Annotated in this window: 51 protein-coding genes and 2 other RNA genes (1 of these 53 only partly in view); 25 read left to right on the forward strand and 28 right to left on the reverse strand. The window is 65.7% G+C overall.

The genetic code is table 11. From position 1 onward, the window contains the following. The 8 genes from FLG15_RS23480 to eutC form a co-directional block, all read left to right on the forward strand. Window positions 1–105: the 3' portion of a hypothetical protein gene (locus FLG15_RS23480; RefSeq protein WP_057687078.1), read on the forward strand. It extends 474 nt beyond the left edge of the window; only the last 105 of its 579 coding nucleotides appear in the window; its start codon lies off the left edge, out of view; it ends in the stop codon at window positions 103–105. Continuing rightward, entirely contained in the window at window positions 105–398 is a 294-nt protein-coding gene (yidD, locus tag FLG15_RS12050) for a membrane protein insertion efficiency factor YidD (RefSeq protein ID WP_057680045.1), read from the forward strand. The genes FLG15_RS23480 and yidD overlap by 1 nt, the downstream gene beginning before the upstream one ends. Next, on the forward strand, window positions 395–1744 hold the full coding sequence (locus FLG15_RS12055) for a dihydroorotase (protein WP_057680046.1): 1350 nt from the start codon (window positions 395–397) through the stop codon (window positions 1742–1744). The genes yidD and FLG15_RS12055 overlap by 4 nt, the downstream gene beginning before the upstream one ends. Continuing rightward, window positions 1744–2586 carry a M23 family metallopeptidase gene (locus FLG15_RS12060; protein WP_209226855.1) on the forward strand — a complete coding sequence of 281 codons (843 nt, stop codon included), beginning with the start codon at window positions 1744–1746 and terminating at the stop codon, window positions 2584–2586. Before FLG15_RS12055 ends, FLG15_RS12060 begins: the two co-directional genes overlap by 1 nt. A 116-nt stretch (window positions 2587–2702) precedes the next feature. Continuing rightward, on the forward strand, window positions 2703–3203 hold the full coding sequence (locus FLG15_RS12065) for a VOC family protein (protein ID WP_057680048.1): 501 nt from the start codon (window positions 2703–2705) through the stop codon (window positions 3201–3203). A gap of 421 nt (window positions 3204–3624) precedes the next feature. After that, window positions 3625–4986 carry an ethanolamine permease gene (eat, locus tag FLG15_RS12075; RefSeq protein ID WP_150146411.1) on the forward strand — a complete coding sequence of 454 codons (1362 nt, stop codon included), beginning with the start codon at window positions 3625–3627 and terminating at the stop codon, window positions 4984–4986. Next, the gene (locus tag FLG15_RS12080) at window positions 4986–6395 is read left to right on the forward strand and encodes an ethanolamine ammonia-lyase subunit EutB (RefSeq protein WP_057687073.1); all 1410 of its coding nucleotides are present in this window, start codon (window positions 4986–4988) and stop codon (window positions 6393–6395) included. Before eat ends, FLG15_RS12080 begins: the two co-directional genes overlap by 1 nt. Then, window positions 6392–7207 (forward strand): ethanolamine ammonia-lyase subunit EutC, encoded by an 816-nt coding sequence (gene eutC, locus FLG15_RS12085; protein WP_057687074.1) that lies wholly within the window; start codon window positions 6392–6394, stop codon window positions 7205–7207. Before FLG15_RS12080 ends, eutC begins: the two co-directional genes overlap by 4 nt. Window positions 7208–7261: 54 nt before the next feature. Here the strand turns inward: eutC and FLG15_RS12090 are convergent, their stop codons facing one another. After that, complete coding sequence (locus tag FLG15_RS12090; protein WP_017156118.1) at window positions 7262–7552, reverse strand: hypothetical protein; 291 nt, start codon at window positions 7550–7552, stop codon at window positions 7262–7264. 419 nt (window positions 7553–7971) lie between these two features. Next, window positions 7972–8475: a pyridoxamine 5'-phosphate oxidase family protein gene (locus FLG15_RS12100; protein WP_008573434.1), complete on the reverse strand. Its 504-nt coding sequence runs from the start codon at window positions 8473–8475 to the stop codon at window positions 7972–7974. A 420-nt stretch (window positions 8476–8895) separates the two neighbouring features. On the opposite strand from FLG15_RS12100, the gene FLG15_RS12110 reads away from it, so the two are divergent. Together FLG15_RS12110 and FLG15_RS12115 are read left to right on the forward strand one after the other, a co-directional pair. Further along, window positions 8896–10077 (forward strand): putative acyl-CoA thioester hydrolase, encoded by a 1182-nt coding sequence (locus tag FLG15_RS12110; RefSeq protein ID WP_057678813.1) that lies wholly within the window; start codon window positions 8896–8898, stop codon window positions 10075–10077. Window positions 10078–10467: 390 nt separating this feature from the next. Continuing rightward, window positions 10468–12138, forward strand: coding sequence for a glycoside hydrolase family 28 protein (locus FLG15_RS12115; RefSeq protein ID WP_081023016.1), 1671 nt, complete (start codon window positions 10468–10470; stop codon window positions 12136–12138). Between the two features lie 174 nt (window positions 12139–12312). Here FLG15_RS12115 and FLG15_RS12120 read toward each other — a convergent pair whose 3' ends face one another. The 6 genes from FLG15_RS12120 to efp form a co-directional block, all read right to left on the reverse strand. After that, window positions 12313–13002, reverse strand: coding sequence for an isoprenoid biosynthesis enzyme family protein (locus FLG15_RS12120; RefSeq protein ID WP_057678814.1), 690 nt, complete (start codon window positions 13000–13002; stop codon window positions 12313–12315). A 28-nt stretch (window positions 13003–13030) separates the two neighbouring features. After that, entirely contained in the window at window positions 13031–13723 is a 693-nt protein-coding gene (locus FLG15_RS12125; protein WP_057678815.1) for a phosphoglycolate phosphatase, read from the reverse strand. A gap of 85 nt (window positions 13724–13808) precedes the next feature. Then, entirely contained in the window at window positions 13809–14528 is a 720-nt protein-coding gene (gene ubiG, locus FLG15_RS12130) for a bifunctional 2-polyprenyl-6-hydroxyphenol methylase/3-demethylubiquinol 3-O-methyltransferase UbiG (RefSeq protein ID WP_017159195.1), read from the reverse strand. A gap of 31 nt (window positions 14529–14559) precedes the next feature. Then, window positions 14560–15897 (reverse strand): TRZ/ATZ family hydrolase, encoded by a 1338-nt coding sequence (locus tag FLG15_RS12135; RefSeq protein ID WP_057678818.1) that lies wholly within the window; start codon window positions 15895–15897, stop codon window positions 14560–14562. A 17-nt stretch (window positions 15898–15914) separates the two neighbouring features. Then, window positions 15915–16895: a PA3715 family protein gene (locus FLG15_RS12140; RefSeq protein ID WP_485130652.1), complete on the reverse strand. Its 981-nt coding sequence runs from the start codon at window positions 16893–16895 to the stop codon at window positions 15915–15917. A 5-nt stretch (window positions 16896–16900) separates the two neighbouring features. Further along, window positions 16901–17467, reverse strand: coding sequence for an elongation factor P (gene efp / locus FLG15_RS12145; protein WP_007962665.1), 567 nt, complete (start codon window positions 17465–17467; stop codon window positions 16901–16903). A 102-nt stretch (window positions 17468–17569) separates the two neighbouring features. Here efp and epmB point away from each other — a divergent pair, with 102 nt between their 5' ends. Next, a complete protein-coding gene (gene epmB, locus FLG15_RS12150; RefSeq protein WP_057687075.1) occupies window positions 17570–18598 on the forward strand; it encodes an EF-P beta-lysylation protein EpmB in 1029 nt (342 codons plus the stop codon). A 232-nt stretch (window positions 18599–18830) separates the two neighbouring features. Here epmB and FLG15_RS12155 read toward each other — a convergent pair whose 3' ends face one another. Genes FLG15_RS12155 through FLG15_RS12165 form a run of 3 tightly spaced genes read right to left on the reverse strand, consistent with a single transcriptional unit; the run spans window position 18831 to window position 22690 of the window. Then, entirely contained in the window at window positions 18831–20948 is a 2118-nt protein-coding gene (locus FLG15_RS12155) for a putative bifunctional diguanylate cyclase/phosphodiesterase (protein WP_057678110.1), read from the reverse strand. Then, window positions 20945–21874: a phosphate/phosphite/phosphonate ABC transporter substrate-binding protein gene (locus FLG15_RS12160; protein WP_057678109.1), complete on the reverse strand. Its 930-nt coding sequence runs from the start codon at window positions 21872–21874 to the stop codon at window positions 20945–20947. The genes FLG15_RS12155 and FLG15_RS12160 overlap by 4 nt, the downstream gene beginning before the upstream one ends. 51 nt (window positions 21875–21925) lie before the next feature. Further along, on the reverse strand, window positions 21926–22690 hold the full coding sequence (locus tag FLG15_RS12165) for an RNA methyltransferase (RefSeq protein ID WP_057678108.1): 765 nt from the start codon (window positions 22688–22690) through the stop codon (window positions 21926–21928). Between the two features lie 117 nt (window positions 22691–22807). Here FLG15_RS12165 and FLG15_RS12170 point away from each other — a divergent pair, with 117 nt between their 5' ends. Further along, entirely contained in the window at window positions 22808–23641 is an 834-nt protein-coding gene (locus FLG15_RS12170; protein ID WP_057678107.1) for an inositol monophosphatase family protein, read from the forward strand. Between the two features lie 205 nt (window positions 23642–23846). On the opposite strand, the gene FLG15_RS12175 is transcribed toward FLG15_RS12170, so the two are convergent. Beyond that, window positions 23847–24458: a superoxide dismutase gene (locus FLG15_RS12175; protein WP_057679874.1), complete on the reverse strand. Its 612-nt coding sequence runs from the start codon at window positions 24456–24458 to the stop codon at window positions 23847–23849. 254 nt (window positions 24459–24712) lie between these two features. Here FLG15_RS12175 and FLG15_RS12180 point away from each other — a divergent pair, with 254 nt between their 5' ends. Continuing rightward, complete coding sequence (locus FLG15_RS12180) at window positions 24713–25153, forward strand: guanyl-specific ribonuclease (RefSeq protein WP_057679873.1); 441 nt, start codon at window positions 24713–24715, stop codon at window positions 25151–25153. Further along, window positions 25150–25575 carry a barstar family protein gene (locus FLG15_RS12185; RefSeq protein WP_057679872.1) on the forward strand — a complete coding sequence of 142 codons (426 nt, stop codon included), beginning with the start codon at window positions 25150–25152 and terminating at the stop codon, window positions 25573–25575. Before FLG15_RS12180 ends, FLG15_RS12185 begins: the two co-directional genes overlap by 4 nt. Before the next feature lie 162 nt (window positions 25576–25737). Here FLG15_RS12185 and FLG15_RS12190 read toward each other — a convergent pair whose 3' ends face one another. Together FLG15_RS12190 and FLG15_RS12195 are read right to left on the reverse strand one after the other, a co-directional pair. After that, window positions 25738–26010, reverse strand: a complete 273-nt coding sequence (locus FLG15_RS12190) for a hypothetical protein (protein WP_204243822.1) — start codon at window positions 26008–26010, stop codon at window positions 25738–25740. A 26-nt stretch (window positions 26011–26036) separates the two neighbouring features. Continuing rightward, window positions 26037–27926 carry an ATP-binding cassette domain-containing protein gene (locus FLG15_RS12195; RefSeq protein WP_057679875.1) on the reverse strand — a complete coding sequence of 630 codons (1890 nt, stop codon included), beginning with the start codon at window positions 27924–27926 and terminating at the stop codon, window positions 26037–26039. 116 nt (window positions 27927–28042) lie between these two features. On the opposite strand from FLG15_RS12195, the gene dbpA reads away from it, so the two are divergent. Beyond that, window positions 28043–29419 carry an ATP-dependent RNA helicase DbpA gene (gene dbpA / locus FLG15_RS12200; RefSeq protein ID WP_057687076.1) on the forward strand — a complete coding sequence of 459 codons (1377 nt, stop codon included), beginning with the start codon at window positions 28043–28045 and terminating at the stop codon, window positions 29417–29419. A gap of 101 nt (window positions 29420–29520) precedes the next feature. On the opposite strand, the gene FLG15_RS12205 is transcribed toward dbpA, so the two are convergent. Together FLG15_RS12205 and FLG15_RS12210 are read right to left on the reverse strand one after the other, a co-directional pair. Then, the gene (locus FLG15_RS12205) at window positions 29521–30081 is read right to left on the reverse strand and encodes an adenine phosphoribosyltransferase (RefSeq protein WP_150146417.1); all 561 of its coding nucleotides are present in this window, start codon (window positions 30079–30081) and stop codon (window positions 29521–29523) included. Between the two features lie 94 nt (window positions 30082–30175). Further along, window positions 30176–31732 (reverse strand): protein adenylyltransferase SelO, encoded by a 1557-nt coding sequence (locus tag FLG15_RS12210; protein ID WP_057679771.1) that lies wholly within the window; start codon window positions 31730–31732, stop codon window positions 30176–30178. Window positions 31733–32013: 281 nt separating this feature from the next. On the opposite strand from FLG15_RS12210, the gene FLG15_RS12215 reads away from it, so the two are divergent. Continuing rightward, window positions 32014–32889: an alpha/beta hydrolase gene (locus FLG15_RS12215; RefSeq protein WP_057684529.1), complete on the forward strand. Its 876-nt coding sequence runs from the start codon at window positions 32014–32016 to the stop codon at window positions 32887–32889. Between the two features lie 203 nt (window positions 32890–33092). Here the strand turns inward: FLG15_RS12215 and FLG15_RS12220 are convergent, their stop codons facing one another. Then, on the reverse strand, window positions 33093–33791 hold the full coding sequence (locus FLG15_RS12220) for a glutathione S-transferase (protein ID WP_057679769.1): 699 nt from the start codon (window positions 33789–33791) through the stop codon (window positions 33093–33095). Window positions 33792–33961: 170 nt separating this feature from the next. Further along, window positions 33962–34171 carry a cold-shock protein gene (locus tag FLG15_RS12225; RefSeq protein ID WP_008576153.1) on the reverse strand — a complete coding sequence of 70 codons (210 nt, stop codon included), beginning with the start codon at window positions 34169–34171 and terminating at the stop codon, window positions 33962–33964. 553 nt (window positions 34172–34724) lie between these two features. On the opposite strand from FLG15_RS12225, the gene FLG15_RS12230 reads away from it, so the two are divergent. The 3 genes from FLG15_RS12230 to FLG15_RS12240 all read left to right on the forward strand — a co-directional run bounded on the left by FLG15_RS12230 (window position 34725) and on the right by FLG15_RS12240 (window position 38742). Further along, window positions 34725–35273, forward strand: a complete 549-nt coding sequence (locus FLG15_RS12230) for a YaeQ family protein (protein ID WP_005923173.1) — start codon at window positions 34725–34727, stop codon at window positions 35271–35273. Next, entirely contained in the window at window positions 35270–36451 is a 1182-nt protein-coding gene (locus FLG15_RS12235; RefSeq protein WP_057679768.1) for a BaiN/RdsA family NAD(P)/FAD-dependent oxidoreductase, read from the forward strand. Before FLG15_RS12230 ends, FLG15_RS12235 begins: the two co-directional genes overlap by 4 nt. A gap of 221 nt (window positions 36452–36672) precedes the next feature. Further along, the gene (locus FLG15_RS12240) at window positions 36673–38742 is read left to right on the forward strand and encodes a GGDEF/EAL domain-containing response regulator (RefSeq protein ID WP_057679767.1); all 2070 of its coding nucleotides are present in this window, start codon (window positions 36673–36675) and stop codon (window positions 38740–38742) included. A gap of 100 nt (window positions 38743–38842) precedes the next feature. On the opposite strand, the gene htpX is transcribed toward FLG15_RS12240, so the two are convergent. Next, window positions 38843–39721 carry a protease HtpX gene (gene htpX / locus FLG15_RS12245; RefSeq protein ID WP_008576145.1) on the reverse strand — a complete coding sequence of 293 codons (879 nt, stop codon included), beginning with the start codon at window positions 39719–39721 and terminating at the stop codon, window positions 38843–38845. 96 nt (window positions 39722–39817) lie between these two features. On the opposite strand from htpX, the gene gluQRS reads away from it, so the two are divergent. The 4 genes from gluQRS (at window position 39818) to FLG15_RS12265 (ending at window position 42412) form a co-directional block, all read left to right on the forward strand. Continuing rightward, entirely contained in the window at window positions 39818–40717 is a 900-nt protein-coding gene (gluQRS, locus tag FLG15_RS12250) for a tRNA glutamyl-Q(34) synthetase GluQRS (protein ID WP_057679766.1), read from the forward strand. A gap of 84 nt (window positions 40718–40801) precedes the next feature. After that, window positions 40802–41542: a beta-ketoacyl-ACP reductase gene (locus FLG15_RS12255; RefSeq protein ID WP_017159201.1), complete on the forward strand. Its 741-nt coding sequence runs from the start codon at window positions 40802–40804 to the stop codon at window positions 41540–41542. Window positions 41543–41701: 159 nt separating this feature from the next. Then, a complete protein-coding gene (phaR, locus tag FLG15_RS12260; protein ID WP_031423057.1) occupies window positions 41702–42277 on the forward strand; it encodes a polyhydroxyalkanoate synthesis repressor PhaR in 576 nt (191 codons plus the stop codon). 60 nt (window positions 42278–42337) lie between these two features. Continuing rightward, a non-coding RNA gene (locus FLG15_RS12265) (sX9 sRNA) lies at window positions 42338–42412 on the forward strand. Between the two features lie 53 nt (window positions 42413–42465). Here FLG15_RS12265 and FLG15_RS12270 read toward each other — a convergent pair. The 6 genes from FLG15_RS12270 to FLG15_RS12295 form a co-directional block, all read right to left on the reverse strand. After that, window positions 42466–43440: a TraB/GumN family protein gene (locus FLG15_RS12270; RefSeq protein WP_057679765.1), complete on the reverse strand. Its 975-nt coding sequence runs from the start codon at window positions 43438–43440 to the stop codon at window positions 42466–42468. A gap of 33 nt (window positions 43441–43473) precedes the next feature. Next, window positions 43474–44409 (reverse strand): DUF1684 domain-containing protein, encoded by a 936-nt coding sequence (locus tag FLG15_RS12275; protein ID WP_057679764.1) that lies wholly within the window; start codon window positions 44407–44409, stop codon window positions 43474–43476. Then, complete coding sequence (gene mutL, locus FLG15_RS12280; protein WP_057679763.1) at window positions 44409–46286, reverse strand: DNA mismatch repair endonuclease MutL; 1878 nt, start codon at window positions 46284–46286, stop codon at window positions 44409–44411. The genes FLG15_RS12275 and mutL overlap by 1 nt, the downstream gene beginning before the upstream one ends. A gap of 136 nt (window positions 46287–46422) precedes the next feature. Next, window positions 46423–48138, reverse strand: a complete 1716-nt coding sequence (locus FLG15_RS12285) for an N-acetylmuramoyl-L-alanine amidase (RefSeq protein ID WP_150146419.1) — start codon at window positions 48136–48138, stop codon at window positions 46423–46425. Window positions 48139–48208: 70 nt separating this feature from the next. Beyond that, window positions 48209–48709: a tRNA (adenosine(37)-N6)-threonylcarbamoyltransferase complex ATPase subunit type 1 TsaE gene (gene tsaE, locus FLG15_RS12290; RefSeq protein ID WP_057678711.1), complete on the reverse strand. Its 501-nt coding sequence runs from the start codon at window positions 48707–48709 to the stop codon at window positions 48209–48211. Next, complete coding sequence (locus FLG15_RS12295; protein ID WP_057678710.1) at window positions 48706–50193, reverse strand: bifunctional ADP-dependent NAD(P)H-hydrate dehydratase/NAD(P)H-hydrate epimerase; 1488 nt, start codon at window positions 50191–50193, stop codon at window positions 48706–48708. Before FLG15_RS12295 ends, tsaE begins: the two co-directional genes overlap by 4 nt. Window positions 50194–50217: 24 nt before the next feature. Here FLG15_RS12295 and queG point away from each other — a divergent pair, with 24 nt between their 5' ends. After that, window positions 50218–51285 (forward strand): tRNA epoxyqueuosine(34) reductase QueG, encoded by a 1068-nt coding sequence (gene queG, locus FLG15_RS12300; RefSeq protein WP_150146422.1) that lies wholly within the window; start codon window positions 50218–50220, stop codon window positions 51283–51285. A gap of 144 nt (window positions 51286–51429) precedes the next feature. Then, window positions 51430–52767, forward strand: a complete 1338-nt coding sequence (gene xseA / locus FLG15_RS12305) for an exodeoxyribonuclease VII large subunit (RefSeq protein ID WP_057678708.1) — start codon at window positions 51430–51432, stop codon at window positions 52765–52767. Between the two features lie 295 nt (window positions 52768–53062). Here xseA and FLG15_RS12310 read toward each other — a convergent pair whose 3' ends face one another. From FLG15_RS12310 to FLG15_RS12325, 3 genes are all read right to left on the reverse strand, one after another. Continuing rightward, entirely contained in the window at window positions 53063–54325 is a 1263-nt protein-coding gene (locus tag FLG15_RS12310; protein WP_057678707.1) for a virulence factor, read from the reverse strand. A gap of 519 nt (window positions 54326–54844) precedes the next feature. Beyond that, window positions 54845–56674, reverse strand: a complete 1830-nt coding sequence (locus tag FLG15_RS12320; RefSeq protein ID WP_087944871.1) for a formylglycine-generating enzyme family protein — start codon at window positions 56672–56674, stop codon at window positions 54845–54847. After that, a non-coding RNA gene (locus tag FLG15_RS12325) (sX9 sRNA) lies at window positions 56666–56734 on the reverse strand. Before FLG15_RS12325 ends, FLG15_RS12320 begins: the two co-directional genes overlap by 9 nt. Between the last annotated feature and the right edge of the window lie 27 nt (window positions 56735–56761).

Below are 56761 nucleotides of genomic sequence, written 5' to 3' on the forward strand. Positions count from 1 at the left end.
GCAGGTTTTTTAGCAGCCACGAAACGCTCATCCTTGGTTCCCCCGGGGCCCGGGAAAGCGGGCCTTTATAACGTACCCCACGGACCCCCGGCAACCACCTATTAATGCAAGTGGCATATCATTGGCAAGTGATCTCACGCCTGCTCATCGCGCTGCTGCGCGTCTACAAGCTCGTCATCAGCCCCCTGCTCGGGCCGCGTTGCCGTTTTGCACCCAGCTGCTCGGACTACGCGATGACCGCCATCGGCCGCTTCGGCCCGCTGCGCGGCAGTTGGCTTGCCGCACGCAGGCTCGGCCGCTGTCATCCCTTCCATCCGGGCGGATTCGATCCGGTGCCCGATGCACCCGCCTCGCCCTGCCCGTCTTCTTCCTGCAGCTGCAAAGGACCCCATCCATGAGCCGAACCGTCATCGTCAATGCCCGCCTGGTCAATGAAGGCAAAGAGTTCGACGCCGATCTCCTGATCGAGGGCGGCCGCATCGCCAAGATCGACGACAAGATCGCCCCTGCCCCTGGCGATACCGTGGTGGACGCCGCCGGACGCTGGGTGCTGCCAGGCATGATCGACGACCAGGTGCACTTCCGTGAGCCTGGCCTGACCCACAAGGGCGACATCGCGACCGAATCCGGCGCCGCGGTGGCTGGTGGCCTGACCAGCTTCATGGACATGCCCAACACCAATCCGCCGACGCTGGATGCCGCCGCACTGCAGGCCAAGTACGACGCCGCTGCCGGGCGCGCCTGGGCCAACTACGGCTTCTATATGGGCGCCAGCAACGACAATCTGGTCCATATCCAGTCGCTGGACCCCAAGACCGCGCCAGGCATCAAGGTGTTCATGGGCGCCTCCACCGGCAATATGCTGGTCGATAACCCCGAAACGCTGGATGCGATCTTCCGCGACGCGCCCACGCCAATCATCACGCATTGCGAAGACACCCCGACCATCGATGCGACGATGGCGCAGTACAAGGAAAAATACGGCGATGCGCTGACACCGGAGATGCACCCGGACATCCGTTCGCGTCAGGCCTGCCTGAAGTCTTCGCAGCTGGCGGTGTCGCTGGCGCGCAAGCACAACACCCGTCTGCATGTGCTGCACATCTCCACCGCCGACGAGCTGTCGCTGTTCGAAGCCGGCCCGCTGGTCGATGCCGACGGCAAGCTACGCAAGCGCATCACCGCCGAGACCTGCATCCACTTCCTGCGCTTCGATCGCAGCGACTACGCACGACTGGGCAACCTGATCAAGTGCAACCCGGCGATCAAGGATGCCGAAGATCGCCTGGCGCTGATCGATGCGCTGGCCGAAGATGTCATCGACGTGCTCGCCACCGACCATGCCCCGCATACCTGGGAAGAAAAGCACAAGCCCTATGCGCAGGCGCCCTCGGGCCTGCCGCTGGTGCAGTACGCGCTGGTCGCGGCACTGGAGCTGGTGCACGAAGGCAAGTTGCCGATCACCCGTGTCGTGCAGAAGTTCGCGCATGCGCCGGCACAGTTGTTCGATGTGCAAGAGCGTGGCTTCCTGCGCGAAGGCTATTTCGCCGACCTAGTGATGATCGACAACACCCCGTTCACCGTGAAGCGTGAGCAGGTGCTGTCCAAGTGCGGCTGGTCGCCATTCGAGGGCACCACCTTCCGTTCGCGTATCGCTGCAACGTGGGTCAACGGCCAGCAGGTGTGGGACGGCGAACAACTGGTGGGCAGCGCTGCCGGCCAGCGCCTGACCTTCGACCGCTGATGCGCGCAGCCCTGTTTGGCGCCTGGTTGCTCCTGGCGCCGGTCGTGCTAGCGGCAGGTGCTGCAGATGCCCAGAGTGCGGCCGCCGCGACTGATGCCGTGTTTCCGCAAAGCGCCTCGCAAGGTGCGCTGGTGATCGGCAAGGTGCCGGCTGGCAGCAAGGTGCAATACGCCGGCCGCAGCTTGCGGGTGAGCGGTTATGGAAGCGTGGTGTTCGGTATCGGCCGCGATGCCACCGGGCCATTGCAGGTGCAGATCACCCCGCCCGGAGGCAGCACGCAGACCGTGAGCATCGCAGTGACGCCGCGCGACTGGCCGATCGAACGCGTCAACGGCGTGCCGCCCAAAACAGTCAACCCACCGCCGGCAATCGCCGAACGGATCAAGCGCGAGCAGGCGCAGGTCACCGCCGCACGCGACCGCGACGATGCACGCACCGATTTCGCCCAACCCTTCATCTGGCCGGTGCAGGGTCGCATCAGCGGCCGCTTCGGCAATGCACGCGTGTACAACGGCCAGCCCGGCGCCGGCCATTCGGGCATGGACATCGCCGTGCCCACTGGCACCCCGGTGAAGGCGCCGGCGGCCGGCGTAGTGACGTTCGCGGCGCCGGACCTGTATCTCACCGGCGGCACGGTGCTGCTGGATCACGGCTTTGGCGTGAGCTCGAATTTCCTGCACTTGTCGCGTATCGACGTGAAAGTGGGCGATCGGGTCGAGCAAGGCCAGGTGATTGGCGCGGTCGGTGCCACCGGGCGTGCCACCGGGCCGCATCTGCATTGGGGGATGAACTGGTTCGACACCCGCATCGATCCGTTGCTGGTGCTTGAGCGGACGAAGTAGAGCGTTCGAAAGATCGCCTCGTTGACGTGCGGAGGCATTGAGGACGCTGTCCTACGCTCCCTATAAGAGCCTGCTTAGCCAGCGGTCTTCTGCTGGCTCTAGCTTCCCTCACACAAATTATCGCGTCTCGGACGTACTGGAACGGAGCCGCCACAGTGGATAGCAATGCAGGCGTGACCAGCGTCGATCACATCGGGTTTGCCGTTTCATCGCTTGACGAGGCTATCCGGTTCTGGACCGAGGCCCTGGGGTTTACGCTCGAACGACAGGCACAGATGGGCGGCGATTTCCTGCATCAGGTCACCGGCGTGGATGATCCGAGCGTGCGAACGGCAATCGTGAAGGCTCCGGACGGATTCATCGTCGAGTTGCTGCAGTATTCCAACGGTCGTCGGAATGGGCAGTCGCCGGACAGCGCGGGTGCGATCGGGGCCGCCCATCTGGCGCTGACCGTCCGGGACATCCATGCGGCCATCTCCCGTGTCGAGGCCGCCGGATGGAAGGCAAAGGGCAAGCCGCTGCCGATTCCGGGAGGTCCGAGAACAGGAACGCTCACCGCCTACGTGTCTGGTCCGGACCATATTTCCATCGAGTTCATGCAGCCGGCTGGGCCGTGACGGAACCGGCGCGCCCCAACTACCGGCAGTCGTGAGCGGGATGACACCGAATGGTCGCATCCCCGCCCCGTTGATGGACCATGATCCCGATCCGCCTTAGCGTGCGGCTGCAGAGTCATCCTGCGATGACCCCACTATTGGATGCATCGCGACTGGATCAGGCCCCCTCAATTCAACAACGCGCCACACCCTGCGGCGCCAAAAGAAAAAAACGCAACCCACGACCATTGCGCCGGAACGCTGCATACCCGGTCGGCGGCGACCTACCCGTCGTGCGTGTGTCCGCCAGCGGCCGTTGCGGTATAACCGGAACGACCGTCGCGCGTCGCTGCACGTAGGCGCTTGGGCTGCTGACGGTCGGTCCGTCGGTCCGTCGCTTCGGCGTCGGGCGTGCTTCATCTCCCTCCCCCGACAGCAGGAGATGTGCGACATGCGCAACGAGCACCTCAAACCGACCCTGGGCACCTGGCAGTTGTGGGGCATCGCCGTGGGCTTGGTAATTTCCGGCGAGTATTTCGGCTGGAGTTACGGCTGGGGCACCTCCGGCACGCTCGGCTTCCTGGTGACCACGTTGCTGGTCGCGGTGATGTACACCTGCTTTATCTTCAGCTTTACCGAATTGACCACCGCCATTCCCAATGCAGGCGGGCCGTTCGCCTACAGCCTGCGCGCGTTCGGCACCTATGGCGGCATGCTGGCGGGCCTGGCCACGCTGATCGAATTCGTCTTCGCGCCACCGGCCATTGCGATGGCGATCGGGGCGTATCTGAATGTGCAGTACCCGACCCTGGACCCGCGCATTGCCGCGATCGGCGCTTACCTCGTCTTCATGGGCTTGAACATCGTCGGCGTGGCGATTGCAGCCACCTTCGAGCTGGTCGTGACCTTGCTGGCGGTGATCGAACTGCTGGTGTTCATGGGGGTGGTGGCGCCGGGTTTCAGCGTGGCGCGCTTCGCCGCCAATGGTTGGGCCGGCAGCGATGTGTTCGGGCCGGCGGCCATCTCAGGAATCTTCGCCGCAATCCCGTTTGCGATCTGGTTCTTTCTGGCCATCGAAGGCGCCGCGATGGCGGCCGAAGAAGCCAAGGACCCCAAACGCACGATTCCGCGCGCCTATATCGCCGGTATTCTCACCCTGGTGATCTTGGCACTTGGGGTGATGGTGTTTGCCGGCGGCGTCGGCGACTGGCGCCAGCTCTCCAACATCAACGACCCACTGCCGCAGGCGATGAAGGCGGTGGTCGGCAACAGTTCCACCTGGTTGCACATGCTGGTGTGGATCGGTTTGTTCGGGCTGGTGGCGAGTTTCCACGGCATCATCCTGGGCTATTCGCGGCAGTTCTTCGCATTGGCGCGCGCCGGCTTTTTGCCGCATGGGCTGGCCAGGCTGTCGCGTTTTCGCACACCGCACCGCGCCATCCTGGCCGGCGGCGTCATCGGCATTGCCGCGATCTGCAGCGACAGCGTGGTCAAGATCCAGGGCATGTCGTTGACCGCAGCGATGATCACCATGTCGGTGTTCGGCGCGATCGTGATGTATGTGATGAGCATGCTCAGCCTGTTCAAGCTACGCCGCGCCGAACCGGGTCTGGAGCGGAGTTTCCGCGCACCGGGGTACCCGGTGGTGCCGGCCATCGCCCTGGTGCTGGCGCTGGTGTGCCTGGTGGCCATGGTGTGGTTCAACCCGCTCGTGGCACTGATCTTCCTGGGTCTGCTGCTGTTCGGCGCGGCGTGCTGCGTGCTCAGCCTGCGCAGCCAGCACGACACCCCGGCCACCAGCTGATGAGCGGTTTCGCCTTCACCGCCGGTGGCGAACAGTTTCGGTTTGCCGACCTCAAGACCTTGCTGGCCAAGGCGACGCCTGCGCGCTCCGGCGACCAGTTGGCTGGGCTTGCCGCCGACTCCGGCCTGCAACGCGTGGCCGCGCAGATGGCGCTTGCCGATCTACCGCTGCGACATTTTCTGCAGGAAGCAGTGGTGCCGTACGAAACGGATGAAGTGACGCGGTTGATCATCGACCAGCACGATGCCGCTGCGTTCGCCGCGGCGGCGCATCTCACCGTCGGCGGCTTTCGCGATTGGCTGCTGAGCGCGCAGGCCGACGAAGCCGCATTGACCGCCCTGGCTCCAGGGTTGACGCCGGAAATGGTGGCCGCGGTGTCCAAAGTGATGCGCGTGCAGGACCTGATCCTGGTGGCGCAGAAAACCCGGGTCGTCACCCGTTTCCGCAACACACTGGGGTTGCGCGGACGCTTGTCGACGCGCTTGCAGCCTAACCACCCCACCGACGATGCCACCGGCATTGCCGCCAGCGTGCTGGATGGGCTGTTGTACGGCAACGGCGACGCAGTCATCGGCATCAATCCGGCCAGCGACAGTCTGGCCGCAACCACCGCCTTGTTGCGCATGCTCGATGCGGTGATCAGCGGCTATCAGATCCCCACGCAATCGTGCGTGCTTGCCCATATCACCACCACCATCGAGGCGATCGGCCGCGGCGTGCCGGTGGATCTGGTGTTTCAGTCCATCGCCGGCACCGAAGCGGCCAACACCAGCTTCGGCATCAACCTGGCCTTGCTGCAGGAAGGTTATGAGGCGGGCCGGTCCTTGCGGCGCGGCAACGTCGGCGACAACGTGATGTATTTCGAAACCGGCCAGGGCAGCGCATTGTCGGCCAATGCGCACCATGGCGTGGATCAACAGACCTGCGAGGTGCGCGCGTATGCGGTGGCGCGCCACTACAAACCGCTGCTGGTGAATACCGTGGTGGGCTTCATCGGCCCGGAATATCTCTACGACGGCAAGCAGATCATCCGCGCCGGGCTGGAGGATCACTTCTGCGGCAAGCTGCTCGGCGTGCCGATGGGCTGCGACATCTGCTACACCAATCATGCCGAAGCCGATCAGGACGACATGGACATGTTGCTCACCCTGCTCGGCACGGCCGGCATCAATTTCATCATGGGCATTCCCGGCTCCGACGATGTGATGCTGAACTACCAGACCACCTCGTTTCACGATGCGCTGTATGCGCGCCAGGCACTCGGCCTGCGCGCGGCACCCGAATTCGAACAGTGGCTGGAGCAGCACGACATCCTGCGGCTGCGCGATGGCCGCTTCGAACTCGGCAGCGAGGTACCGGCGCCATTTCGGCGTGCATTGGAACAGGCCAGCGGTAGAACGGCGTCATGAGCGCACCCTCCAGACCGCCACGCGATGCCTGGGCGCAACTGCGCCAACTGACGCCTGCGCGCATTGCACTGGGCCGGGTGGGCACCAGCCTGCCGACAGACGCGCACCTGGAGTTCCAGCTGGCGCACGCGCAGGCACGCGATGCGGTGCATCTGGCGTTCGACCCGGCACCGCTGCAGGCCGCCCTGGAGCGACGCGGGCGCAGCAGCATCCTGCTGCAGAGCGCTGCGGCCGATCGCCATCAGTACCTGCAACGTCCGGATCTGGGGCGGCGCCTGGCCGAAGATGCCGCCGCCCAGTTACGCGGCCTCACGGCGGTGCATGGCAGCGGACATGATGTTGCGGTGGTCATCGCCGACGGGCTGTCTGCGCTGGCCGTGCATCGGCATGCGGCGCGCATGTTCGAGCAGATCGATGCGCTGGCATCGCAAGAAGGCTGGTCACTCGCGCCGGTGGTGCTGGTGGCGCAAGGGCGCGTGGCAATCGGCGATGAGGTTGGCGAACTGCTCGCCGCACGCGCGGTGATCGTGCTGATCGGCGAACGGCCGGGCCTGAGCTCGCCCGACAGCCTGGGCCTGTATCTCACCTACATGCCCCGTGTCGGGCTCACCGACGCAGCGCGCAACTGCATCTCCAACATTCGCGCCGAAGGACTGAGCTACGCCGAGGCGACCCACAAACTGGGGTATCTGCTGCGCGAAGCATTTCGCCGCAAGCTCTCTGGCGTGCAGTTGAAGGACGAAGCCGAACAACCTGCCCTGGTGGCAGGCCCTGCCGATGCTGCGCCGCACACGTTCTTGTTGCCGGACTGAGTTGCGCAGCATGTGCGGACCAGGAGTCGGCACCGCTCACGATGCGATCAGACCCTACTTCAACGCCCCATCCTGCGCATCGCTGGCGGCATAGGTGCTGGTCTGCAGCTCGTTGTCATGCGGATGCCGTAGCGCGTTACGTACATCATCGGGAAGCTTGTCCACATCCAGCATCACCTTACCCGAATGCACATCACGCACTACCGATGCAGGCAGCACGAAGTCGCCGCCATTTTCGATATTGATGACCAGTTCTTCCCCATCGTTGCGGATGTCGCGGACGGCACCAACACCGACTTCGCCATCGCGTAGAAACACCATCTGGCCAATTTCGATCTGCTGCATGTTCAATCTCCTGGAATGGCGGCACAACCACGCACGCTGTGCCGGTGGCAGATCATCGCGCTGCGGTGCGTTGGCGCGCGGTGAAGCGCAGATCACCGCGGCGTGGGCGCACGCAAATCGACTCGGGCACGTGGCTCGGCGACATCGCGCAGGCCAAAGCCGGTATCGATCAGCACCAACCCGGCGCTGGTTTCCACCAGGAATCTATGGCAACACAGGTGGCCGCCAGAACGCCTGGCGCACGTCCATTGGAAGGCCGCCCAGTGGGCAGGTGGAGATGCTGTGAAGTGATGTACGCGCCCGCACGCACCGCGTGGTGGGCTTGCGTTGCAATGCGGCCGTCGCACAGCAGTGAGCATTGCCAATCGCGCAACCAGTCCGCCTACGCCACCTCGACGGTGGCGTAGGAGAGCCAGATCTCAGCGCAGCGGAACGTCCGCCACCTTGTCCTGATAATCCTTTTTCGGGTCTACGCCTAACAACACCTTGATCCCTGCCAGCAGGCTCGACTCATTGAGCCAGATCTGGGCATGGTCGGCGTCCAGGCGCAGCAGCGCCAAGTTCGGATCGGTCTTGCCGCCCTCGTACCAGGCGGCGACATACGGATTCCACAACCGGTCGACCATGGCCGGGTCGGTGTCTTCGCGCAGCGAACCGCTGATGCTAGCGAACAGATCATGGCCCTTGCTGCTGAAAGCGCCAATGACGCGGCGTCCCTGCCCCAGCATGGCGATCAGTGCATTGTCCTTGGATGTAAAGAACCAGATCGGGCCACCGCTATCGCCTTCGATCTGTGCGGTCATCGGACGCGCGTGGCCGTCTTCGACACCGTCCAGTCCCAGCATCACGGTGCGATCGGATTTGAGCGCCTTCCAGAATTTTTCCTGCAACTCTTTGGTGTCTGCCATTTCGATTCCTGACATGCGCGTGGTACGCGGGTGAGCCAGTCTGAAAGGCCTTGCGCCCACGGCATGTGAGGACGCGGCGTCACTCGCCGTCGTTGTGCAACCGCAATAAGTTCGGCGCGCGCGCATGGCCTGAAGCGACGGTAACAGGCTGCAAAGCGTGACCGACTCGCAGTTCCGGCACATTGGCTGATACATCATCGGCCCAACAACGAACACGGCAGTAGGATCGGCCAGCCGCCAGTGCGGCACGAACCAGAACCGCGCATGGCAACGACCATCGTTGCACCTGCGCTGTATTTCCTGGAATCCTCAAGCGGCCTGAAGTCTGTTGCGATCGTTTTTCAGGCGAGCGTGCAACAGCATAGCGGGCGCTACTGGATTGCCCGGCATTTGCAGCGTCTTGCGCACGCGTCCCTTCCAGAGAGAGCGCACCACATGTCTGCATCGCACATCCGTACAACCTGTCTTGCGGCCGCAGTGCTGAGCCTTGTCAGCGCCACTGCGCTAGCACTGACAGGCACTGCCACACGGCCGCAACTCACCAGTAGCGAAGCGAGCACGTATACGATTGCCAAAGCCTTGGCCAAGGCCGGGCCGATCAGCGCATTGGTGACCGACAACTGGAACCCTACCGCAGGTGTCGCCCTGCTCAGTGCCGACTACGCAGTGGCGGCCGACGGCTCCACCCGCTACCGCACCGTGCAATCTGCCATCGACGCTGCCGTGGCTGCCGGCGGCACGACACGTCGCTACATCAGCATCAAGGCGGGCATCTACACCGAACTGGTCTGCGTGCCGAACAATGCGCCACCGCTGAAGCTGTTCGGGCTGGGCACCAACACCGGCGACACCGTCATCCGTTTCAACAATGCCAACCCCACGCCCAAGCCAGCCGGCACCGCAAGCCACCCCTGTGCGAGCAATGCATCGGCGACCACGGTTGGCACCTCCAACAGCGCCACGTTCACGGTGCGCGCAGCGAATTTCGAGGCACGCCACCTGCGCGTGGACAACAACTATGTGGAAGGCACCTACACCGACAACAATCAATCGGCGGTGGCGCTGGCGGTGCGTGGCGACAAGGCCAACTTCCAGGATGTCCTGGTGACCGGCAACCAGGACACCTTGTTGATCAGCGCGAGCAGCGCGTCCGATGTGATCCGTGCGTATTTCAAGAACAGCACCATCGAGGGCGATGTCGATTTCATCTTCGGCTCCGGTGTCGGTGTTTTCGATGGCGCCACTATCCGTTCCACCGGCGCACGCCTGGGCAGCAGCCGCGGCGGCTATATTTTTGCCCCCAGCACGCGCCCTGGCAGCAGCTATGGATTCCTGGCGATCAACAGCAGCTTTACCGGCGTCTCCGGCTCTCCGGACAACAACACCTATCTTGGGCGTGCCTGGGACGAAAGCGTCGGCAGCCTGAGCGCCTACGTCAACGGCACCTCGCCCAACGGCCAGGTGACGGTGCGTGATTCGACCCTGGGCAGCCATATCCGCAAGACCGCGCCATGGAATGCATCGACGGTCGGCCGCCCGTATTGCAGCAGCAACTGCACCAATTCGGCGAATCGTTTCTACGAGTACGGCAATACCGGGGCCGGGGCCGCCGACTGACCAATCGCCACCACAGCTGCATTTTTGTAGCGTCCTGGCAGCAACGTTTCGGTGTAGCACCGGGACTCATCGCCTGTTGGCAATCCGCGTGATGCGGTGTGCCAACAGGCGATGGTGTTTTAACCGCGCATGCGCGCGTCCGATGGCAGCGCTTGATTGGAATGGGCACTGCATTGACGACTTCGGGGACGCGGCGTCGAGTTCGCTTCTCCGACGTCGGCCGCCCACATGAGGCGCCAGGCTTGCCGCTTGCTTGCGTAATCGACGTCGCAACGGCGATACCTGCAGTGCAAGCCCGGCGCACAGGCACGGTGACCCGGCTCTCATGCAACGTATCGCTGCTGCGCGTAAATCGCACCGTCGCCGCGCCCCATCGGAGCACTCCCCCCAATGCGATCTCCTTTCACCTTTCCCGCCATCGCACCACTGACGCTTGCCTTGTTCGGCATGACAAGCTTGCAGGCCAGCGCAGCGCGGCCGCACGGACAGGATGTGCCCGACACCGCGCACAGCATCTCCACGCGTTGGGGCGTCGTCCAGCAGCCGACCTTGCCGACGCAGATCTGCGCAACGCTCAAAGCCGCACTGATGCCAGTGGCCGGGTCGTTGGACGCGCTGGATCAGGATCCGGCCCACTCCAAGCGCGACACCGCGCGCCTGCAGGCGGCCATCGACGATTGCCCTGCCGGCAGCGCAGTGCATCTTGTCCCCGGCGATGCCGGCGAATCCGGCGTGCTCAGTGGGCCGTTGACAATCAAAAGCGGGGTCACGCTCTGGATCGACCGCGGGGTCACCTTGTTCGGCTCGCGCAATCCGCAAGACTACGACAACGGCCTGGGCACCTGCGGCACCGCCACCAGCGACAAGGCCAAGTCGTGTAGCCCGCTGATCCATCTCTCCGACACCGCCAACAGCGCCATTGTCGGCGCCGGCAAGATCGATGGCCGTGGCGGCAGCACGCTCACTGCCGGACCCAATGCCGGCAAAGCCAGCTGGTGGGATCTTGCCTATCTCAACGTCACCAAGGGCTTGAGTCAGCACGTGCCGCGCCTGCTGCAGATCGACGACAGCACCAACGTCACCTTGTACGACATCACCCTGGAAAACTCGCCCAACTTCCATGTCATCAGCGACAACGTCGTGGGCCTGACCGCGTGGGGCATCAAGATTTTGGCGCCCAGCCTCGTCTATTCGCGTCCCGGCTATCGATGCCCGGCAGGCAGCACCCCGGACGTCAATCCGCACGCGACCTGCTTCACACCGGAGACTGCCAAGAACACAGATGGCTTTGACCCGGGCCAGTCGAAGAATGTGCTGCTGGCGTACTCGCACATCGGCACCGGCGATGATGGTGTGGCGATCAAGGCGCATGCCAACAGCAAGCGCAGCATTGCCTCGGAAAACATGCTGTTCGCCTACAACCAGCTCTACTACACCCATGGCTTTTCGCTGGGCAGCGAAACCGATTCGGGTATGCGCCATATTGCCGTGCGTGGCTTGAGCATCGACGGCTTCAATGCCAACGATGCGCAGCGCGATCCCTACTCGGGCAATGGCCTGCGCATCAAGTCCGATGCCTCACGCGGCGGCCAGGTCTACGACATCAGCTTCGAGAACATCTGCATGCGCGGGGTTGCGCGGCCGCTGGTATTCGATGCCAACTACGCCAACGCGGCCACCCGCGACAAGCAGCCGCAGTTCGACGGCATTTCGCTCAGCAACGTGCATTCGCTGGGTTCGACCACCCTGGGTGGCGGTGAACTGAGTTTCTATGGGTACCGCGATGCCGGCACTACCCGGCCGATCACCCTCTCGCTGGACAATGTCGTGCTGGAAGGCGGCAAGGTCAGCTTCGCGCAGCCGCATTTCGGTGGGCCTGCGAGCAATCCGGGCGCGACGCACTTCACCTTCAAAGGCGGCCCGGTGAGCTTTTACGATCAGCTGACCGAATCGGTGCCCAACGATGTGCAGCTACAAGGCAAACCCGGCCCGGGCACGCCACTGCAATGCAATGACGCCTTCATTGCCTATCACTCGGTGCTGCCGGATTCGCCGATTTGAATCCAGCGTGCTGAGCGCCACGCAGTCGCATACGCATGCAACGCTTGCTGCGGCCTGCCGGTCGCAGTATGCCATCGGTCCGAACCCAAAAATGCAACGGGCCTGCCGGCAGCCCGCTGGACACCCTGTTGGGCGTACACATTGCAGCCATGTGGCCGTGTATCGCTTGTGCGCTCAGTCCGCGCCGCTGGCTGCGCGCCAGCTATGCCATAGCTGTTGCACCGGCGGTGGGTAGGCAGGCTTGCCCGCCAGCTCGCGCTGCAAGCGCAGCCGTGCCAGACGCGACCACACCCGGTGCGGCCGCGCCAATGCCGGCTTGCGAGGCCACGCACGTAGCAGCTGCGTGCGCCAGGCAACGGTGGTAACGCCGCCGGGAGCGGCGCTGTCGCCGCCCACGCGTTGCCGTGCATCCAGCCATTGCACCGCCACCGCAGTGGCATCGCCTGGTTGGCTGCGCGCGAACAATACCGCTTCCGCAGCGACCACTGCCTCGGCAAAGCCACGCAGCTGATCCAGCGCCTGCTGCAACGATGCCGGCTGTGCACGCGCCACCTGCATGGCCGGCAAGGTGTCGGCCAGCTGTGACCACGGCGCACGCACTGGCTCAAGCACGCGCCCCAACGGATGCCGCGAGCGCTGGCTCGACCAGTCACGCAGCTCCTGTTGCCACCATGCCAGCTTGGCATCGGCCGGCAACGGGTCGCCGGCGATGTTCATGATGTCTTCCCATTCCTGCAGCAGCGCGAACCAGGCAACTGCCAGGCGGCGAGGCGGCTCGGGCACGAACGGTTCGGCAACCGACCATTCCGGCCAGCGGGTTGCCCACTTGTCGAGAAAACTGTCGAGCGCGCTGGATTGGCTCATGGCGGGTCCAGAAAAATACCAAGAAAGATCAGAGTTGCGGCCACGTTGCCGGATTCCAAAGCGCCTGCGGCTGCTCGACCAGCACATCGGCCTGCCAGCGCGTCGGGTCGTCGTCGTCCAGACGATAGCCCCACAACGCCGCGACCGACGGCATCGCCGCCGCGCGCGCAGCCACAATGTCGCGCTCATCGTCGCCGACATACACGCAGTGCGCAGGTGCAACGCCGATGCGTTGGGCGGCCGCCAGCAGCGGCAACGGATGCGGCTTGCGCTCGGCCAGCGTGTCGCCACCAATCAGCACCGCGCAGCGCTGCTCCCAGCCCAACTGCGGCAGGATCAGGCGCGCCAGATATTCGGGCTTGTTGGTGACGATGCCCCAGACGCAGCCGGCGTCCTCCAGCCGCACCAGCATCTGCTCGATGCCATCAAACAGCTGCGACTGCGTGCCGATCAGGCCTTCGTAGCGCTGCAGGAACTCCGGCACCAGCGCAGCACGCGACACGGCATCGAGCTCGGCAAAGGCCACGCCAAGCATTGCACGCGCACCTTTGGAGACCACCGGGCGCAGCGAAGCCAACGCAACTGGCGCACGCCCACGCGCATCCAGCATCGCGTTGACCGTCGCGAGCATGTCCGGCGCGCTGTCCAGCAGGGTGCCATCCAGATCGAACAACACCGCGCGCGGGAAACTCACCACAGCGCCACGGGCATGCAACTGCATGCACTCCACCCGAAACGAGAAAATCTCGAACCCTCAGCCAACCGCCTTTGCGATTTCCGATTCCCGATTCCCGAATCCCCGCCCATCACGGCCTCACCGCATACGCCAGGTAATTCACTTCGGTACGCGAAGACAGGCGGGCGCGATTGCGCCACGGCTCGTACAGCATGCCGCTGACGTCTTCGAGCTGCAGCCCGGCGTTGCGCAACCATGCCGCAAGCTCGGCCGGCTTGATGAAATCCTTGTAGTGATGCGTGCCCTTGGGCAGCAGGCGCGCGATGTATTCGGCGCCCACCACCGCCAGCGCGAACGCGGCTGGGGTGCGGTTGAGCGTGGACAGGAACAGCTGGCCGCCCGGCTTGAGCAGGCTAGCGCAGGCACGGATGATCGCGGTCGGATCCGGCACGTGTTCGAGCATTTCCATGCAGGTCACCGCATCGAAGCTACCCGGCTGTTCGGCGGCCAGGTCTTCCACCGATTGCACGCGATAGTCGACCTGCACGCCCGATTCCAGGCTGTGCAGACGCGCCACCTTGACCAGTTCCGGCGCCAGGTCGATCGCAGTCACCTGCGCGCCCAGGCGCGCCATCGACTCGCTGAGCAAGCCGCCACCGCAGCCGACGTCGAGCACGCGTGCACCGGCAAGTTCCAGCCGCGCGGACACGTACTCCAGCCGCACAGGATTGAGCGCATGCAGCGGCTTCTGCGGGCCATCGGCATCCCACCAGCGGTTGGCCAGCGCGGCGAATTTATCCAGCTCGCTCTGATGGAAATTGCTGGATTTGGCGTGCGTATTCGAATTCATGCGGGGGGCTCCGTGATGCGGTGACGCGCGCTCAGGCGCGGACGGTGCGGATGCGGTCGCGCCATTGCCGCGCATTGGCGAGAAGGGCGGCGGTATCCATGTCGATGAGCTCGCGCTGCACCAGTTTTGGCTTGCCGGCGATCCACACATCGGTGACCTGATGGCGGCCGGCCGCGTAGATCAACTGCGACAACACATGATGCAGCGGCTGGGTTTCCAGCGCGGCCAGGTCCACGCAGACCAGGTCGGCCTGCTTGCCGACCTCGATCGAGCCAATCCTGTCGCCGAAGCCCAAGGCACGCGCGCCGCCTAACGTGGCCGCGCGCAAGGTGGTGGCCGCATCCAGCGCGGTCGCATCGTTGGCCACGGCCTTGGCCAGGATCGCGGCGGTGCGGTTCTCGCTGAACATGTCCAGGTCGTTGTTGCTGGCGCAGCCATCGGTGCCGATGGCCAGATTCACGCCGGCACGCTGCAGCGCGCACGCCGGGCAAAAACCCGAGGCGAGCTTGAGATTGGATTCGGGGCAATGCACCACGCTGACGCCGCGCTCGGCGCACAGATGGATTTCCGCATCGGTGAGCTGGGTCATGTGCACCGCGATCAGGCGGTCGTTGACCAGGCCCAGGCGATCCAGCCGCGCCAGCGGGCGCTGGCCGTACTGCTTGATCGAATCGGCCACTTCCTGCGCGGTTTCGTGCGTGTGCAGATGCACCGGAATGTCGAGCTGGTCGGCCAGCATGCGCACGCGTTCGAAGTTGGCATCGTTCACGGTGTACGGCGCATGCGGGGCGAACGCGGTGCTGATCAACGGATCGTCGCGCCACTGGTCGTGCAACTCGCCGGCACGCGCGAAATATTCGTCGTCCGAGGAGGCCCAGGCGGTCGGGAAATCGATGATCACCGCGCCCACCAGCGCACGGAAGCCGTGCTGCTTGTAAACGGCCGCCTGCACATCGGCAAAGAAGTAGTTCTCGTTGACGCAGGTGGTGCCTCCACGCAGCATTTCGGCGATGGCCAGCGTGGTGCCATCGGCCACGAATTCCGGCCCGATCACCGCCGCTTCCACCGGCCAGATGTGCTGCTGCAACCACACCATCAGCGGCAGGTCGTCGGCGACGCCGCGCAGCAGCGTCATCGGATTATGCGTATGCGCATTGACCAGGCCCGGCATCAACGCGGCGTCGGGCCGCGACACGGTCTGCTTGGGCGCAAAACGTGCGCGTGCTTCGGCAACCGGCAGCACGGCAACGATGACGCCGTGACTGACCGCGACCGCGTGGTCTTCCAGTACCACCGCATGCGGTTCGATCGGCACGACATAGCCGGCCTCGATCAGCAGGTCGCAGGGTTCGGGCGGGGCATTGGTCATGAGTGGATCCATTGAAGTTAGTTGCCGAACGGCCAGGAGTCGTCGGAGCGTGACACAGGCACATACCGGGTGCCGTCGTAGCGCAGCACCTGGCGCTGGCGATGGGTGCGCTCGATGTCCTCGGCATCCTTGACGGTGGTGGAGGTCACCAGGTTGGCAGTCAGTGCGATGTCGGCATAGCCGGCGTGGACCGGCGCGTCCATCGACAGGGTGAGCGTGCCGCGCTCGGTCACCACACCCGTCGCGCCCCAGTTGCACGGTTCGCCTTCCACCCGCCGCCACACTGTCAGATCCTGCTGCAGCACCGGGCGCAACCGGCGCCCTTCGCGCACCAGCAAGGTCAGCGCATCGTTGCTGTCGAAATCCGGACAACTGGGACCGCGCGCAACGCTGTGCACCACCACGCCAACTGCGCGTACGCCTTGCGCCAGGTCATAGCGTGCGGTATCCAGGCGCAGACTGTCGGCAGCAAGTTCGAAGCCGGCATCCTCGCCCATGTCCTGCGTGTACAACGCCACGACCTGGGCAGTGCGGGCATCGAGCATGGCAACGCGCAACTCGAGGTTGCGTTCGCCTGCCTCAATGGTGGCATCGCTGGCGAACGCAATGGCCGCCAGCCGTATCGATGGGTCGTATGGCCACGGCTTGCAGGTCTGCGCCACGGCACGGTCGACCGGCACCGCACCTGCCGCGCCGGACGCCGCACCAGCTGCCACCGCCGCCACGCTCTGCGCGTCGCAGGCGGTGGCGCCGGCGGTTTGTGCAAACACCGGGCAGGCCGCCAGCAGGCTGCTCAGCCCGGCCAGCAACGCGACGCAAATGGCCGTAAGGTGACTGCCGCAGGCCCACGGGACCGGCGGCGTATCCGTGGCACATGCAGCTTCCACACACCGGCCGCCCAAGCCTGGCAGCGGCGCAGTCGTCTTGTCAGCTGCTCCTGGCGCCATCAGGACACTGGCGCTGCGTACCGCTCGACCGGACCGGCGTCCCAGGCGCATCTGGATTACTTGACGCGCGCCGAGTATTCGCCCGAACGGGTGTCGACCTTGATGATTTCGTCCTGGTTGACGAACAGCGGCACGCGCACCACCGCGCCGGTTTCCAGGGTGGCCGGCTTGCCGCCGCCGCCGGAGGTATCGCCGCGCACGCCCGGGTCGGTCTCGGTGATCTTCAGTTCGACGAAGTTCGGCGGCTGCACCCAGATCGGGGTGCCGTTCCACAAGGTCACGATGCAATCTTCCTCGCCCTTGAGCCACTTGTCGGCGCCGCCCATGCCGGCCTTGTCGGTCTGCACCTGCTCGAAGGTTTCCGGGTCCATGAAGTGCCAGTACTCGCCATCGCTGTAGAGGTAGCGCATGTCGGTATCGACCACGTCGGCCACTTCCACATCGTCGGTCGCCTTCATGGTCATTTCGACCACGCGCCCGGACTTGATGAAGCGGTACTTCATGCGGGTGAAGGCCTGGCCCTTGCCCGGCTTGACGTATTCGGTCTCGGTGATGACCGCCGGCTCGTTGTTGACCAGGATCTTCATGCCGTTCTTGACGTCGTTCATGCCAACAGTGGCCATGGTGCAGCTCCTCGATAAGACCACGACCCGCCACGCAGTGGCAGGTCGGATTAGAATGGGGCGCCCGCCGCAACCGGCGGGCATTTGGTTTTGTGACCGCACATGATAACCGCAGCCCCCCTCGCCTTACAGCCATCCCCGCCCCCCGCCCCGCAGCCAGCGCGCTGGCAGCAGCAGTGGCGCGACGCCGTGCGCGACCCGCGCGTGCTGCTGCAGCTGCTGGGCCTGGATGCGCAGGCGGCGGCCATCAGCGATGCCGCCGCCGCGCAGTTCCCGTTGCGGGTGCCGCACGCCTTTGTGACGCGCATGCGCCATGGCGACCTCGACGACCCGCTGCTGCGCCAGGTGCTGCCGCTGGATGCTGAGATGCAGCCGGTACCGGGCTTTGGCCTGGATGCGGTGGGCGATGCCGCCGCCAGGACCGCTGCCGGGGTGATCCAGAAATATCGCGGCCGCGCCCTGCTGATCGCCACCGGCAGCTGCGCGGTGCACTGCCGTTACTGTTTCCGCCGCCACTTTCCGTATGCCGAACAGACCGCTGCGCGCGATGGCTGGCGCGACGCCGTCGCCGCAATCGCCGCCGACCCAAGCATCGAGGAAGTGCTGCTTTCCGGCGGCGACCCGCTTTCGCTGGCCACCTCCAAGCTGGCCGAACTCACCGACGCCCTGGGCGCCATTGCGCATCTCAAGCGCCTGCGCATCCACAGCCGCTTGCCGATCGTGCTGCCCGAGCGCGTGGATGCGCCCCTGCAGACCTGGCTGCGCGGCCTGCCGTGGCCGGTGGCATTCGTCCTGCATGCCAACCATGCCAATGAATTCGACCCCGCGGTGGACGCCGCCGTGCAGGGGCTGCGCGACACCGGCGCACAATTGCTCAACCAGGCCGTGCTGTTGCATGGCGTCAACGACAGCGTGGATGCGCTGGCGGCGCTCAGCGAGCGCAGCTTCGCCGCCGGCGTGCTGCCCTACTACCTGCATCAGCTCGACCGGGTCGCCGGGGTGGCGCACTTCGAAGTGGACGATGCCCGCGCGCGCGCGCTGCATGCCGAGCTGGCCGCGCGCCTGTCCGGCTACCTGGTCCCGCGGCTGGTGCGCGAAATTCCCGGCGATACCGGTAAGCGGCCGTTGTAACAGCCCTCGGCTCAGTCCAATCCGTTGTAGAAGCGCCCCCCGGGGCGCGATGAAGCTGTACCGGTAACGCCCAATCGCGCCCAGGTGCGCTCATACGCTGTTATCGGGCACTTCGCGAAGTCTTTGGCGATGACCGCTGCAACGACCCGGACATGCGCCTTGCAGGAGCACACCGGGGCGATGGAGCCTTATCCAGTACAGCCCGTTGCGCCCGGGCACGCTCCGACGGCACTCACCCCGCCGCGATCAGCTTGACCATGTCGGCAGGACTCAACGGCCTGCTGAACCAGTAGCCCTGCCCCAGGTCGCAACCGCGCTCGCGCAACAGGTTGAATTGCGCTTCCTGCTCGATGCCTTCGGCAACCACGGTGATTCCCAGCGAGTGCGCCATGTTGATGATCGCGGTGGTCAGTGCCAGATCGTCCGGGTCGCGCTGCAGGTCGGCAATGAAACTCTTGTCGATCTTGACCCCGTCCACGGGCACCTGACGCAAATGGCTCAAGCCGGAGAAGCCGGTGCCGAAATCGTCCAGCCATACCTTCACGCCGGTGCGGTGCAGTTGGTCGAGCAGGCTGGCAGCCATCATCTCGTCGCCGATCACCGCGGTCTCGGTCAGCTCCAGATGCAGGCGCGCGGCCGGTAGCCCCGACTCGGCCAGGCACCCGGCCACGGTGTCGATCAGCGCACCGCTGCGCAGTTGCCGCGGCGAAACGTTGACCGACACGAACAAGCCCTCGCCCACCACGGGCCACTGCGCCGCCTCCAGGCAGGCCGCGCGCAGCACCTTGGGGCCGATCACCTCGATCAGGCCGCTCTGCTCGGCGATATCGATAAAGGTAGACGGCGCAATCGTTCCCAACGCCGGGTGCTGCCAGCGCAATAGCACTTCCACGCCCACCAGCACGCGGTCGCTGGTGCGGTAGATGGGCTGGTAGACCAGGCGCAGCTCGTCGCGTTCCCAGGCCCCGCGCAACTCGTGCTCCATGTGCACGCGGCGTTCCACCGCGTGGTCGGCGGCGCGGCTGTAGAAGCGATGGCAGTTCTTGCCGGCCACCTTGGCCTGGTACATGGCGATATCGCCATTCTTCAGCAGCGCGGTGGCATCGCGCGCGTCATCGGGGAACAGCGTGATGCCGATCGAGGTCCCCAGGAACACCTCGCGGCCCTGCACGTTCAACGGCCGGCTCAGTTCGTGCACCAGCCGGTCGGCCAGTTGCGCCGCCAGCAGGCTGACATCGCCACTCTGCAGCAGGATCACGAACTCATCGCCGCCGAAGCGCGCCAGAATCGCATCGTCGCCACCCAGCGCGGACACTGCGCGGCTGATGCGGCTGGCGAACTGCAGCAAGGCTTCGTCGCCGGCCTCATGGCCAAGCGTGTCGTTGACGCGCTTGAAGTCGTCGATGTCGGCAAACAGCAAGGCCAGCTTGCTGCCGGTGCTGCGCGCGGTGTGGAGCAGATGATCCAGACCCTCGCGAAAGCCCAGCCGGTTGGTCAGCCCGGTCAACGCGTCGGTGTAGGCCATGTGCCGCACTTCGCGGTCGTGCCGGGCGATGCTTTCGCTCATGCGCCCGAACGCGGAAATCAACTCGCCGATCTCGTCGTTGCGCGGGTGCGGCGGCAGCTGCACCGCGTAGTCGCCCCGTTCGATCTGCTTTGCCGCTGCCGCCAGCAACCGGATCGGCGCCACCAGCGTGCGCTGCACGTAGATGGCCAGCAACACCCCCAGCCCGACCAGCGCGGCCAGCAGGACCAGCAACCAGCCCAGATCGCGCTTGCCGATGGCGTTGAGATTCTGCACCAGGGTGAGATTGGCGCCGGTTTCGATCTTGCGCACCCGCTCGCGCGACATGCCCACGCGCACCCCACCGATGCGTTGGTCGCCGATCTTGATCGGCACCGTCACATCCAGCACCTCCGGCGAGGACTGCAACACCATCGCCTGCGCCGACAGCGCCTTGGCGGCGAGCGGATCGGTCATGGCCTGCCCGTAACGCTGCAAGGTCGGCGTGCCGTCATGCACCAGCCGGCCATGGCGGTCAAACACCAGCACATAGCTCACCACCTGCTGGCGCGAGGCATTGCGCACCAGCGCGCCCACCGCGCCCAGGTCCGAGTAATACAAGGGGTTGGCCAATCCGGAAGCCAGCTCGGTCGCCAGCGTTTCGCCGCGCGTGCGCAGGCTGCGATCGAACAGTTCGTGCAGGATCTGCGCACTCAAGCCGCGCACCTCGCGCTGCATCGCGCTTTGTCGCTGCAGCAGCGAAGCCAGAATCGCACCGACCAGCAGCAGCGTCAGCGCCATCACCAACAGAAAGCGTGCCTGCAAGCCGAAGCGCACCTGAGTCATTCCACGTGATCCCTGACGCGTTGCACGCCCGCGCTCAATTCTTGCAGACGTCGGCGGCTGGCGGGATCCAGCGGACGAAACCCGGTGGTATCGAAAAAGCGTTTCAGTGCCGGGCCGGCCTTGGGGTCGGAGGCGGCCTGCAACAACACTACCCGCAGACGCTGCTCCACGACCGGATCCATCCCTGCGCGCACCATTTCCACCGCACGCGGCACCGGCGCAGTGCGGTGCACGATGCGGAAGTCGCGCTTGAACACCGGTGGCATGTGGCGTTCGTCGTCCCAATCCACATTACTGAGCGCGCCCACGTCGATCAGGTGCTTGTGCACGAACGCGGCGACGTTCAATTTCGACCCCACCATCAGATAGCCGGCCGATCCGCGCGCCGGGGTGTCGTCGGCCGACAGCAGCACGTCGCACGCGATGCCGTTGCGCAGCAGCTCGAGCATCGGCAGCAGGTAGCCGCTGGTGGACGAGGCGTTCTGCAACGCCAGGGTGTGGCCGCGCAACTGCGACAGCGACTGGATCGGGCTGTCGCGGCGCACGAAGAACAGCGTGTGGAAGTCGCGCAGTCCGCCACGCTCGGTCATGAGCAAGGGGTGCGCATTGCCGCGCTGCTCCAGCAGCATCGCCGCACCGGTCGTTTCGCTGACCCAATCGACCCGGCCGCGCCGCAGATAGCTGGACATCTGGCGCGCATCGGGCGCCATCAGGATTTCACCGCGGCGGATCCCGACCTCGCGCATGCGCGGCACCACGTAATCCAGCAGGGGCTTGAGCTGCTCGTAATGGCTGGCGGGATCATCGCTGATCCGTCCAAGCACCAGGACCGAGGAAGGCGCTGCCGCAGCCGTCACGGCCAAGCCTGCCCCGGCGATCAGCCAGCAGGCAATCAGACACCATCGTAGACCGCGCAAAACGGACACTCCCCTAGAGCCGCGGACAGCCTAGCCGAATCTTTGAAGATGTGACAGACGTCAGTTTCCGGCCTGCCTGGCAAGCATGGCCATGCGCTGCGCATCGGACAGGATGCCGCGAATCAGCCGCACCTCCTGCTCGGTCATCTCCGCGCGCAGCAACAACCGGCGCAGCTTGCGCATCGCCGACTCCGGCGCACGGCCCTTGTGGAAGTCGATCTCGTCCAGCGTGTCGCCCAGCTGGCCGAACATGCCTTCCAGCTGTGCGTGGCTGGCCGGCCCGTCGCGCAACCCCGGAGCCGCTGCCGGCGTGGGTTCGGCCTCGCCTGCCGCCAGCTGCGCCAGTCGCACTTCGTACGCCAGCACCTGCACCGCAGCGGCCAGATTGAGCGAACTGAACTGCGGATCGGAGGGAATGTGGACTGCGGCGTGGCACAGCTGCAACTCGTCGTTGGTCAGACCGGTGCGCTCGCGGCCGAACACGAAGGCCACCTCGGCCGGCTCGCCCGCCTTGACCAATGCGCGCTGCGCGCCCTCGTCCGGCAGCAGTTCTTCCAGTGCCACCCGGCGCGCGCGCGCCGTGCAACCCATCACCAGCGTGCAGTCGGCCACCGCTTCGCCCAGCGTGGCGAAGATCGGCGCTTGGCCCAGCACGTCTTCGGCGCCGGCCGAGCGCCGGTAGGCGTCTTCGTCGAGTGCGCGCTCCGGCGCTACCAGCACCAGGCGCGAGACCCCCATGGTCTTCATCGCACGCGCCGCGGCGCCGATGTTGCCTGGATGCTGGGTACCCACAAGAACAAATCGGATGCGCTGGCTGACGGACATGAACGGAGATCGGGAAGCTGTTCGGCCGTAGATGGTAAACTGCGCGGCCGGCTTTCGCGCCGGACCGCTCTTTTACCTTCGCCATTGTCCGATTCTGCCTTCACGGGAGCTTTAACCATGCAGAAACCCGCCGTCACCGTCATGGTCAAAGCCGCCCGCCTCGCCGGCAATGTGCTGTTGCGCGGCATCAACAAGCTCGATGCGCTCAATGTGGTGCAGAAAGGCCGCATGGACTATGCCAGCGAAGTCGATGCCGATGCCGAGAAGGTCATCACCAAGGAACTCAAGCGCGGCTACCCCGAATACGCCGTGTTCGGCGAAGAAGGCGGCGTGCAGGGCGGCAAGAGTGGCCGCTATACCTGGGTGATCGATCCGCTGGACGGCACCAGCAATTATCTGCGCGGCTTTCCGCATTACTGCGTGTCCATCGCACTGGTGGAAAACGGCGAACCGACCGATGCGGTGATCTTCGACCCGTTGCGCAATGAGCTGTTCACCGCCAGCCGCGGCGCAGGCGCGGTGCTCAACGACCGCCGCATCCGTATTGCAGAGCGCAAGGACCTGGAAGGCGCCATGGTCCATACCGGCTTCCCGCCGCGCGAACGCGCGCGCGCCAGTGCACAGCTCAAGTGCATGGATGCGCTGCTGGTACAGGCCGAAGACGTGCGCCGCACCGGCTCGGCCGCGCTGGACCTGGCCTATGTCGCCTGCGGCCGCGCCGATGCCTATTTCGAAGCAGGGGTCAAAGCCTGGGACATCGCCGCTGGCGTGCTGCTGGTGCGCGAGGCCGGTGGCCGCGTCTGCGACTACAAGGGCGCCACCCCGCCGCGCATGGACAACATGGGCCCTGAGACGCAGCAGATCGTGGCCGGCAACATCAAGATCAGCGACGCGTTGCAGAAGGTCATCGTCAACACCGGCTACGCCCGCGAGTTCGACGCCAAGTTCTGATCGACCCGTTCGCAAGCAGCCCGGAAGACTTAGGGGCGCGCCCGAGCGCGAAGGCGTTCCTTGCAAGGCCCCTCGCGACCAGGGTCGTTGCTGCACACAGCGCCCAGTAAACGCACAAGGCCGGGATCGCTCCCGGCCTTGTGCGTTGGGTGCCGCCGTCACCGGGCCAGGCATTGCCTAGCCCGGCCTAGCCCGGTGCAAGACCTCAGGCGATCGCGACGTGGTAGCGGCGCTCGACTTCTTCCCAATTGACGGCGTTGTAGAACGCGCCGATGTATTCCGGGCGACGGTTCTGGTACTTCAGGTAGTACGCGTGTTCCCACACGTCCAGACCCAGGATCGGGGTGTTGCCCTCGAACAGCGGGCTGTCCTGGTTGGCGGTGCTCTCCACCACCAACTTCTTGTCCGGAGTCACGCTCAACCACGCCCAGCCCGAGCCAAAGCGGCTGACGGCAGCCTTGGTGAAGGCTTCCTTGAACTTCTCGAAACCACCGAGATCCTTGTCGATCGCCTTGGCGACCTCGCCCTTGGGCTCGCCGCCACCGTTGGGCGACAGCACGGTCCAGAACAGGGAGTGGTTGGCGTGGCCGCCGCCGTTGTTGCGCACCGGACCCTGCAGGTTTTCCGGCAGGCTCTTCAGCTTGGAGACCAGTTCTTCGATCGGCAGATCGGCGTACTCGGTCCCTTCCAGCGCCGCATTGACGTTGTTGATGTAGGTCTGGTGATGCTTGGTGTGATGGATTTCCATCGTCTGCGCATCGATGTTCGGTTCCAGCGCGTCGTAGGCGTAGGGCAACTGCGGAAGGGTGTAAGCCATGCGTATCTCCTGGACTTGCCGCCCGGCGAAGGCCGGGCGTTGCGGGGTGAATGGTAAGGACGGCGGCAGCGCTTACCAAGGGTGCTGGCAGGGAAACTTCATCCCACCGCATGCCGCACGATGTTCGCCGCACACCTTGCACCATGTCCCGGTTACTTGGGCGTGAACCGTGCCGGTGCCGGCCACGTTCAAAGTCGACACAGTCGCGCATCGGCATACTTGCTCTGCCGTACCCATTTTTTCGGACCGTCTTCATGCGCAAGCCCGCTTTGCTCATTGTCGCCATCGCGCTGCTGGTCGCCGGCCTGTGGGGCATGCGCGCGATGCAGACGCCCAAGCCGCAGTTCGCGCCGCAACTCAACGCACCGATCGCCGCGACCGCACCGACGCGCGAGGTGCCGCGTCTGCCCGCCTTTCTGCCGACCGAGGCGATGGCCACCATCGTGCTGATCCAGCGCGGCGGCCCGTTCCCGCATCCGCAGGACGGCAGCGTGTTCGGCAATCGCGAGCATCGCCTGCCCGAGCGTCCGCGCGGCTACTACCACGAATACACTGTCGATACCCCCGGCAGCGCGGATCGCGGCGCACGCCGCATCGTCACCGGCGGCACCCCGCCCGAGGCGTGGTACTACAGCGACGATCATTACCAGAGCTTCAAAGCCTTCGATGGCCCGACCCCGGACCAGGCACCATGAGCGCAGGCGACTTCGCGCTGGATCTGTCCGATCCGCAGCAATCGGGGGTGTATCAGGCCGAGACAGCCGATCTGGACACCATGGCGGCGCTCGCCCGCGATGCCGGCTTACGCATCTTGCGCGTGGATCTGGCCGCCTGCGCCGACAAACGCATGCTGCTGATGCGCCTGGCCACGCAACTGGATTTCCCGGCCAGCTTCGGCCGCAACTGGGACGCGCTCAGCGATGCCCTGCGCGACCTGGCCTGGCTGCCTTCGCCGCACGGGTATGCGCTGCTCATCGACGGCGCCCAGGCGCTGGCCAGCACGGCACCCAGCGACCGCGACACCTTGCTGGACATCCTCGATGACGTTGCAAATGCCTGGTCAGCGCGCGGGCTGACCTTTGCCGCGTTCGTTGCGCCCGCAAGCGCCTGCGACTGACCCGATCGCCACGCCGTCATCGACCAGCGCCCCGGCGTGATGCAGCACTAACAAAGGCAATGCCCAGGCTCTCGGGAACGGAAGCATGTTGCCCGGTCTGCCGGCTTTGTGGTCACCGACTAGTCCCCTTGCAGTCCCCGATGCGCATTGCGCGCGTGAGAATCACTCAATGCATCTGAACTGCAAAGATGCGCTCGCCGGCCTGCCAAATCCAGAGTCGGTGCCTTGATAATCCACCGTCTCCACTTTCTTGCCCCTCGAGGCACAGAACTCGTTGGCTTGACGATAGATATCCGCCTTTGCTGCCACCGGAGGTCCGAATCCCGCTTGGGCCGCCCTCTTAGAGACCATAAACGTATCTTTGTCCATCGGCACGATACCGGTGGACGCACAACCTACCAAGGCCAACATCACCAGCGGGAACAGGGCTTTCATTGACCTCTCCATTGTCTGCCTAAAAATCAACTATCCAGCTCGCTCCAGCGCGCGTACGCCGCATCCAGTTGTTTTTGCGCATCGGCTAATGCGGCGGTGTGGGCCGCCATCGCCGCACTGTCGCGCTGATAGAAGGCCGGCTCGTTCATTGCCTCGGTGAGCGCGGCGACCTGCTGCTCCAGCGTCTCGATCAGGGCCGGTAGCTGTTCCAGCTCGCGCGCATCCTTGTAGCTGAGCTTGCGCTTGGGCGCGCTGTCCGCAGGCACTGCAGCCACGGGCGCGGTCGCCACCGCAGTGGCCGACGCCTTGGCCACTGCCATCGCATTGCCGACCGGCGTACGGCGCTGGCGCAGCGAATCGTTGTAACCGCCGACGTAATCGCCGATCAGGCCATCGCCTTCCATCACCAGCGTGGAGGTCACCACGTTGTCGAGGAAGTCGCGGTCATGGCTGACCAACAGCAAGGTGCCGGTGTATTCGCCCAACAATTCTTCCAGCAGCTCCAGCGTTTCCACGTCCAGGTCGTTGGTCGGTTCGTCCATCACCAGCAGGTTGGACGGCTGCGCGAACAGACGTGCCAGCAACAGGCGATTGCGCTCGCCGCCGGACAGCCGGGTGATCGGCGCGCGCGCGCGCTCGGGCGTGAACAGGAAATCCTGCAGATAGGCATGCACGTGCTTGCGCTTGCCGTTGATTTCCAGGAAATCGCGGCCCTCGGCAACGTTCTCGATCGCGCTCCAGTCTTCGCGCAAGGTGGAGCGGTATTGGTCGAAATACGCAATCTGCAGATTGGTACCGATGCGGATTTCGCCCTGCTGCGGCTGCAGGTCGCCCAGCAACAGCTTGAGCAAGGTGGTCTTGCCGCTGCCGTTGGGGCCGATCAGGCCGATGCGGTCGCCGCGCTGGATGATGGTGGAAAACTCCTTGACCATCGTGCGCGCACCGAAGGCGAAGCCGACCTGCTTGGCCTCGATCACCTTCTTGCCGGACGACTCGCCCTGCGAGACCTCCATGCGCACGTTGCCGGTGAGCTCGCGCCGTTGCACCCGCTCGTTGCGCATCGATTCCAGGCGCCGCACGCGGCCCTCGTCGCGGGTGCGCCGGGCCTTGATGCCCTGACGGATCCAGATCTCTTCCTGTGCCAGCAGCTTGTCGAAGCGCGCGTTCTCCTGTGCCTGCGCATTGAGCCGTTCCTCGCGGCGACGCTCGTAGTTGGCCCAGTCGCCCGGCCAGCTGGTGACCTGGCCGCGATCGATTTCAACGATGCGGGTGGCCAACGCACGCAAGAAGCGCCGGTCGTGGGTGACGAACAGCACGCTGCCGCTCCAGCCCTTCAGGAAGGTTTCCAGCCAGTCGATGGCTTCGATATCCAGATGGTTGGTCGGTTCGTCCAGCAGCAGCACATCGGGCGAGGACACCAGCGAACGTGCCAACAGCACGCGGCGCTTCATGCCACCGGACAGCCGCGCGAACTGCGCATCGCCGTCCAGTTCCAGCTTGGTCAGCGTCTCGGTGACGCGTTGATCCAGCGCCCACCCGTCAGCCGCATCGATCTTGGCCTGCACCTTGCCGAACGCATCGGCGTCGAACACCTCGGCATGGCTGAGCTGATGGAATTCGGCCAGCCAATGACCCAACTCGCCCAGACCATCGGCCACCACGTCGAACACGCTGCCGCCGGTGCCCTGCGGCACCTCCTGCTCCAGCCGCGCGATGCGCACACCCTGCTGCACGCGCACTTCGCCATCGTCGGGCTTGAGCTCGCCGGCGATCAATTTCATCAAGGTCGATTTGCCGGCGCCGTTGCGGCCGATCAAGGCGATACGCTCGCCCGGCTCGATTGCGAGGTCGGTTTTTTCCAGCAACAAGGGGCCGCCGACGCTGTAGTCGACGCTTTGCAGAGTGATTAAAGGCATGGCGCAATTGTACGGGAATCGGGAATCGGGAATCGGGAATCGGGAATCGGGAATGGGAAAAGCCTTCGCCGTTGCGATTCCCGATTCCCTACTCCCGATTCCCGCTAAAATGCGCCATGAACGAATTCTCCGCGCTGCCGCTGTCGCCGGCCCTGGCCCCCGGCATCGACGCCCTTGGCTACACCCTCCTGACTCCCATCCAGGCGCAGAGCCTGCCGCCCATCCTGCAGGGGCTCGATGTCATCGCCCAGGCGCCCACCGGCAGCGGCAAGACCGCCGCGTTCGGACTGGGCCTGCTGCAAAAGCTCGACCCGGCAGTGACCCGCGCACAGGCGCTGGTGCTGTGCCCCACCCGCGAGCTAGCCGACCAGGTCGGCAAGCAGCTGCGCAAGCTCGCCACCGGCATCCCCAATATGAAGCTGGTGGTGCTCACCGGCGGGATGCCGCTGGGCCCGCAGCTGGCCTCGCTGGAGGCGCACGACCCGCAAGTGGTGGTCGGCACGCCCGGTCGCATCCAGGAACTGGCCCGCAAACGCGCCCTGCACCTGGGCGGCGTGCGTATGCTGGTATTGGACGAGGCCGACCGCATGCTCGACATGGGCTTCGAAGAACCCATCCGCGAGATCGCCAGCCGCTGCGATAAACATCGCCAGAGCCTGCTGTTTTCGGCCACGTTCCCGGACAGTATTCGCACGCTCGCACGCGAGCTGTTGAAAGAGCCGGTCGAGATCACCGTGGAAGGCGCCGATAGCGCACCGGAGATCGATCAGCAGTTCTTCGAGGTCGACCCGACCTATCGGCAAAAGGCCGTCGCCGGCCTGCTGCTGCGCTTCAATCCCGAATCCAGCGTGGTGTTCTGCAATACCCGCAAGGAAGTGGACGAGGTGGCTGGCTCGCTGCAGGAATTCGGTTTTTCTGCGCTTGCCTTGCATGGCGACATGGAACAGCGCGACCGCGACGAAGTGCTGGTGCGCTTCGTCAACCGCAGCTGCAACGTGCTGGTGGCCAGCGACGTGGCCGCACGCGGGCTGGACGTGGAAGACCTCTCGGCCGTGGTCAATTACGAGCTGCCCACCGATACCGAAACCTATCGCCACCGCATTGGCCGTACTGCGCGCGCCGGCAAGCACGGGTTGGCACTGAGCCTGGTTGCCCCGCGCGAAACTGCGCGCGCGCAGGCGTTGGAAACCGAACAAGGCCAGCCGTTGAAATGGTCGCGCGCACCGCTGGCCACGGCGCGCCCGGCGCAACTGCCGCAGGCGGCAATGACCACCTTGCGCATCGATGGCGGCAAGACCGACAAGCTGCGTGCCGGCGACATCCTGGGCGCGTTGACTGGCGAAGCCGGGCTCTCGGGCGCGGCAATCGGCAAGATCGCCATCTACCCGACCCGCTCCTACGTGGCCATTGCCCGCGCGCAGGTCGCCAAGGCGCTGGCACATCTGCACGCAGGCAAGATCAAGGGACGCCGGTTTCGGGTCAGCAAGCTCTAAACGCAGCGCGGCCGGCGTCGTACCGGCCGCCCATGCTTGAGCAGGAGCCATCCTGGATGCGCGCACGTCTACGCACCCAGGGGCGCTTCCAGCGCGCGTGCTCAGTAAGACAGCGTCGCCAACAGCGGGACATCGTTCGCCCATTTCTGGCGACCCTGCAGCACCTGCAACTCCACCAGCACGGCTGCCCCAACGACTTCGAGTTCGAGTTGGGCAGCAAGTCCCAAGGCCGCGCGCAGCGTGCCGCCAGTGGCCAGCACGTCGTCGACAATCAGTACGCGCGCCCCGCGCGGCAGCGCATCCTCATGCATTTCGATGCGATCGGTGCCGTATTCCAGCGCATATTCCTGGATCAGCGTGCGCCCGGGCAGCTTGCCCGGCTTGCGCACCGGCACAAAGCCGGTCCGCAGTTCGCGCGCCAGCGCCGCTCCCAGAATGAAACCGCGTGCCTCGATACCCACTACCGCATCCAGCGGCGTGGTGCGCCACGGCTGCGCCATTTCGTCCAGCGCAGAAGCGAAATCCTGGCCGTCCGACAGCAACGGGGTAATGTCCTTGAAGACGATGCCCGGCTTGGGGAAATCGGCGATGTCGCGAATGCGCTCCGACCAATGGTTGGGTCCGGACGTAGTGGTGCCGGCGCAGCGGCTGCAGTCAGTCATGAGGGCGGTGGCGTGGTGGCCGGTGGGGTTGCGCCTATTCTAGGCTGCGCGCGCCATCGGCGCCGGACTTGCGGCACACCTGCATCTGAGCGCGTCAGGAACTGCACGACAGCATCGAACACCCAGCGCGATCGCGGGCCCATTCCGGCCGCCGCGCCGCGAATGCGTCCCGCCCGGGCTGATCGTCGTAAGGGCGGCGCATGACCTCCAGCAACTCCTGCACCCCGGACGGGTCGCCCTGTTCGGCGCGGTCGATGGCCTGCTGCGCCAGATAGTTGCGCAACACGTAGCGCGGGTTGGCCAGGCGCATGCGGGCGCGGCGCGCGTCCGGCGACAGTGGATCCTGCTGCAGGCGCGCGGCGTAGCGCTGCAGCCATTGCTGCAGCTGCGGCGCATCCGCCAAGCGTTTGTCTTCGTCGTAAAAGGCCTCGCGCAGCTGCACGGGGTCCGGATGTTCGGGCGACAGATCGATCAGGCCACGGAAGGTCAGCGTCATGTCCATCTCGGATTCGCGCATCAATGCGCGCAGCGCGTCGATCAGCTGCAGATCCTCGTCGCGACACTCTGCCAAGCCCAGCTTGGCGGCGGTGTCGTGGCGGTCGCAGGCCAGGCAGGTATCGCGAAAACGATCCAGCCCATGTTGCAGCAGGGCCTGGTCGGCAAACAGCGGCGCCAGCGCCTGGGCAAGCCGGCCCAGGTTCCAGTAGGCCACTTGCGGCTGGGTGCCGAAGCGGTAGCGCCGCCCCTGCGCGTCGGTGGTGTTGGGCGTCCAGTCCGGGTCGTAGTCGTCGACCCAGCCATACGGACCGTAGTCGATGGTCAAACCGAGGATCGACATGTTGTCGGTATTCATCACCCCATGCACGAACCCGACCCGCATCCAGTGCGCCACCATCACTGCGGTACGCTCGCAGACCTGTGCGAACCAGTCGGCGTAGAGCGCCTCGCCGGCACCGACCAACGCCGGGAAATCGCGGGCGATGGTGAAATCCACCCATTGCTTCAGCAGTGCGAGATCGCCGCGTGCGCTGGGCAATTCGAAGTTGCCGAAGCGGATGAACGAAGGCGCCACCCGGCACACGATCGCGCCCGGCTCGCGCTGCGGGTGGCCGTCGTAGAACATGTCGCGCACCACCGCATCGCCGGTACCGACCAGGCTCAAGGCACGCGTGGTCGGCACGCCCAGATGATGCATGGCCTCGCTGCACAAAAATTCGCGGATCGACGAGCGCAACACGGCGCGCCCATCGGCGCCGCGCGAATACGGCGTCGGGCCGGCACCCTTGAGCTGCAATTCGTAGCGCCCGCCGTCGGTTCCGATCGCCTCACCCAGCGAAATCGCCCGGCCGTCGCCAAGTTGTCCGGCCCAATGCCCGAATTGATGCCCACCATAGTTGACGGCCCAGGGCTGCATTCCCGGGTACAGCGCATTGCCGCCGAATACCTGGGCGAACTGCGCACTGGCGATCTCGGCCGCGTCCAGGCCCAGCACCTGCGCCATCTCCGCCGAATGCGCGATGAGGTACGGGGCAGCGACCGGCGTGGGCAAGACTGACGACCAGGCAGCGCCTACCTCGCGCCGGCGCGCGCCCTCTTCTGGGTCACCAGGCAGCTGTCGACGCAGACGATTATCGAAATGCAGGTGTGTCATGCCGGCAAGCCTAGGCCACCGGCGGTGAACCTGGCATGGGCGCTGCCGCATCCGCCGCTGCGCGCGCACCGTATCTTCACTCGCTTGGCGTGTGCCGAGCGGGCTCGTCCTGCACATGTTTGCGACGTGCGATAGCCGCTAATAGCCGCCGGCCGCAGATCAGGTGCGAACCAGAGAGAGGCGAACATTGCCGGTTCGCCACCTTCATGTCTGCACTTGCCGGCCTGCTGCGTTCGTATCTGCTCCCCACCACCCTTCCTTCCCCTACACCGACATTGCCCATGCATTCGCGCGCTTCCCGCTGGTTCCGTCCTGCCATCCTGTTGCTCGGTTCGTTGACCATGACGGCCTGCAGCAGCGTCTTTTTTGGGGGCATCAATGCTGCATCCAGCCGATCGGGCATCGTCGAGCATCGCGACCAGGTGTTCGATCCCGCGCACGGTCTGGCGCTGGACGTCTACCAGCCGCGCGGCGCAGTCGACGCGCCAGTGGTGGTGTTCTTCTACGGCGGCACCTGGAAGCGCGGTTCACGCGCCAACTATCGCTGGGTAGGCCGCGCACTTGCGCGCCAGGGCGTGGTGGCGATGGTGGCCGACTACCGCAAGTATCCGCAGGTCGGGCTGCACGGGTTCATGTCCGACGCGGCGGGCGCCACCGCATGGAGCTACCGCCACGCGCACCAGTACGGCGGCAACCCGGATCGCCTTGCGGTGATGGGCCATTCGGCAGGCGCGCATATGGCCGCGTTGCTCGGCACCGATGCCCGCTGGCTGCAGGCGCAAGGCCTCAAACCCCACCAGTTGTGCGGCGTGGTGGGCCTGGCCGGGCCGTACGACTTCATGCCGATGACCGATCCCGAATTGGTCGAAATCTTCGGCGATGCGCCGGCAGCGCAACGGCAATCGCAACCGGTGCGTTACGTCGGCGGTGACGAACCGCCCATGTTGCTGCTGCATGGCGATGCCGACCGCGTGGTCGAACTGCAGAACAGCATCTCGCTGCAGCAGGCGCTCAAGCGCGAAGGCGGCAGTGCCGAACTGAAGGTTTACCCCGGCATGGGCCATCTGGGCATCCTGCTCGCGCTGCGTAAATCCCCCGAGCGCTCGCAGGTGCTGAACGATACGCTGCAGTTTGTGCGCCAGTGCCGGGCGCCTTGAACCGCAATGCATCCTGACGTGGTTGGGTAGTGAGTGACTGCGCGAACGACTGGTGGCGGCGATGCCGACGCCGGTGTCGCTGGGTCGCCATTCGGAGTCGGGATGCGCGAATGCATCGCGATGAGAGACGGTCTGCCGTAGCAGCAGGTGGCGGGCGAACACGGTCCCGCCCACGTTCGCTCGCACCTTGCTCCCCGCAGCCATCACTTCGTTGGCTTGCTTCCCATCAGCTCGAACGGGCCGCCTTTCTTCAACGCAGCCTGATACGCCGGACGCGCCTGGATCCGCTCTAGAAACGCGTGCAGGCGCGGGTATTTCTCCAGACCGCCGCCGCGTGCAGCCGCTGCCTGTACCGGGAAGCTCATCTGGATATCGGCGGCGGTGAAGCGTTCGCCAGCGAACCAGTTGCCGGCCTGCAACGACTGCTCCATCCAGTCCAGATGCAAGGTGAGCTGCGGCCCGACAAAGCCCGACATCGCCTTGTCCACGATCGCACGTGCGATGGGCTTGGCGAAGAACGGCATCGGCGCGCTGCGGATGCGACCGAAGATCAGCGTCATCAGCAACGGCGGCATCGCCGAGCCTTCGGCGTAATGCATCCAATAGCGAAACTGCAGGCGCTCGGGCGAATCCAGCGGCCGCGGCGAGGGCGACAGTGCGCACTCGGTGTCGTAGCGCTCGGTCAGGTACTCCAGAATGGCCCCCGACTCGGCCACCACCAGATCGCCATCGACGAGCACCGGCGATTTGCCCAGCGGATGGATCGCGCGCAGCGCAGGCGGCGCCAGCATGGTCTTGGGGTCGCGCTCATGGCGCACGATCTGATAAGGCAGCGCCAGTTCTTCCAGCAGCCATAGCACGCGCTGGGAACGGGAATTATTGAGATGGTGGACAGTGATCATGGGATGGCTGCGCGCGGAAAGCGCACATCCTACCGATCCAGGCGCCGTCGCTGTGCGCAAGCAGCGCCTGGTGGACGCGCCAGCGAGGCCAACCGCTTGTCTACAGGCAATAAAAAACGCCAGCCGCTTGCGCGACCGGCGTTTTTGGCAACCTTACGGTTGCAGGCGGATTAGACCGCCTGCACCTGGTCAGCCTGCATGCCCTTCTGGCCCTGCACGGCGACGAAGGTGACCTTCTGGCCTTCCTGCAGCGACTTGAAGCCGGTGCCCTGGATGGCACGGAAGTGCACGAACAGGTCCGGGCCGCTTTCCGGGGTGATGAAGCCGAAGCCCTTGGCATCGTTGAACCACTTCACGGTACCGCTCTGACGCTCTGACATTTACAAACTCCTGAACTATTGATGGATAAATCGCAGCATCCGAAAAGCCGGAGCTGAGACTGAGTTGCAGGCGTTGGTAAAGCGGAACGATGAAGCGAGATCTGTAACGATCCGGCTGCACCAGGCCACGATTCACGGTGACCCTTGCAAACACAGTGCGTGCACAGTACTCGTGTTTTCTGCAAAAAGCGACACCCTGCGTCAAATCTTTTGCAGTCAGGTCCAATCCGACGGTCTGTCAGGACCGCCCCCATCCCGATTGGCCTGGCGACACCGCCTGACGCACCCGCAACTGCGCAGATCAGGAAAGGCGGCAGCGACTCCCAAGCGACCTTAATTCCGGAACCTGCCGGCCCGCGCCGCCGCACGTACCGCCACGCCTCGCGCCCCAGCGCCCGATTGCTCTCTGCGCCAGGCCCACCCTGCCCTTGGTCCTACCATCCAGCTGTCAGCCAGCCCAGACCCGGCCGACGACGCACCTCTGCCAGATGCCGGCGACACCCGGCGCATGACCGGCCGCGTATCATAAGCGCCCTTTGCAACCGGCATCCTGATGGCCCTCACCGCCACCGTCCGCAGGGCGGAACTCCAGATCAGCGACATGGACCGCGGCTATTACGCCAACCATTCGCTGACCCTGGCCCAGCACCCTTCCGAGACCGACGAGCGCCTGATGGTGCGGCTGCTGGCGTTCGCGCTCTTCGCCGACGACCGTCTGGAATTCGGCCGTGGCCTCAGCAACGACGACGAGCCGGACCTATGGCGGCGCGACTACACCGGCGACCCGGACCTGTGGATCGACCTCGGCCAGCCGGACGAAAGCCGCGTGCGCAAGGCCTGCAACCGCTCGCGCGAGGCGGTGGTCATCGGCTACGGCGGCCAGGCCACCGAAACCTGGTGGAAGAAGCACGCCAACGCCATGGGCCGGTACCGCAATCTGCGCGTGATCGAGCTCGACTCGCAGGCCACCGAAGCGCTGGGCGCATTGATCCAGCGCGGCATGCGGTTCGACGTGATCATCCAGGACGGCGAAGTGCAGATGCTGGCCGACCACGGCAGCGTCACCCTGACCCCGATGGTGCGGCAAGCCCCGGCCGAATGAGCATGCGTTGCGACGTGCTGGTCATCGGCGCCGGCGCTGCCGGGCTGATGAGCGCCTTCACTGCCGGCCAGCGCGGCCGCAAGGTGTTGGTGATCGATCATGCCAACAAGGTCGGCAAGAAGATCCTGATGTCCGGTGGCGGGCGCTGCAATTTCACCAACACCGGCACCACGCCTGGCAACTTCATTTCGGCCAATCGGCATTTCTGCAAATCCGCGCTCGCGCGCTACAGCCCGGCGGATTTTGTCGAGATGGTCGAACGCCATGCCATCGCCTATCACGAGAAAGAGCTGGGCCAGCTGTTCTGCGACATCTCCTCCAAGCAGATCGTGCGCATGCTGCTGGACGAATGCGACGCGGCCGGCGTACAGATCCGCACCCAGTGCGATGTGCAGTCGGTCCAGCGCGGCAGCGACGGCTTCGAGGTCCAGACCAGCCAGGGGTGCGTGCAGACGCAGTCGTTGATCGTGGCAACCGGAGGGCTGTCGATTCCCAGCATGGGGGCCAGCGGCTTCGGCTATACCTTGGCCAAGCAGTTCGGCCATGCGCTGCTGCCCACCCGCGCCGGGCTGGTACCACTCACGCTGAGCGGCACGCATCAGGAACGTTTTCAAGAGTTGTCCGGGCTGGCGCTGCCGGTGCAGGCGCAGTGCAACGGAGCCAGCTTCCGCAATTTCATGCTACTCACCCATCGCGGGGTCAGCGGCCCGGCGATCCTGCAGATTTCCTCGTATTGGCAGCCGGGCGACGATTTGCGGCTGGATCTGCTGCCCGGTCGCGATGCGGCGACGTGGCTGCGCGAACAAAAGCAGCAACGCGGCGCCACCGAGCTGCGCAATGTGCTGGCCGACGTGCTGCCGAAACGGTTTGCACAACGCTTGTGCGAGCTGTGGCTGCCAGACAAGCCGGTGCGTCAGCTGGATCCGCCGCAGCTGAAAGCCGCCGCCGAGTTGCTCGGCAGCTTTCCGCTGATCGCCAGCGGCACCGAAGGCTATCGAACGGCTGAAGTCACCCTGGGCGGGGTCGATACCCATCAGGTTTCCAGTGCGACCATGGAGTCGCGTCTGGTGGCAGGCCTGTACTTTGTCGGCGAGGTGCTGGATGTCACCGGCTGGCTGGGCGGTTACAACTTCCAATGGGCGTGGGCGTCCGGCCATGCAGCGGGAAGCGTGGCGTAATGCCGCTGACGAGGCATTGCGGGTCGCCCAGCAATCACCCAGGCGCCTCGAACACGCGCTCGCGGCATGGACAGCGCGCTGGAGAAACGGCCGATGCTCGCCAGAAGGTATCTTCCAAACGCAAATATTGCTCTACGTCTCACACTTGATGCGGCATGCTCCACACACATGGACGTGCCAGACCCCTTCGTGTATTAAAGCCCGTCTCTAGGGAGCCGCGCATGCAAAAAGGCAAAGATCTCACCCTCCGCCTGATGATCGTCGACGACAGCGTGGAGAGTGCGGAGACCATCGTCACCGCGCTGCGCAACGGCGGCATTGCGGTACGTCCATCGCGACCGCAAAGTCAGGAGGAACTGGCCAGCATGCTGTCGGGCCAGATCGATCTGGCCATCCTGGGTCAGGCGCAGCAAATCCCCATGAGCGCCTTGCAGACCCAGATTGCGGGCAGCGGCAAGGACATCCCGATCATCTTGCTGGCCGAGCGGATCGAAGAGAACACCCTGGTCGAGGCCGCTTCGCACGGGGTACGCGCCATTGCATTGCGCCACCGCCCTGCGCATCTGCTTGCACTGGTGCGCTCGGAATGGGACGACCTGCAGGCCCGCCGTGGACTGCGCCGCATCGAAGCGCAGATGCGCGAGACCGAGCGCCGCTGCGACGCACTCATCGCCTCTTCGCGCGACCCGATCGCCTACGTGCATGAAGGCATGCATATCCGCGCCAACGATGCCTATCTGGAAATGTTCGGCTTCGAGTCATTCGACGATGTCGAAGGCATCTCGCTGCTGGACATGATCGCCGCGCAGTACGTCGACGATTTCAAGCAACTGCTCAAGGCGATGTCCAAGGGCGAGCCGCCGCCGGCGCAGTACAAGCTCGATGCACGCCGCGTGGAAGGCGACACCTTCCCGGCCACGATGGAGTTCGCCACCGCCACCTATGAAGGCGAGCCGTGCATCCAGGTGGTGTTCCGGCGCCGCGAGGAGTTCGACCCGGAACTGGCACGCGAGGTCGAAGACTTGCGCCAGCGCGACCAGGTCACCGGCCTGCTCAATCGCCCCACCTTCATGGTGGCGCTGGAACAGGCCGTCGCGCAGGCCGGCCGCAGCGAGGGCCAATCCGGCTTCCTGTTGATCGAGCCGGATCACTACGCACGCATCCTGCCGGAGTTCGGGCTGGATTCGGCCGATGCGCTGATTGCGGCGCTCGCCGCGCACGTGGCGAGCGTGCTGGACGACAGCGTGTTGGCCGCGCGTTTCGGCGAACACAGTTTCGCCCTACTGTTGAACGGAAATTACGCGCGCACGCATGCGCTGGCCGAAACCGTGCGCAATGCGTTCGCGCAGCATGTCGTCAGCGTAGGGACGCGCTCGGCCACGGTGACGGTGAGTATCGGCGGCGTGCAGATCGGCGAAAAGATCGCCAGCATCGGCCAGGTGCTCAATCGCGGTACCGAAGCGGTGCGCACCACGGCCGAGCTCGGTGGCAACGCGGTCAGCATCTACGACCCGGCTGCGGCGGATCGGGCCGAGGAAGAACGCATCGAACGTTGGGTCGAGCAGCTGCGCGAAGCGTTGGTCGGCGACGGTTTCCTGTTGCATTACCAGCCGGCGCTCAACCTGCAAGGCGAGCCGCTGGAGCTGTATCAGGCCTTCCTGCGCCTGGAACGCAACGGCGAAATGATGTCGCCGAACGCATTCATGGCCATTGCCGAAGAGCACGACCTGGTCACCGAAATCGACCGCTGGGTGGTGGCGCGGGCGATTCGGCAACTGGGCGAACGCCAGCGTGCCGGGCACAAGACCCACCTGCTGGTGCGCATCGGGCCGAACTCGTTCTCGGACCCGCAAATGATCGACACCATCCGCGAGCAATTGGCGGTCTACGGCGTCCCCGGCGAACGGCTGTGGCTGCAGACGCCGGAGTCGAAGGTGTTTACGCACCTGCGCAATGCGCAGCAATTCCTGGCTGCGGTGTCGGCGATGGATTGCAAGGTCGGGCTGGAACAATTCGGCTCGGGCCTGGATTCGTTCCAGTTGCTGGCGCATTTCCATCCGGCCTTCCTCAAACTGGATCGTGGCATCACCGGCGACATCGCCTCGGCGCGGGAGAGCCAGGAAAAGATTCGTGAAATCACCTCGCGCGCGCAACCGGCCGGCATTCTGACAATGGCCGAATTCGTTGCCGATGCCCAGTCGATGAGCAGCTTCTTCAGTGCCGGGGTGGACTATGTCCAGGGCGATTTCGTGGCGCCGACCGGGCCACTGATGAATTACGAGTTCGGCTGAATGCCGGCAGCGCCCGCGCGTTTGCACCATCGCAAGGCAACAAAAAACCCGCATTGCGCGGGTTTTTTGTTGCCTGCCAGGCAGCCACGGATCCGGCCACTTACATGGCGCTACCGCTGGCGGCGCGCAGCGCAGCGATGCGTTCGGTGAGCGGTGGATGGCTCAGGAACAGGCGGCGCAAGCCCTCGCCCACTCCGCCAGAGATGCCGAACGCCTGCACTTGCGAGGGCAAGGTGTTCTGGCCATGGTTGAGCGACAGCCGCTCCAGTGCAGCGATCATCTTGCTACGGCCGGCCAACTGCGCGCCACCGGCATCGGCGCGGAATTCGCGGCGCCGCGAGAACCACATCGCAATCATGGTCGCGAACAGGCCGAACACCATCTCCAGCGCAAACACGATGATGTAGTACGCAAAGCCACGACCGCCTTCGCGGTTGCCCGACAAGGCGCTGTCGATGATGCCGCCGACCACGCGGGCCAGCACGATCACGAAGGTATTGAGCACGCCCTGCAGCAGCGCCATGGTGACCATGTCGCCATTGGCAACGTGGGCGATCTCGTGGCCAAGCACCGCCTCGGCTTCATCCTGGTCCATGTTCTGCAGCAGGCCGGTGGACACCGCCACCAGGGCGTTGTTGCGGTTGGCACCGGTGGCGAACGCATTGATTTCCGGGCCGTCGTAGACTGCCACTTCCGGCATGCCGATGCCGGCAGCCTGGGCCTGGCGGCGCACGGTCTCCAGCAACCAGCGTTCGGTCGGCGTGCGCGGCTCGGTAATGACCTGCGCGCCGGTGCTGCGCTTGGCCATGAACTTGGACAGCAGCAAGGAAATGAACGAGCCGCCGAAACCGAAGATGGCGGCCATCACCAACAGGCCACTCATCTGCGCGGGATTGACGCCCAGCAACGACATGACGATGCCGGCGAGCATCAGCACCGCAAGATTGGTCAGCAGGAACAGGAAAATGCGGTTGAACATGGCGCGATGGCTCCACGGATGCGGGTGAACTGATGCGGATCTGCGGGTGTTGCGGCTTGAAATCAAGCAAGCACCTGACCGACGATTCAGCTGCCCATGCCATCGCCCTCCTATCTCGGCCGCTTCGCGCCCTCGCCCACCGGCCCCCTGCACTTCGGCTCCCTGCTGACAGCGTTCGGCAGCTGGCTGCTGGCCCGGCATGCCGGGGGGCAGTGGTGCATACGCATCGAAGACATCGACCCGCCGCGTGCCGAACCCGGCGCCAGCGAACGTCAGCTGCGCACGCTGGCCGCGTTCGGGCTGCACTCGGACCTGCCGGTGATCCGGCAGTCCGGGCGCGATGCGGCCTACACCGCCGCTATCACGCAACTGCTGGAAACCGGCCAGGCATTCGAATGCAGCTGCAGCCGTGCCGATCTGGCCGACATGGGCGGCATCCACCACGCCTGCGTCGCGCCACTGGGCGAGCGCCGTGCCGTGCGCCTGCGGGTGCCGCCGCAATCGCCAGTCGGCTTCGACGACGCCTTGCAAGGCACGGTATTGCAGGACGTCTACGCCGAGGTGGGCGATGTGGTGCTGCGCCGCGCCGATGGATATTGGGCGTACCAACTGGCGGTCGTGGTGGACGATGCGGCGCAGGGCATCACCGATGTGGTGCGCGGCGCCGACCTGCTCGACTCCACCCCGCGCCAGATGCTGCTGCAGCGCGCACTGGGCCTGCCGCAGCCGCGCTACGTGCACCTGCCACTGATGCTGGATCGCAACGGCCGCAAGCTGTCCAAGTCGCACGACGCGCCCGCACTGGACGACGCCGATCCACTGCCGGTCCTGCACGCCGCCTGGGTCGCCTTGGGACAACAGGCCGACGCGCTGCCGCGGCATGCAGCCGTGGAAACCCTGCTGCAGCACGCCGTGCAGCACTTTTCGCCACGGCTGCTTCCGCGCCAATGCGAGCTGGACCTCGATGTGTACGCATCCGACCTCCAGCGTGACTAGAATTGCGGCCCAGCACCGGCGCCGGGGCGCAGCATTGCCGCGCCCCCGAATCGCCCTCAGCCTCACTTGTTGATTGGAGTCGTCATGACATCTCGCGTCGCATTGGTCACCGGCGGCACCGGCGGTATCGGTACTGCCATCTGCAAGCGCCTGGCCGACCAGGGCCACCGGGTCGCCAGCAACTTCCGCAACGAAGAAAAGGCCCGCGACTGGCAGCAGCGCATGCAGGCGCAGGGCTATGAGGTCGCCCTGTTTCGCGGCGATGTGGCCTCTTCCGAGCATGCGCGCGCGCTGGTGGAAGAGGTCGAAGCCTCGCTGGGGCCGATCGAGGTGCTGGTCAACAACGCCGGCATCACCCGCGACACCACCTTCCATCGCATGAGTGCCGAGCAGTGGCACGAGGTCATCAACACCAACCTCAATTCGGTCTTCAACGTGACCCGCCCGGTCATCGAGGGCATGCGCAAACGCGGCTGGGGCCGGGTGATCCAGATCAGCTCGATCAACGGGCTCAAGGGCCAGTATGGCCAGGCCAACTACGCCGCCGCCAAGGCCGGCATGCACGGCTTCACCATTTCGCTGGCGCGCGAGAACGCCGCCTTCGGGGTTACCGTCAACACGGTCTCGCCCGGTTACGTGGCCACCGACATGGTGATGGCGGTGCCGGAAGAAGTGCGCGCCAAGATCGTGGCCGACATCCCTACCGGTCGCCTGGGCCGGCCGGAAGAGATCGCCTACGCAGTGGCCTTTCTGGTTGCGGAAGAGGCTGCCTGGATCACCGGGTCGAACCTGGACATCAACGGCGGCCACCACATGGGCTGGTAACGTTTGCTGCAACTTTGCGGTGCAGCATGGATTTTGCTCAAAAACCATGCTGCGCAACATTTTTAATGTGTCCGCTTAAGCAAATAAGGCGTTTTGGCTGTTGCAAGCGCTGCTGCGGTGCGCCATCCTGCGCGCACTATCAGTGTGGGTGAACGTTCCATGGCCGGACTTCGCATCATCAAGAAGTATCCCAATCGCCGTCTCTACGACACGGAAATCTCCAGCTACATCACCATCGAAGATGTGCGCCAATTGATCATCGATGGCGAAGAATTCGAAGTACGCGACGCCAAAAGTGGCGAAGACCTCAGCCGTGCAGTGCTGCTGCAGATCATCGCCGACCGCGAGCAGGACGGCGAGCCGATGCTCTCCACCCAGTTGCTGAGCCAGATCATCCGGTTTTATGGCGACTCGCTGCAGGGCTTCATGGGCAACTACCTGGAGCGCAGCATGCAGGTGTTCCTCGACCAGCAGCAGCAGTTCCGTCAACAGATGGGCAACCTGCTCGGGCAGACCCCGTGGGCGATGATGAATCAGCTGACCGAGCGCAACCTGGAGTTGTGGCAGGAGTTCCAGCGCAACTTCGGCGCCGGCTTCGGTCGCCCGGGTGGCCCTGGCACGCCGCCGAACCCACCCGGGGCGAGCGGCCTGGGCAGTGGCCCGATGGGAACCGGCACGCACGGCTCGGCCGGTGGCAACCACGGCACGACCGGCAAGGCCCGCAACCGCGGCTAAGGGCGCCAACACCACGATTTGGCAGCCACCCGGCAGATGCGGCCGGCGACCGGAATCCTCATGTACTCCTCGGACATTCCGGTTTCGCTGCGCCGACCATGCCACCTGCGGGTTGGTCGCGGCGTGGTGTCGACTGTTTCAATCGTCGGACGCTGCGCCAGCAGCGTCACGCTCCCAGGCGCAACCACTCAGTGGCTGGCCTGCTTCGTGCAGGCCGAGCAGATCCGCTCCACGTGGTAGCCGCGTGCACGCATACGCTCCACCACCCCGTCATTGCCCAGCAAATGCAGCGCACCGACCACTACCAGCGTGGTTCCGCTGCCTTTGCCGAGCCGCTGTTCCAGCCGCGGCACCCAGCGTGCATTGCGCTCGACATTGATGTCCTGATACAGCGCCGGATACTGGCGGCGCATGTCTTCGGCCATCTGCGTGGAGAGCGTCCGCACATCGCCATTGCGCCAGGCGGCGTGCAGCTGGCGTAGCTGGTCGGTGGCATCGGCCTCGTCCAGCGATTCCTCCAGCAGCTGATGCTGCTCGGTCGGCGACATGCCATCGAGCAAGGCGATTTGCTCAGCGGCGCGCTCCAGGCCGTCGGCCGGTTTGCCGCGCGCCTGCGCCTGTTCCATCAGGTAATGGTCCAGCCCTGCGTTCGGGTCCATGCCTTGCCGGGTCATCTCCGCCAGGCTGATCGTCAGTGCCACGAACCAGGGCTTGAGCGGCTGCAGGCTCGCCAGCGACATGCCGTACTTGCGGGCGTAGGCGCTCAGCGCCTGCCAGGTCTTCGCATCCAGCGAGTCCTGCAGCGTACGCCCGTCGGTGCGCCGTGCCGCGTGCAACATGCGACCGGCCAGCTCTGGCGATTGCGCATCGTCAGGCGGCAATTCGAACAGCAGGCGGTCGGCCTTGGCAAAGGCCTGCATGACATCCGGCGATAGCGGGTAGTCGCTGGGCTTGAGCACATGAAACGAGCCCAGCAGATACAGCGTGCCGCCCTTGCCATCGATCTTCCACAGCAGCGGCACCGGCGGGCCTGCCGGCACGTCGCCGGCATCGCGCGCCCATACCGGTACGAGCGCCCCGCTCCACAAGGTCAGGCCGAGCAGCGCGCCGCTGCACCAGGCGGCAATCCGTTTGCGCGTCGACAGTGTCCGTCGCCTGGTCACGAGGCTTCTCCGCACGTGTAGATGCCGCGCATGTCAGTGCGGCACCTTGTAGGCCTTCTCGCCTGCCGACACCGCCAGATCGATGCGGTTTTCCGGCGGCGGCAGTGGACAGGTGGCGAACGGGGTGAACGCGCATGGCGGGTTGTAGGCGCGGTTGAAATCGACCATCACATGCCCCGAGGCATCGGGCACGTCCAGATCCAGAAAACGTCCGGCCGGATAGCTGCCGTGGCCGCTGGTACGGTCGGCGAATACCACGAACATCGGCCGCCCCGGCTCGCCGATGGTTTCCAGTCGGTAGCTCTTGCCGTCGCGCTCGAACTCGATCGCGCCCGCGTTCGGCTGCTCGCTACTGATGCCGACGATGTCGACGATCGGGATGGTCTTGCCGACGGCGTTGGGCACATAGCGCGCGTTGATGCGCCAGGACGGATCCAAGGGCCAATAGTCCAGGCCAGCGAAGTGCGTGCGCGAGCTCGCGTCGGCATGCTTGACCCGTAGCGCATAGCGGTCGCCGCGATGGATCAGGCTCAACACGCCCTTGCCGTCGTCGAAATGGATCAGGGTGGGCTGCGGATCGCGGTCGGACTGGAAGCGGATCCGGCTGGTCAGCGGCTTGCCATCGAGGGTCAGCGCTGCGCCACGCTCGGGCACGAACCAGACCGCGTTGTTTTCGGTGGACACCATGCCCATCTTCGGCGGGCCTACCGCGAGTTTGATACCGCTGTCGGCGCTGCTGCCGATGTAATGCGCCTTCAGCGACAGCCAATGCAGGCCAACCAGGCTGGTCCAGCCATCGGGCGCGCGCAGTTCCTTCATCCGTGCTTCGCGCCAGGCGGCGGTGTCGGCCAGAAATGTCTTGTCGAGTGCGACCGGCGCAGCCGGCGGCGGCGCATCGCGCCCGCAACCGACCACCGCTGCTGCGACCAGCATGCCGAGCAGCCAGCCCTTCCCCCCATGCACTGCCATCAACGCCCCCTCAGGAACCAACGATCGATATCGCTCAGCGTAAACCGCGCCCAGGTCGGTCGGCCATGGTTGCACTGGCCCGAGCGTTCGGTGGCTTCCATATCGCGCAGCAGCGCGTTCATTTCCGGCACGGTGAGGCGGCGGTTGGCGCGCACTGCGCCGTGGCAGGCCATGGTGGAGAGCAGTTCGTCGCGTGCGCTGGCGATGCGGCGGCTTTGACCATGCTCGCGCAGATCGCCCAGCACATCGCGCAGCAGCGCCTCCGGCTCGGCATTGGCCAGCAGCGCGGGAATGCTGCGCACGTGCAGCGACTGCGGGCCGGCGCGGGTAATCTCGAAACCGAGCGTGGCCAAGGTCTCCGCTTCGCGCTCGGCGGTGTCGGCTTCGCGCTCGCCCACCGCCAGCGTGATCGGCACCAGCAACGGCTGTGCGTGCAGGCCGATGCTGTCGTGCGCGTTTTTTAGCCGCTCATAGCCGATGCGCTCATGCGCCGCGTGCATGTCGACCACGATCAAACCTTCGGCGTTTTCGGCCAAGATGTAGATGCCGTGCAGTTGCGCGATGGCATACCCGAGCGGCGGCACACCGCTGTCTTCTGCAGTTGCCGGCAATCCGGTGCCGGCCATGCTCGGCATGCCTGCCGATTGCTGCGCGCTGCTCGGCGGCGCCGCATACAGCGCGCTGTAGGCGGCGCGGGCCTCGTCCACACGCAGTCCCAACGGCGTTTGCGAAGGCGTCCAGCTGGCGTAGCCATACGTGCCATTGCCGCTGCCAGATGTGCTGCCATCACGCGGGGCGCCGCTGCCAGCGAGACTGCCCATTCCTCCGAACGTGCCGCCCATGTCGGTGGCGCCTTCGCTACCGATGCTGTTCGGGGTAACGCCGGCACGGGTGTGCGCCAAGGCATCCTGCAAGGTGCGATAGACGAAATCATGGATCAGCCGCGCTTCGCGGAAACGCACCTCGTGCTTGGCCGGGTGCACGTTGACGTCCACGCGCGCCGGGTCCAGCTCCAGAAACAGCACATAGGCCGGCTGCCGGCCATGGAACAGCACATCGCCGTAGGCCATCTTCACCGCATGCGCCACGCTGCGGTCCCTGACCGACCGGCCGTTGACGTAGAGATATTGCTGGTCGGTGCTGGCACGCGAGTAATGCGGTTGCGCCACCCAGCCATGCAGGCGCAGGCCGGCGCCACTGTGGTCCACGCGCAAGGCCTGACGCGCAAAATCGTCGCCCAGCGTTTCGCCCAGCCGCGCGTCCGAATACAGATCGCCCGGCTTGTAACGCCGCGACGGCTTGCCGTTGTGCGAGACGCGCAATTCCACATCCGGCCGCGCCAGCGCCAACGAACGCAGCCACTCTTCGATGTGGCCGAGTTCGGTGCGTTCGGCACGCAGGAATTTGCGCCGCGCCGGCACATTGAAGAACAGTTCGCGCACTTCGACGGTGGTGCCTGGCGCGTGCGCACGCGGAATCACCTCGCCCAGGCGGCCGCCGTCGATTTCCAATGCAAAGCCGTGTTCGGCGTCGGGGCGACGCGAGATCAGGGTAAAGCGGCTGACCGAGGCGATCGACGGCAAGGCTTCGCCACGAAAACCAAGCGTGGCGACGGTTTCCAGGTCGTCCAGCGAAGCGATCTTGCTGGTGGCATGCCGCGACACCGCCAGCGGCAGTTCGTCCGGGGAGATGCCGCCACCGTTGTCGCGGATACGGATCAGCCGGACGCCGCCTTCTTCGAGCTCGATATCCACGCGCGTGGCACCGGCATCGAGCGCGTTTTCGACCAGTTCCTTGACCACCGATGCGGGCCGCTCGACGACTTCGCCGGCAGCGATCTGGTTGATCAGAATCTCGGGCAACTGGCGGATCGCCATCAGCGCACGCTCCCGTGCGGCACGCGCGAAACGCGGTAGATCGGCGGTGTGACAGGCAAGACAGACGTCGGCACGGCAATCCGGCGGCGCCAGGCGCCGTCATCAAGGAATCAGTGCGGAATGATAGCCGAGCGGGTCAGCGGCTGCCGCCGGCCACGGTGCCCACTGCATCGGCTTCGGCCTGCGCACGCGCGGCGAACAAGGTACCTGGCGGCGGTTGGCGGGTAAAGAAGGTATCGATGCCGTCGAGCACGGCGCCGGCAATCTTGCGTTGGTAAGCGGGATCGATCAGCCGGCGTTCTTCATCCGGATTGGAGATGAAGGCGGTTTCCACCAGCATTGCCGGCATGTCGGAGGTGCGCAGCACCGCGAAGTTGGCGCGCTCCAGTTGCGGCTTGTGGTTGTTGCCGATGCGCTTCAACCCCCCAAGCACGTGGCCGGCGGCATCTTCGGAAGCCTTCATGTGTCCGCTCTGGGCCAGGTCCAGCAACACGTTGGCCAGGGTGCTCTCGGTTTGCTGCAGGCGCACGCCGCCGACCAGATCGGCGGCATTTTCCTTGTCGGCCAGCCAGCGCGCACGTTGCGACGAGGCTCCCTTGGTCGACAGCACATACACCGAGGAGCCGGTGGCGCTGCGGTTTTCGGCGGCGTCGGCGTGGATGGAGATGAAGATGTCGGCCTTGGCGGCGCGGGCTTTTTGCGCACGCATCGGCAACGGAATGAACACGTCGGTATCGCGGGTCAGGTAGGCCTTCATGCCCGGCGTGGCGTTGACCTGGCGTGCCAGTTCACGCCCCACCGCCAGGGTGACGTCTTTTTCGCGCTTACCGGTGGGGCCCATGGCACCCGGGTCCTGGCCGCCGTGGCCTGGGTCGATCGCCACGATCAACGGCCGCATGCCCGGTGCCATCTTGATCCGCGACGCTTCGCTTGGCAGCACCGGGCGCGGCGGCAGGTCGTCGTCGCCTTCGGCAGCCACGCTGCTGACCGCATTGTTGGGGACGGTTGCTGCGGCATTACCGGAAGGTGCGCCCATCGGTGCCCTGCCGCCATTCAAGATGGCAGCTGCAGATGCACTGCTGCCCGCCACTCCCGCTCCGGACGCTACGTTGGCGTTGACGTTGGCGTTGGTCACTGAAGCACGGTTCGGCGCGTTGCCGGCGACGCCGGTCGGCGCTGGTGCACTCGCGGAGGTAGCAGGCCGAGGCGTCGGCACACCGGTGGCGACAGTGGTCGGCACCGGAGCCTGGGTAACGGTGGGCATCGCCGATGCCGGCACAGGCGGTGCAGGCGGCGGAGTCGACGGCTGGGGCGGCGGCACCGACGAGGCCCGTTGCGCAGACGCAGCCAAGGCGGCAGTTGCGCGTGCAGCTTCGGCCTGCGCATTGAGCGGACGCGGCGCCGGCACTGCCGTTGGTGCAGCCGCGGCAACTGCGGAGGCCGCCGCCGGCGTCGGATCGCCTGGCCATTCGATCACCAAGGTCGACACGCTACCCAGCGTCTGCATCTGCGGCTTGAGCGGCGTAACCGGCGTTGCCAATTCGAACACCACACGGAACGTGCCAGGCACCGGCTGACCGGTGCGCACCGAGGTCACCAATCCGGCAGCGGGCGGCAGCTTGAGACCACGCACGCCCGAGGACTCGGGAAAATCGACAACCAGGCGCGTCGGGTTCGCCAGCGACAGCGTTTTGAAGCCGCCGCTGCCGGCCAGCTGAATTTCCGCGCGGGTTCCGGTGGCTCCGGTACTGACGCCAACACCCGTGATTTCACCGGCCCAAGCAGCAAAAACCGCCAGGCTCAAGCTGGCGGTCAGGGCGGAAAGACAGAACTGGCGAATCCCCGGTGTCATGGCGCTGGATTCAAGCATCCAACTGTGTGAATTGCAAGGCAATTTCCCTTAATAATCCATAACCTGGCGTTCATTCTTCTCGTGAGGAAGCAAAAAGGGCCTGCAACTGGGGCTGCTGCGACAAGCTTTCCATCCAGGCATGCCCGATCGCACTGCGGCCCAGCAACCGAACGCTGCGGCCTTCGCCAGCCACGGCCAGCTCGACATCCAGATCCACCGGCGGCAGCACCCCAGCACCGCGTTCGGGCCATTCGACCAGCCACAAGCTCGCACTGCCCTCGTCGAGCCCGAGGAAATCCAGCTCGCCGGCATGGCCAATGCGGTAGAGGTCCAGATGCCAGGCTTCATCGCCGGTTGCCAGCGGATAGCGTTCGACCAAGGTGTAGGTGGGGCTGCGAATCGGCCCGGTGACACCGAGCGCACGCAGCAGCGCGCGCGCGAGCGTGGACTTGCCCGCGCCGAGGTCGCCATGCAACTGCGCCACCGCGCTGGCCGGTCGCACTGCGGCCAGCGCTTGGCCCAGGGTTTCGGTGGCCTGCACGTCGTGCAGTTGTCCGTTGAGGTCGATCATGCAATGGCTCCAGCGTTGGAGAGGCGGCGCAGCTCGGGAAGCAGGTCGGTGGGCAGCAGGCCGCGCTCGCCCGCGTGCGCTGCCGCATCGCCGGCACAGGCGTGCAACAACGCGCCAAGGCTGGCGGCATCGAACGGCGAGAAGCCCTGCGCCAGCAATGCCGCGATGACGCCGGTCAACAGATCGCCCATTCCGCCGACCGCCATGCCGGGATTGCCGGCGTCGATGATGCGCGGCAGATGACCTGGCGAGGCGACCACGGTGCCGGCGCCCTTGAGCACGACCACTGCGTCGTAGCGTTTTGCGAGTGCCGCAGCAGCGGCCGGACGATCGCGCTGAATCTGTCGGGTCGAAAGGCCCAGCAGACGGCCGGCTTCGCCCGGATGCGGCGTCAAGATGCGCGGACCACGCGCTGCAACGTCGTTGGCGGCCAGCAGATTCAGCCCATCGGCATCGATCACCATCGCCGTAGCGGCGCCCAGCGCTGCGCGCCACAACGCCTGCGCCCAGGCGTCCTGCCCTAGCCCGGGCCCGAGCGCGACTGCATCTGCGGCCTCGGCCAATGTGGCGATGTCGTCGTCGGCCTGCATGGCACGCGCCATCGCTTCCGGGCAGCGCGCCAACAGTGGCGTGACATGCTCGGCGCGCGTCGCGACCTGCACCAACCCGGCGCCGCTGCGCAACGCCGCTTCGGCGGTCAGCATGATCGCGCCACCGCTGCCGAGATTGCCGCCCACGCACAACACCCGCCCGGATTCGCCCTTGTGCGTGTTACGACGACGCGGGCGCAACTGCGCCGCCAGGGCATCGCCATTCCAGCCGTGGGCGGCTGGTGCGAGCCCGTCGAATGCCGAAACCGGCACCTCCAGCGACGCCACTTCACGCTCGCCGGCATGTTCCAGCGCATCGCCGGTGTAGAGCCCCAGATGCGGCACGATGAACTGCAAGGTCAGTGCTGCGCGTACCGCCGCACCGAAGGCCACCCCATGGTCGGCATCGATGCCGCTGGGCACATCCAGCGCAAACACCGGCACGTCCGCCGCGTTGATGGCGTCGATCAACCCGGCAGTTGCATCGTCCGGTGCACGATTCAGGCCGATGCCGAACAGCGCATCGACGATCACATCGGCCTGCGCCAGCGGATACGGAAACAATTCGATTGCACCACCGACGGCGAGGTAGTCGGTACAGGCGCGCTGCGCCAGGTCCGAGGCGGGGCCGTGTTCGGGCAGGTGCACCACACGGACCTGACGCCCTGCGCGGTGTGCCAGACGCGCCAGCACATAGCCGTCGCCGCCATTGTTGCCGGTGCCGCAGACCACCACGATGCGGCGCGCCTGCGGCCAGCGCTCCAGCAACCACTGCCAGGCCGCCTGCCCGGCACGTTGCATCAGGGTGTAGCCATCGCCGCCGAGCAGCGTGGTGGCCTGCGCATCGAGCGTGCGCGCGGCGGCAGTGTCGTAAAGAGCGAGCGGTGCGTACATGCCGGGAATTCTATACTTGTCGGCATGTCTGCCGCCCTTGCCCGCCCCGACCCTGCCGATGCCGCTGCGCGCATTCGCGTGCTTGCGCGCGAAGCAGGCTTTCAACGCTGCGGCATTACCGGCATCGAACTGGGCGAGGATGAAGTGCATCTGCGCAGCTGGCTGGCAGAAGGCCTGTACGGAACCATGCACTGGATGGCCCAGCACGGCGACAAACGCTCGCGCCCGCAGGAACTGGTTCCCGGCACCCTGCGCGTGTTGTCGGTTCGCATGGATTACGGCCGCAAGGACGACACCGAGGCCTGGAACACCTTGCACGACGGCAACCGCGCCTATGTGGCGCGCTATGCGCTGGGGCGCGACTACCACAAGCTGATGCGCAACCGTCTGCAGAAGCTGGCCGAGCGCATCCAGGGCGAAATTGGCCAATTCGGTTTCCGCGTATTCGTCGATTCGGCGCCGGTGCTGGAGCGCGCATTGGCACGCAATGCCGGCTTGGGCTGGATCGGCAAACACACCTGCCTGATCGATCGCAACGGCGGTTCGTGGTTCTTTCTCGGCGAGATCTACCTCGACCTGCCACTGCCGATCGATACGCCCGCGACCGCGCATTGCGGCACCTGTACGCGCTGCATCGATATCTGCCCGACGCAAGCCATCATCGCGCCCTACCGGCTGGATGCGCGCCGCTGCATCGCCTACCTCACCATCGAACACGATGGCGCAATTCCCGAAGACATGCGCAAGCCGATCGGCAACCGCATCTTCGGCTGCGACGACTGCCAGCTGATCTGTCCCTGGAACAAGTTCGCCAAGCGCACTGACGAAGCCGATTTCCGCGCCCGCAACGAGCTGGATGTGGCGACGCTGCCGCAGCTGTTCGCCTGGAACGAAGGCGACTTCCTGCGCCGCACCGAGGGCAGCCCGATTCGCCGCAGCGGACACGAGCGTTGGCTGCGCAATATTGCCGTGGGCCTGGGCAACGCGCCTGGCACGCCAGAGGTCCTGGCCGCACTGGAAGCGCGTCGCCACGACGACTCGGCGCTGGTGCGCGAACACGTTGGCTGGGCGCTGGCGCAACACGGTCTTTGATCCGCGCAGGCCACTTGTGAGCGTGGTTCGCATGCGGCAGTTGCGGCCTGCACGCGCTTGCGTTGGCCAACGGTGCGGCACCGTTGGCATCGGCATTCGCCAGCCAATCACCCATGACCGTCGTCGCTACGGGATAATGCAGCGATGGCCGACCGCAACGAACAGATCCTCACTCCCAGCCAGCTCAATTCGCTGGCGCGCGACCTGCTGGAAGGCAGCTTCCCGTTGGTGTGGGTAGAGGCCGAACTGAGCAGCGTCACCCGGCCCTCGTCGGGACATCTGTATTTCACGCTCAAGGATGCGCGCGCGCAGATCCGCTGCGCGATGTTCAAGCCCAAGAGCACCTGGCTGAAATTCCAGCCGCGCGAAGGCCTGCGCGTGCTCGCGCGCGGGCGCCTGACCCTGTACGAAGCGCGCGGCGACTATCAGCTGGTGCTCGACCATCTGGAAGAAGCCGGCGAAGGCGCGCTGCGTCGGGACTTCGACGAACTGCGCGCGCGCCTTGCCGCCGAAGGCCTGTTCGATGCCGAACGCAAGCAGGCACTGCCTGCGCATGTGCAGCGGCTGGCGGTGATCACCTCGCCCAGCGGCGCGGCGGTACGCGATGTGCTCAGCGTGCTGGCGCGGCGGTTTCCGCTGCTGGAAGTGGACCTGCTGCCCTCGCTGGTGCAAGGCGACAGCGCTGCCGCACAAATCACCTCGCTGCTGCAACGCGCCGATGCCTCCGGGCGTTACGACGTCATCCTGATCACCCGCGGTGGCGGCTCGCTGGAGGATCTGTGGGCCTTCAACGACGAACGCCTGGCACGCGCGATCGCCGCCGCGCAGACGCCGGTGGTGTCTGCCGTGGGCCACGAGACCGACTTCAGCCTGAGCGATTTCGTGGCCGACGTGCGTGCGCCCACGCCCTCGGTCGCGGCCGAACTGCTGGTGCCCGATCAACGCGAGCTGCTCGCGCGCGTGCGGCGTGCGCAGGCGCGCATGACCCAACTGCAGCAACACGCCTTGGGCAACGCGATGCAACGCGCAGACCGGCTGGCACTGCGGTTGCGTGCGCAGAGCCCGCAGGCGCGCTTGCAACTGCTCCATCGCCGCCAGGAAGAGGCCGGCCGCCAGCTGCGCGCGCGCATGATGCACGTGCTCGAACGCTTGCAGGCACGTGTGCAGCGCGGGCAGACGCAGCTGCAATCGCACAACCCGCAACGCCATCTGGCCGGCTTGCAGCAACGCCTGCGGGCACTGCACCCGCAGGCGGCGATGCAACGCCGCCTGCAGCATGATCAGCTGCAATTACGCAGCATTGCGCGCTCGCTGGAAGCGGTCAGCCCGCTGGCCACGGTCGCGCGCGGCTACGCCATCGTGACCCGCCCTGCCGACGGCAGCGTGGTGCGCAGCGCCGCTGAGGTGGTCACCGGCGAACGCCTGCGCGCGCAGCTGGCCGATGGCAGCATCCAGGTGCGTGTGGAGTCTGGCGAAAGCTGACCGCACGCCGTGCGCAGCACTGTCGTTCCGGCGGCAATGCCGGCGCTGGGCGCTGACATGCACTCGTCGACGGTGCCCATTGCACGCAGTGACACTAGGCTCTGCGCGGCGCGAGAGTGCGCCCTCGAAACACGCCGCAAGGTCGGGCGAATCCGCGATTTCGCTGAAATAGGCTCGCCAGCCGCGCTTCAGCGTCGGGCACCTTCGTTTGTTGAAGGTGCTCAGTGCCAAGCATTGCTTGTCGATCAACCGCTCCGGAAAAGGTTATGCAACGCTTGGCTGGTTGCAAGCGGCATCAGGAACGACTCGTTGTCTGCGCGATCGGCGTCTGCGCTGCGTGCTGCCAGCCCTCCATCAACAGATTGGCCAGCACCACCGGGTCGTGATCGAAGTGATGCCCACCCGGACGTGCCAGCACCTGCACGCCACGTGCGCGCAGCTCCGGGCACAGCGTGTCTTTTTCTTCGTTACCGTAGATGCATTGCAGGCGGTGCGCGTCCAGCGCCTGGATGGCCGGTTCCACATCGCGCTCGGCGTCGTTGTGCCAGCCCAGCCAGCCACCGACGCGGACCTTGAAGTCAGCCTCGTGCCCCAGGCCGAGCAGGCTGACGAACTGCACCGAGGCGCGTTGCTGGGGCGACAGTTCCGGATAGGCGAAGGGCAGCACATCGGCACCGAACGAGTACCCGACAAGGGCGACGTGTTGGATGTGCCAGCGCTGGCGATAGCTGGCGATCACCCGGTCCAGATCCGCACCAACTTGTTGCGGCGTGCGGCTGCCCCAGAAGTAGCGCAGGCTATTCCAGCCCACTACCGACACGCCCTGCTGCTGCAATTGCGCGGCAATGCCTTTGTCCAGCTCGCGCCAGCCACCATCGCCGGACAACATCACCACCAGACGGTCGCTGCCGGGAGCGTGCAGTTCCACCAGCGGCAGATCGCCCAGGCCCTGCGACTGCGCAGCCAGGAAGTGCCCGCGCGTGGCCGCGGCGATCTGCATCGGGCTGGATGCGTCGGCCAGATCGTCCAGGAAGCCCTGACTGGCATTGGGCAGATCGCGCGAACATGCCAGACCTGGATCCTGGCTGCCGGCATCGGCAACCACCGCGCCGCCCAGCACGTCGGGCGCGGCCGAAGCCACCGCCTGGCGCGCCATCACCGCGCCGTCGCCCTGCCCCACCAGCACCGGCGGCAGGAACGCATCGACATGTTCGGCGCGCAACAGTTTCTTGCCCAGTCGCTCGGCGTCGTCGGCCAGCGAGCTGCAGGCGGCTTGGTGCGAGCGCACGCGTTCGCGGTACTTAGCGGTGTCGACCACCGCCACCAGCGCGCCATCGTTGCTCAGCAGGTCGGCCAGCTTCTGGCCGTCTTGCGGATGATCGCTGTCGGGCAGCAGGATCACCATCGCCTTCGGCGTACCCTCCGGGCGAATCACTTCGACCGAACCGTAATGCCCAGCCGTATTACTGTCCTGCAGATGCCGCGCCACGGCATAGCCGCTGCCGCCGATCAGCAGGATCGCAATCACCCAACGAAACATTTTGATCCCCATGCCCATGACGGCAGTCCCTTGATAGCGGTTGCGATTTGACCACAGCAGACACGACCGGTTTCACCGCGAATGCACGCGGTGTTCGTTGCTGTTAAGCCAACTGAATCCCAGCTATTGCGCATAGCGCCTGGTCAGCGCAGCGCGTGCCTGCCGGCGCCCACTGCAACGCGAAGGACCGGGAGCCGACGCCGCGCAAACGTCCGCTCCTGGTTTGTCGCCTTGGGAACGTTGTCGGATGGAAGTAGCGCAATCCAAGTGCGGTTCACACACTCGACTCCCAAAGGCGCTTGCGCGATTGCAGCGCTCTTCCGGCCGTGTTCCTTCCTCGAACAAGAGAGATGCCTCGCTTGTGTAGCCGCGCGCCTCCGCCGACTTTGTCGGAGTGAACGCCTTCCGCCGTGACATCGCAGGACGCAGGGCCGAGCCGAACGCGTTCACGGCGACGGCGACGGCGACGGCGACGGCAAGCCTAATGTTGCAGTCACACCGGACGCGAGCAATGCGCCCACGCGCCACCGGTCGTCGCTAGATTCCGCGTGCCACGCGAAAGCCGATACGGGCGCTGGTAGTGTCCGAGTCCTGCGACTGCCGCCAGGCCGCACGTGTCTGTTGCGGCGAATTGGCCCAGCTGCCGCCACGGATCATGCGTTGCCGGCAGCCCGGGTTGTACCAGGCCGCGCCATCGGCCGGTGCACGGCGGTAGCTGGCGTGCCAACAGTCGGCCACCCATTCGCTCAGGTTGCCGCCCATGTCGTGCAACCCCCAGGCGTTGGCGCGAAAACTGCCGACCGGCGCCGGGCCCCAAAAGCCATCGCCGTAGCCGACGAAGCCGTTGTTCCAATGCCGGCCGCTGCGCGAAACGTCGTTGCCGCCGGTGAAGTTGCCGGCGTCGGCCGGCGGCGAGCCCGCGTTGCCCCACGGGTAACGTCCGGTAGTGCCGGCACGCACCGCATACTCGAATTCGGCCTCGCTGGGCACGTGGTAATGGCGGCCGGTCTGTTCCGACAGCCAGGACGCATACGCTTCGGCGTCGCGAATGCTGACGTGCATCACCGGGCTGTTGGGCGCGGCCTGGGCGCCGTTGTAGTCGGACTGCCAGTCCACCCCGCTGCGGCGGATGAAGTTGCCGCTGCGCTCGTCGTAGACCACCGAATGCCCACGCCGGGTGGCACGCGGGCGCGCGCCGGTGGCGTCGACGAACTGGCGGAACTCGGCAACCGTGACCTCGGTGATCGACAACGCGAAGCCGCGTGCGAAGCGCACGTAATGGGCGGGGCGCTCGTTGTCGGAAGCGCCCGGTTCGGCATCGCCGGCGCCCATCTGGAATGCGCCATGCGGCACCACGATCATCTGCGGCCCGCGCCCGCCGACCTTGAGCCCGTCGGTGAACACCTGCCCGGGCCGGAAGCTGCCGTAATGGGTGGCCAATTCCAGCCGGCGGCGCAGATCGCCGGCCACCGCATCGCCGGGGTCGGCAATGCGCAGCACTTCGGCAAGTTTCTCGCCGGCCGCCTTGAGCCCGCGCGGCGAGGTCAGATCGTGCAGGCCGGCGTCGTGCAACGCGGCGATCTGCGCCCGGCGCACGCGTTCCACCCGCGCGCGTGCATCGGCGATGGTGGGCGCACGCTCGCGTACCTGCCCGGCCATCTGCAGCCAGTAACGGGCACCGATGAAGTCGCTCGCCTGCGCCGCCTGTTCGGCGCGCTCCAGCAGGCCGCTTTCCACGGCGGCCAGGCCCTGTCGGGTGCGCGGGTTGTCCGGATCCAGTTGCGCAGCGTCGCGAAAATTCACCAGCGCGCCATTGCCGTCTTCGCCCAGCCGCCCGCCGCGCAGGTCGTCTTCGCCGGCGCGGTTGAACGCCAGCACGCGCTGCGCCGTTTCCACCTCGCGCTGCAGTGCGCGCACCTTCGGGTCCTGTGGCGCCAGAGCGAGCGCGACGAAGGCCACTTCACGCGCCTGCTCCAACGCGTCGTCCTGGCGCTCGGTTTGTTCGATCAGCGCTGCGCCGCGTTCGAGCAACCGGCCACGCGCCTGCTCCAGGCCACGCCGGCTGGCTGCATCCTTGCCACCGGCGCGCTGCTGGATCGCCAGATACAACGGGATCGCATCGCCGGCATCGCGATACAGGCGGTCTTCCCGCAATGCCTGGTCGGCGCGCTTGCGCACCTGCGCCAGGGGCTCGTCGCCCAGGTCCACCACCGGCGCTTGCCATTGCGCCACGGTTTCGGCGGATTCTTCGCCACCGATGGAAACGTTCGGCTTGCTCGGCACGGCGGCAGGCGCCGGTTGCGGCGCGACCGCAGGTGCGGGCGTCGGCGTGCGCGAACAGGCGCACAGGCCAAGCGCGGCCAACAAAACAAAGCGAGCAGCGCTCGGGCGGGCGTGGCCGGTGCGCATGAACCCAAGCGTACGCATGCTGGATGTCGCTTCCGCACCGCGGCC

The sequence above is a fragment of the Xanthomonas phaseoli pv. dieffenbachiae genome, from assembly GCF_008639345.1.
GTDB lineage: Bacteria > Pseudomonadota > Gammaproteobacteria > Xanthomonadales > Xanthomonadaceae > Xanthomonas > Xanthomonas phaseoli.

Coding starts and splice junctions, on each gene's coding strand:
- queG (WP_150146422.1), top strand. CDS start 50,218: ATGTCTGCCGCCCTTGCCCGCCCCGACCCTGCCGATGCCGCTGCGCGC.
- FLG15_RS12185 (WP_057679872.1), top strand. CDS start 25,150: ATGAGCGCAGGCGACTTCGCGCTGGATCTGTCCGATCCGCAGCAATCG.
- FLG15_RS12195 (WP_057679875.1), bottom strand. CDS start 27,926: ATGCCTTTAATCACTCTGCAAAGCGTCGACTACAGCGTCGGCGGCCCC.
- FLG15_RS12210 (WP_057679771.1), bottom strand. CDS start 31,732: ATGACACACCTGCATTTCGATAATCGTCTGCGTCGACAGCTGCCTGGT.
- htpX (WP_008576145.1), bottom strand. CDS start 39,721: ATGTTCAACCGCATTTTCCTGTTCCTGCTGACCAATCTTGCGGTGCTG.
- FLG15_RS12310 (WP_057678707.1), bottom strand. CDS start 54,325: ATGGGCATGGGGATCAAAATGTTTCGTTGGGTGATTGCGATCCTGCTG.
- eutC (WP_057687074.1), top strand. CDS start 6,392: ATGAGCGCACCCTCCAGACCGCCACGCGATGCCTGGGCGCAACTGCGC.
- FLG15_RS12080 (WP_057687073.1), top strand. CDS start 4,986: ATGAGCGGTTTCGCCTTCACCGCCGGTGGCGAACAGTTTCGGTTTGCC.
- FLG15_RS12170 (WP_057678107.1), top strand. CDS start 22,808: ATGCAGAAACCCGCCGTCACCGTCATGGTCAAAGCCGCCCGCCTCGCC.
- FLG15_RS12140 (WP_485130652.1), bottom strand. CDS start 16,895: ATGCGCCTGGGACGCCGGTCCGGTCGAGCGGTACGCAGCGCCAGTGTC.
- FLG15_RS12255 (WP_017159201.1), top strand. CDS start 40,802: ATGACATCTCGCGTCGCATTGGTCACCGGCGGCACCGGCGGTATCGGT.
- FLG15_RS12165 (WP_057678108.1), bottom strand. CDS start 22,690: ATGTCCGTCAGCCAGCGCATCCGATTTGTTCTTGTGGGTACCCAGCAT.
- mutL (WP_057679763.1), bottom strand. CDS start 46,286: ATGGCGATCCGCCAGTTGCCCGAGATTCTGATCAACCAGATCGCTGCC.
- eat (WP_150146411.1), top strand. CDS start 3,625: ATGTGCGACATGCGCAACGAGCACCTCAAACCGACCCTGGGCACCTGG.
- FLG15_RS12295 (WP_057678710.1), bottom strand. CDS start 50,193: ATGTACGCACCGCTCGCTCTTTACGACACTGCCGCCGCGCGCACGCTC.
- epmB (WP_057687075.1), top strand. CDS start 17,570: ATGATAACCGCAGCCCCCCTCGCCTTACAGCCATCCCCGCCCCCCGCC.
- FLG15_RS12225 (WP_008576153.1), bottom strand. CDS start 34,171: ATGTCAGAGCGTCAGAGCGGTACCGTGAAGTGGTTCAACGATGCCAAG.
- yidD (WP_057680045.1), top strand. CDS start 105: ATGCAAGTGGCATATCATTGGCAAGTGATCTCACGCCTGCTCATCGCG.
- gluQRS (WP_057679766.1), top strand. CDS start 39,818: ATGCCATCGCCCTCCTATCTCGGCCGCTTCGCGCCCTCGCCCACCGGC.
- FLG15_RS12055 (WP_057680046.1), top strand. CDS start 395: ATGAGCCGAACCGTCATCGTCAATGCCCGCCTGGTCAATGAAGGCAAA.
- FLG15_RS12120 (WP_057678814.1), bottom strand. CDS start 13,002: ATGAGCCAATCCAGCGCGCTCGACAGTTTTCTCGACAAGTGGGCAACC.
- FLG15_RS12090 (WP_017156118.1), bottom strand. CDS start 7,552: ATGCAGCAGATCGAAATTGGCCAGATGGTGTTTCTACGCGATGGCGAA.
- FLG15_RS12190 (WP_204243822.1), bottom strand. CDS start 26,010: ATGAAAGCCCTGTTCCCGCTGGTGATGTTGGCCTTGGTAGGTTGTGCG.
- FLG15_RS12275 (WP_057679764.1), bottom strand. CDS start 44,409: ATGGCAGTGCATGGGGGGAAGGGCTGGCTGCTCGGCATGCTGGTCGCA.
- FLG15_RS12060 (WP_209226855.1), top strand. CDS start 1,744: ATGCGCGCAGCCCTGTTTGGCGCCTGGTTGCTCCTGGCGCCGGTCGTG.
- FLG15_RS12110 (WP_057678813.1), top strand. CDS start 8,896: ATGTCTGCATCGCACATCCGTACAACCTGTCTTGCGGCCGCAGTGCTG.
- phaR (WP_031423057.1), top strand. CDS start 41,702: ATGGCCGGACTTCGCATCATCAAGAAGTATCCCAATCGCCGTCTCTAC.
- efp (WP_007962665.1), bottom strand. CDS start 17,467: ATGGCCACTGTTGGCATGAACGACGTCAAGAACGGCATGAAGATCCTG.
- FLG15_RS12180 (WP_057679873.1), top strand. CDS start 24,713: ATGCGCAAGCCCGCTTTGCTCATTGTCGCCATCGCGCTGCTGGTCGCC.
- FLG15_RS12175 (WP_057679874.1), bottom strand. CDS start 24,458: ATGGCTTACACCCTTCCGCAGTTGCCCTACGCCTACGACGCGCTGGAA.
- FLG15_RS12100 (WP_008573434.1), bottom strand. CDS start 8,475: ATGTCAGGAATCGAAATGGCAGACACCAAAGAGTTGCAGGAAAAATTC.
- FLG15_RS12115 (WP_081023016.1), top strand. CDS start 10,468: ATGCGATCTCCTTTCACCTTTCCCGCCATCGCACCACTGACGCTTGCC.
- FLG15_RS12230 (WP_005923173.1), top strand. CDS start 34,725: ATGGCCCTCACCGCCACCGTCCGCAGGGCGGAACTCCAGATCAGCGAC.
- xseA (WP_057678708.1), top strand. CDS start 51,430: ATGGCCGACCGCAACGAACAGATCCTCACTCCCAGCCAGCTCAATTCG.
- tsaE (WP_057678711.1), bottom strand. CDS start 48,709: ATGATCGACCTCAACGGACAACTGCACGACGTGCAGGCCACCGAAACC.
- FLG15_RS12235 (WP_057679768.1), top strand. CDS start 35,270: ATGAGCATGCGTTGCGACGTGCTGGTCATCGGCGCCGGCGCTGCCGGG.
- ubiG (WP_017159195.1), bottom strand. CDS start 14,528: ATGAATTCGAATACGCACGCCAAATCCAGCAATTTCCATCAGAGCGAG.
- FLG15_RS12215 (WP_057684529.1), top strand. CDS start 32,014: ATGCATTCGCGCGCTTCCCGCTGGTTCCGTCCTGCCATCCTGTTGCTC.
- FLG15_RS12285 (WP_150146419.1), bottom strand. CDS start 48,138: ATGACACCGGGGATTCGCCAGTTCTGTCTTTCCGCCCTGACCGCCAGC.
- FLG15_RS12240 (WP_057679767.1), top strand. CDS start 36,673: ATGCAAAAAGGCAAAGATCTCACCCTCCGCCTGATGATCGTCGACGAC.
- FLG15_RS12220 (WP_057679769.1), bottom strand. CDS start 33,791: ATGATCACTGTCCACCATCTCAATAATTCCCGTTCCCAGCGCGTGCTA.
- FLG15_RS12135 (WP_057678818.1), bottom strand. CDS start 15,897: ATGACCAATGCCCCGCCCGAACCCTGCGACCTGCTGATCGAGGCCGGC.
- FLG15_RS12155 (WP_057678110.1), bottom strand. CDS start 20,948: ATGACTCAGGTGCGCTTCGGCTTGCAGGCACGCTTTCTGTTGGTGATG.
- dbpA (WP_057687076.1), top strand. CDS start 28,043: ATGAACGAATTCTCCGCGCTGCCGCTGTCGCCGGCCCTGGCCCCCGGC.
- FLG15_RS12205 (WP_150146417.1), bottom strand. CDS start 30,081: ATGACTGACTGCAGCCGCTGCGCCGGCACCACTACGTCCGGACCCAAC.
- FLG15_RS12125 (WP_057678815.1), bottom strand. CDS start 13,723: ATGCAGTTGCATGCCCGTGGCGCTGTGGTGAGTTTCCCGCGCGCGGTG.